The organism is Enterobacter cloacae complex sp. 2015409 (assembly GCF_041365315.1).
Lineage (GTDB): Bacteria > Pseudomonadota > Gammaproteobacteria > Enterobacterales > Enterobacteriaceae > Enterobacter > Enterobacter pseudoroggenkampii.
The window spans coordinates 169299-225706 of sequence record NZ_JBFTVM010000004.1 but is presented as its reverse complement, the minus strand read 5'-3'; the positions used below and the strand labels follow the sequence as shown (position 1 = coordinate 225706).

Sequence of the window (56408 nt, the reverse complement as noted above, 5' to 3'; positions counted from 1 at the left end):
CGCAGCGGCCTGCTGCGCGACATCACGACTATTCTCGCCAACGAGAAGGTCAACGTGCTGGGCGTCGCCAGCCGCAGCGATACCCGCGAGCAGCTTGCCACCATCGATATGACCATCGAAATCTACAACCTGCAGGTGCTGGGCCGCGTGCTCGGCAAGCTGAACCAGGTGCCGGATGTGATTGACGCGCGTCGTCTGCACGGCGGCTAAACATCCTCTTACGTAGGCCGGGTAAGGCAACGCCGCCACCCGGCATTTTTTCATCAGGACAGTACTATGACTCAAATCGACCGCCTGCTCGGCATCATGAAACGCCTGCGCGACCCGGAAAACGGCTGCCCGTGGGACAAAGAGCAGACTTTCGCCACCATCGCCCCGTACACCCTTGAAGAGACCTACGAGGTGCTGGACGCCATTTCCCGTGAAGATTTTGACGACCTGCGCGGCGAGCTGGGCGATCTGCTGTTCCAGGTGGTGTTCTACGCGCAGATGGCGCAGGAAGAAGGACGCTTTAACTTTGACGATATCTGCGCTGCCATCAGCGACAAGCTTGAGCGCCGTCATCCCCATATTTTTGGCGATGCCACCGCAGGGAACAGCGCCGAGGTGCTGGCCCGCTGGGAGCAGATCAAAAGCGCCGAGCGGGCGGAAAAATCTCAGCACTCGGCGCTGGATGATATTCCGCTGAGCCTGCCCGCGCTGATGCGCGCGCATAAAATCCAGAAACGCTGCTCCGCCGTCGGTTTTGACTGGACCTCCCTCGGCCCGGTGCTGGATAAAGTGCACGAAGAGATTGATGAAGTCATGCACGAAGCGCAGCAGGCGGTGGTGGATGAAGCAAAGCTTGAGGAAGAGATGGGCGACCTGCTGTTTGCGACCGTCAATCTTTCTCGCCACCTGGGTGTAAAAGCGGAAACCGCCCTGCAAAAAGCCAACCTGAAATTCGAACGCCGCTTTCGCGAAGTTGAGCGGATTGTCGCTTTGCGAGGCCTGGAAATGAGCGGTATTGACCTCGAAGCGATGGAAGAAGTCTGGCAGGAAGTAAAGCGCCAGGAATCTGATCTCTAACGAAATTTTGCGATCAAGCGCAATTTGTGTGATTTTTTAAATGACAAGCGCTTGATTTGCGTCAAAAACTTTTACCCAAAAGGGGCTATTTTCTCACTCCTTATGTTTGTCATGGCCTGGAATGGAGACGGAGAATGAAAGTTTGTGGCGCTCGCCGTGTTCGGGTATACTACTTTCCCGTCCTGGTTATTCCATCGTTTCACCCTAACTTCTCAGGTTCAGCATGACAACGAACTATATTTTTGTGACCGGCGGGGTCGTATCCTCTCTGGGTAAAGGCATTGCCGCAGCCTCCCTCGCAGCCATTCTTGAAGCCCGTGGCCTCAATGTGACCATGATGAAACTGGATCCGTACATCAACGTCGATCCGGGCACCATGAGCCCAATCCAACACGGGGAAGTGTTCGTTACTGAAGACGGCGCTGAAACCGATCTGGATCTTGGCCACTACGAGCGTTTCATCCGCACCAAAATGACCCGTCGTAACAACTTCACGACTGGCCGTATCTACTCCGACGTTCTGCGTAAAGAGCGTCGTGGTGATTATCTGGGTGCCACCGTTCAGGTTATCCCGCACATCACTAACGCCATCAAAGAACGCATTGTTGCGGGTGGCGAAGGCCACGACGTGGTGCTGGTTGAAATCGGCGGTACCGTGGGTGATATCGAATCTCTGCCATTCCTGGAAGCGATTCGTCAGCTGGCGGTAGATATTGGCCGTGAACACGCGCTGTTCATGCACCTGACCCTGGTGCCGTACATGGCCGCTGCAGGTGAAGTGAAAACCAAACCGACTCAGCACTCTGTTAAAGAACTGCTCTCCATTGGTATTCAGCCAGACATCCTGGTTTGCCGCTCCGATCGCGCGGTTCCGGCGAACGAACGTGCGAAAATTGCATTGTTCTGTAACGTGCCTGAAAAAGCCGTTATTTCAATGAAAGATGTCGATTCCATTTATAAAATCCCGGGCCTGTTGAAATCGCAGGGCCTGGACGATTATATTTGTAAACGATTCAGCTTGAACTGTCCGGAAGCTAACCTGTCTGAATGGGAACAGGTTATTTATGAAGAAGCCAACCCGGCAGGCGAAGTGACTATCGGTATGGTCGGCAAGTACATTGAACTGCCGGATGCCTATAAGTCAGTGATCGAAGCGCTGAAACACGGTGGTCTGAAGAACCGTGTCTCCGTGAACATCAAGCTGATTGATTCTCAGGATGTTGAAACGCGTGGCGTTGAAATCCTGAAAGATCTGGATGCTATCCTTATCCCTGGCGGCTTCGGCTACCGTGGTGTAGAAGGCAAGATCGCCACCGCGCGCTATGCGCGTGAAAACAATATTCCATACCTCGGCATCTGCCTGGGTATGCAGGTTGCGCTGATCGAATTTGCGCGCAACGTAGCGGGAATGGAAAACGCGAACTCTACGGAATTTGTGCCAGACTGTAAGTACCCTGTGGTGGCGCTTATCACTGAATGGCGTGACGAAGAAGGTAACGTCGAAGTCCGTACCGAGAAGAGCGATCTGGGTGGCACCATGCGTCTTGGCGCACAGGCCTGCCAGCTGTCTGACGATAGCGTGGTTCGCAAGCTGTATGGCGAGCCGGTCATCACCGAGCGCCATCGTCACCGCTATGAAGTCAACAACATGTTGTTGAAACCTATTGAAGCCGCGGGCCTGCGTGTTGCGGGACGCTCCGGGGATGATCAGTTAGTCGAGATCATTGAAGTGCCAAACCATCCGTGGTTTGTCGCCTGCCAGTTCCACCCGGAATTTACTTCAACGCCACGCGACGGGCATCCGCTGTTTGCAGGCTTCGTGAAGGCCGCCAGCGACTACCAGAAGCGTCAGGCGAAGTAAAAAAAGTTAGAACGGCAACGCGTACCTTTGGTACGCGTTGTTTGTCTGGAGTTTTAGTTTAACTTGTACTGAGGAAAATCTAATGTCCAAAATCGTTAAAGTCATCGGTCGTGAAATCATCGACTCCCGTGGTAACCCGACCGTTGAAGCCGAAGTTCACCTGGAAGGTGGTTTCGTTGGTATGGCTGCTGCTCCATCAGGTGCTTCTACCGGTTCCCGCGAAGCGCTGGAACTGCGCGATGGCGACAAATCTCGCTTCCTGGGTAAAGGCGTACTGAAAGCGGTTGGCGCTGTAAACGGTCCTATTGCTCAGGCAATCATTGGCAAAGACGCCAAAGACCAGGCTGGCATCGACAAGATCATGATCGATCTGGACGGTACTGAAAACAAATCTAACTTCGGTGCGAACGCAATCCTGGCAGTTTCCCTGGCGAACGCCAAAGCGGCTGCGGCTGCTAAAGGTATGCCACTGTTCGAGCACATTGCTGAACTGAACGGCACCCCAGGCAAATACTCCATGCCTGTACCAATGATGAACATCATCAACGGTGGTGAGCACGCAGACAACAACGTTGATATTCAGGAATTCATGATTCAGCCAGTTGGCGCGAAATCCCTGAAAGAAGCGGTACGTATGGGTTCTGAAGTGTTCCACAACCTGGCTAAAGTTCTGAAAGCCAAAGGTATGAACACGGCTGTTGGTGACGAAGGTGGCTATGCGCCAAACCTGGGTTCTAACGCAGAAGCACTGGCTGTTATCGCAGAAGCAGTAAAAGCTGCAGGCTACGAGCTGGGCAAAGACATCACCCTGGCGATGGACTGCGCAGCATCTGAATTCTACAAAGACGGTAAATACGTTCTGGCTGGCGAAGGCAACAAAGCGTTCACCTCCGAAGAGTTCACTCACTTCCTGGAAGACCTGACCAAACAGTACCCAATCGTGTCTATCGAAGACGGTCTGGACGAGTCTGACTGGGCTGGCTTCGCATACCAGACTAAAGTACTGGGCGACAAAATCCAGCTGGTTGGTGACGACCTGTTCGTAACCAACACCAAGATCCTGAAAGAAGGCATCGAGAAAGGCATCGTTAACTCCATCCTGATCAAATTCAACCAGATCGGTTCTCTGACCGAAACTCTGGCTGCGATCAAAATGGCGAAAGACGCTGGCTACACCGCTGTTATCTCTCACCGTTCTGGCGAAACTGAAGACGCTACCATTGCCGACCTGGCTGTGGGTACCGCTGCAGGCCAGATCAAAACTGGTTCTATGAGCCGTTCTGACCGTGTTGCTAAATACAACCAGCTGATTCGTATCGAAGAAGCGCTGGGCGAAAAAGCACCATACAACGGTCGTAAAGAGATCAAAGGCCAGGCATAATCGCCTAAGCCTTAAAACGAAAATGCCAGTCGAATGACTGGCATTTTTTTTGGCTATTTAAAATCAACCGCCATTTGCTCCGGAATGGTCAGCCCCTGAGTGGTTTGCACGCAGCGGGCGATATAATCCGTAAACCGGGGTGGCTTCGGCATCCCCATGCTCAGCAGCTTATCGTTGCTGAAGCGCACGTTAAGCGTGGCAAACGCACCGTATAACCGCATGGCTTTCAGCATCAGACGTTCGTTGCACGGCCCAAAAATATGTTTCAGCTCGCGACGCATTCTGACCAGCGTTTCGTAGCTGACCTGCGCATACTTATCACCGACGGGGGCTTTCTCCAGCGCCTGCGCCATCGCCTGATCGATATCCGCAAAGCGAACGCTGTTCTCTTCTCCCGCAGAAATGTGTACCACTTCTCCCGGACGCGCGTTGCTGTTGAGCAGCATTAACATCGCGTCGGCGCAATAATCCACCGGAACAACGTCGATCCGGTCTTCCATTGAGCACATAAATTTTTGCAGCATCAGGCCCATGCTAAAGACCCAGAAAATGCTGCTCGACGGTGTGCAACCGTGACGGGTATGGCCGACGACGATGGATGGACGGGCGATGAGCAGCGGCAGGTTCGGACACTCCTGGCGCATCAGCTGTTCGATGGTTGACTTCGAAAACGTGTATTCCACCAGGTGTTCAGCATTCTCTCTGAATTCAGCGCTTTCGGCTACCAGGGAATCCTGCTCCGGCGTGCATGACATCGCGGTGCCAACATGGAGGAAACGCTGCAGTCCTGTGACCTGCTCCATACGGCGCGCCAGCGCGAGCGTACCTTCAACGTTGACCTTCCAGATCAGCGGGTTGTTACCAAATGAGGCGACGGCCGCACAGTTCACGACATGCGTGACCCGATCCAGACGGGGATCGCTGAGAAAGGCTTCAGGCTGGCTGAGGTCGCCAATCAGGATATTATCCACCGTCAGGGAGGCCAGTTTGTCCTCAGGAACGTTGAACTTGCGCATATTCTCCAGCACGCGCTCCAGCCCGCTCTGCGGATCGCCGGCACGCGCGAGCAAAAGGAGTTCTACGGATTGATCGTTGGTCAGGATTTTTTCAAGAACTGCACCGCCCAGAAATCCGGTCACGCCTGTAATCAATAACATCTTCATTAATACCGTCTCATTATGATTGATGAGGCGGATTGTAGGCGCGCAAAAGTAAACGGCATTTAAATAATAAATCGCCGAAACCGACAGCATCTTAAGCTTATTTTAAGGAAAGGAAATCGGGCGGATATTTTGGACATTAGCGGAAGGGTAAAAATTCACTCTAATAAAATTTAAATTTTAACTTATTGAATTTAATGTTTTTTATAGAGGTGCTTCCGAACGGTAAACTTAATTCAAAATGTAATAAATATAATAATTTGTTACACCAAACATTTATCAAATAAATGATTTAAACGCCACTTAACTAAAATCAGACGGCATAAATCGCAGGCTATTTTATTTAGCCTGCGAAGGATTTTTAGAGTAACAGAGGAAGCGTAGCGCTGGCTGTTTGTTGGCTAACGTCGCCGTAATGACCATCCAGCGCAATCATGGACGTGGTCAGCAGCTCGACCAGCAGCATCACCCCAACCTTAGCATTGAGTGCGCCAGCGCTAAGGGGTCCCTCTGGTTTGGCAGCCACCAGCAGCATGTCGCTCAGGGACGCCAGAGGGCTGCGGGGCGTATTGCTGAGTGCCAGAACCTTAACGCCGCGCTTGCGGGCAAGCTTCACCACGTGGAGTAAATCCCGCGTTGAACCCGAACTGGAGATGGCCACAACCAGCGTCTCTTTCGAAAGCGTTGTCGCATTCATGGCCGCGCGGTGCATATCGCTAAACAGCTGTGCGGGTTTGCCCAGACGCAACAGCTTGTAGTGCAGATACTCCCCAAGGATCGCGCTGGCCGCGACGCCATAAATTTGCACGGATTGTGCCTGGTGCAGCGCCAGCGCCGCCTTTTCAAGCAGCGTGCGGTCGAGGAGTCTGGCGGTATCCTGCAAAGCCTGCACCGACTCATCCACGACGTTATCAATCTCATCTCCCGCCTGACGCGCGGGCTGGCCCTGCTGAATATCCAGCGCAAGCGCCATTTTAAATTCGTTATAGCCTTTGCAGCCCAGCGTACGGCAAAGACGCGTGACGCTGGCCTCGCTGGTGTGGCTCTCGCGCGCCAGCTCGGTGATCGTCAGGTAGAGCACCCGGGCAGGATCGCTGAGGACAAATTCACCGAGTTTTTGTTGTGTTGGGCTGTACCCGGAAGCCTCCTGGCGTAGCTTCAGCAGCAGGTTTTCATGGTCTGACATGCTCGATCCTTAATGCGTTTCTCTGCGACTAGTGTGGCGGAAAGCGGGGGAAAGATGCCAGTCATTTTGAAAAAGTATGATCGTCGTCCTGGTTTTTGATGATAATTTTCACTATTAAATATTATATGGTAAAAATTTTCATCGTTTAATGGGGGGATGAAAAAATGATGCAAATATTCAGTGGGGCTTCTTCAGGGGGATGGTTTGAAAAAGCGCAGCGCTTTGGCAAATCCTTTATGTTGCCGATTGCCGTGTTGCCTGCGGCGGGTCTGCTGCTGGGGATAGGCGGCGCGTTATCGAATCCCAATACGCTGGCGGCTTATCCGTTTTTAGATGTGGGCTGGCTTCAGGCCATTTTCACCATCATGAGCAGCGCAGGATCCATCGTGTTTGCGAACCTCTCGGTGCTGTTTGCCGTTGGGGTGGCCGTAGGGCTGGCAAAAAGCGATAAGGGTACGGCCGGGCTGGCGGCATTACTCGCGTTTCTGGTGATGAATGCCACCATTAACGCGCTGCTGATCCTCACCGGCAAACTGGCGCACGACAACCCGGGCGCCGTGGGGCAGGGCATGACGCTGGGCATTCAGACGCTGGAAACCGGTGTGTTTGGCGGCGTGGTGATTGGTCTGGTGACCTGCACGCTCCATCATCGGTTTAATAAAATAGCGCTTCCGCAGTTCCTCGGATTCTTTGGCGGCTCGCGCTTTGTTCCTATTATCAGCTCGCTGGCGGCGATCCTCGTCGGTGCACTCATGACCGTGGTCTGGCCGCATTTCCAGAAGCTGATTTTTGGTCTGGGCGGGCTGGTGGATGCCACCGGCTATCTGGGCACCCTGCTGTACGGCTTTATTCTCCGCATGCTGGGCCCGTTTGGTTTGCACCACATCTTCTATCTGCCGTTCTGGACCACCGCGCTTGGCGGCAGTGAAATCGTCAACGGTCATCTGGTGGAAGGCACGCAGCGGATCTTCTTCGCCCAACTGGCCGATCCTACCACGCGTCAGTTTTACGAAGGCACGTCACGCTTCATGTCCGGGCGCTTTATTACGATGATGTTTGGCCTGCTCGGCGCGTGCCTGGCGATGTACCACACGGCAAAACCCGAGAACAAAAAGCGCGTTGCCGGACTGCTGCTTTCTGCCGCGTTAACCTCGTTCCTGACCGGGATTACCGAGCCTATCGAATTCTCGTTCCTGTTTATTGCACCGGTGCTTTACGTCATTCATGCGCTGTTTGACGGGCTGGCGTTCATGCTTGCACACATGCTGCATATCACCATCGGGCAAACCTTCTCCGGCGGTTTTATCGACTTCGTGCTGTTCGGCATTTTGCAGGGGGAGGCCAAAACCAACTGGATGTTCGTTCCGCTGGTCGGCGTGCCATGGTTCTTCCTTTACTACTTCACCTTCCGCTACCTGATTAACCGCTTTGATTTTGCTACGCCGGGTCGGGAAAAGGAGGCGATGGCTGACGACGTCAGTCTGCCGCAAAACGAACGCGCTGCTGCGGTGATCGCCGGATTAGGCGGAAAAGACAATCTTGAAGAGGTGGACTGCTGCGCCACGCGTCTTCGCGTCACGGTGAAGGACGGCAGCAAGGTGAATGACGCGGCGCTGAAAGCCACCGGGGCGCGCGGCGTTATCGTGCGCGGTAACGGTGTTCAGGTCATTTATGGCCCGCATGTCACGATTATCAAAAACGAAGTGGAAGAGATCTTATCGTAATGAAAACTGTACTGGATAACCTGAAGGGAAAACTGGTCGTCTCCTGTCAGGCGCTGGAGAATGAACCGCTGCATAGCCCGTTTATTATGTCGCGGATGGCGCTGGCGGCGGCGCAGGGCGGGGCCGCTGCAATTCGTGCCAACAGCGTGGTAGATATCGAGGCCATTAAGCAGCAGGTCTCTTTGCCGGTCATCGGCATCATCAAACGGGATTACCCGGAAAGCGAGGTGTTTATCACCGCCACGATGAAAGAGGTGGATGAGCTCATGACCGTCTCTCCGGAAATCATTGCGCTTGATGCGACGGCGCGGGAGCGTCCCGGCGGAGAATCCCTGGAAACGCTGGTCTCGCGCATCCGCTCACGCTATCCCGCGGTGCTGCTGATGGCGGATATCGCCTCCGTGGACGAAGCCGTGACGGCGCAGGCGCTGGGCTTTGACTGCGTCGGCACCACGCTTTACGGCTACACGGCGGAAACCGAGGGTCATACATTGCCTGACAACGACTGCACGTTCCTGAAAGCGGTGCTGGCGGCCGTGACGGTTCCCGTGGTTGCCGAAGGCAACGTGGATACGCCTGAACGCGCGGCCAGATGCCTGGCGCTGGGCGCGCATACGGTCGTCGTCGGCGGTGCGATCACCCGCCCACAGCAAATCACGGAACGGTTTATGGCGGCGATTGGCGCGCAAAGCACCGATGGAGCATGACCATCCGGCGGGGATCTGCGATACTTATCGTTTATCCCCTTTACTGAGATGACTATGCAGTACCCGATTAACGAGATGTTCCAGACCCTGCAAGGCGAGGGTTACTTTACCGGCGTTCCCGCTATTTTCATTCGTTTACAGGGATGCCCGGTTGGCTGTGCCTGGTGTGATACCAAACATACGTGGGATAAGCTCGCAGATCGGGAAGTGTCGCTGTTTAGCATTCTGGCGAAAACCAAAGAGAGCGATAAGTGGGGCGCGGGCAGTTCCGAAGATCTGCTGGCCATTATTGGTCGTCAGGGCTGGACGGCGCGCCACGTTGTGATCACCGGCGGTGAACCCTGCATCCACGATCTGACTCCGCTGACCGAGCTGCTCGAAAAGAACGGCTACAGCTGCCAGATTGAAACCAGCGGCACCCATGAAGTGCGCTGTTCACACACGACCTGGGTGACGGTATCGCCAAAAGTGAATATGCGCGGCGGGTATGACGTGCTGTCTCAGGCGCTGGAACGCGCGGATGAGATTAAGCACCCGGTAGGGCGCGTGCGTGATATCGAAGCGCTGGATGAACTGCTGGCCACGCTGACAGATGAAAAGCAGCGCGTCATTGCGCTTCAGCCGATCAGCCAGAAAGATGACGCGACGCGCCTGTGCATTGAAACCTGCATTGCGCGCAACTGGCGCCTGTCGATGCAGACGCACAAGTATCTGAATATTGCATAAAAAAAGCCCGGTGGCGCGAGCGCTTACCGGGCCTATGGTTCGATGCTCTTGTAGGCCGGGCAAGCGTCAGCGCCACCCGGCAAGCATCACTCTCCGCGATACACGCAGCCTGCCGTGCAGGTCTCTTTGATCATCACCGCGCTCAGCAGCGGTACCAGCGGCTTCATCTGATCCCAAATCCATTTTGCCAGCACTTCACTGGTCGGGTTTTCAAGGCCCGGGATCTCATTCAGGTAGTAGTGATCCAGACGATCGTAGGTCGGCTTAAACGCCGCCTTCAGCTCGGCAAAATCCATGATCCAACCGGTATGCGGATCAACTTCACCGGTGATCTCAAGACGCACCATGAACGAATGCCCGTGCAGACGGCCGCATTTATGTCCTTCTGGGACATGCGGAAGGTGGTGGGCGGCTTCGAAGGTGAAATCTTTAAACAGTGTGGTGGACATGATCGCTCTCAGTAATGCGGAAAAAACCGCCGCATAGTACCGGAAAGCACAATTTTTAGCATTAACTAAAACGGCTCTGAGCGGCAACCGCCTCGTATTCAGGGTGTTTATCGCTATTTGTTCTTTTATTTCATAATGTTATTTAATCGGTTTTATCGCTAAGCATGACAACCAAAACAGGTTAGTCCATTTGGTTATTTATTATTTCCATCCCTTCTTTAATTGTTATTATCCTCGCCGTTAACCTTATCTTCAGTTTGGATTTATTCGCTTAAAGTCCGCTTGGCTACTGGAACATAACGACGCATGACAACACAGGCCCCACCTTCAAATTTGCTTCCCCTGAACCCGGAGCAACTGGCGCGCCTTCAGGCTGCCACCTCTGATTTTTCTCCCACTCAGCTTGCCTGGGTCTCCGGTTATTTCTGGGGAATGCTCAATCAGCAGCCTGGCGCTGTGGCGGGTGCACCGGTAACGGCCGTTGAAATTCCGGCCATTACCCTGATTTCCGCCTCGCAGACGGGCAATGCCCGCCGCGTGGCCGAGGCGCTGCGTGACGACCTGCTGGCCGCCAAACTGAACGTGAACCTGGTCAACGCCGGGGATTATAAATTCAAACAAATCGCGTCAGAAAAACTGCTGGTGGTGGTTGCCTCTACGCAGGGTGAAGGTGAACCCGCTGAAGAAGCGGTGGCCCTGCACAAGTTCCTGTTCTCGAAAAAAGCGCCGAAGCTGGATGGCACGGCGTTTGCCGTGTTTGGCCTGGGCGATACCTCCTATGAATTCTTCTGCCAGTCCGGCAAAGACTTCGACAGCAAGCTGGCGGAGCTGGGCGCGGAGCGCCTGCTGGACCGCGTTGACGCGGATGTCGAATACCAGGCCGCCGCCGCCGAATGGCGCGCCCGCATCGTTGAGGTGCTAAAAGCGCGCGTGCCGAAAGAGACGTCGTCGCAGGCCGCGTTCACCGCGATGGGTGCTGTTAACGACATCCACACCAGCCCGTACACCAAAGAGGCGCCGCTGACGGCGAGCCTGTCGGTGAACCAGAAAATTACCGGCCGCGATTCAGAAAAAGATGTGCGCCATATCGAAATCGATCTGGGCGACTCGGGCCTGCGCTATCAGCCTGGCGATGCGCTGGGCGTCTGGTATCAGAACGATCCGGCGCTGGTGAAAGAACTGGTTGAGCTGCTGTGGCTGAAAGGCGACGAGCCTGTCACCGTTGACGGCAAAACCCAGCCGCTTTCAGAGGCGCTGCAGTGGCATTTCGAACTGACGGTGAACACCCCGAATATCGTCGAAAATTATGCCACCTTGACGCGCAGCGAATCCCTGCTGCCGCTGGTGGGCGACAAGGCGAAACTTCAGCATTACGCCGCGACGACGCCGATTGTCGATATGGTGCGCTTCTCTCCGGCTCAGCTGGATGCTGATGCGCTGATCGGTCTGCTGCGCCCGCTCACCCCGCGCCTCTACTCCATCGCCTCTTCCCAGGCTGAAGTGGAGAGTGAAGTGCATATTACCGTCGGCGTGGTGCGCTACGATATCGAAGGCCGCGCCCGCACGGGTGGGGCATCAGGCTTCCTGGCGGATCGCGTCGAAGAAGAGGGCGAAGTGCGCGTCTTTATCGAGCACAACGACAATTTCCGCCTGCCGGCAAACCCGGAAACCCCGGTCATCATGATTGGCCCGGGCACCGGCATTGCGCCGTTCCGCGCCTTCATGCAGCAGCGCGCGGCAGACGGCGCGCCGGGTAAAAACTGGCTGTTCTTTGGCAACCCGCACTTTACCGAAGATTTCCTCTACCAGGTTGAGTGGCAGCGCTATGTGAAAGAAGGCGTACTGACCCGCATCGACCTGGCCTGGTCCCGCGACCAGAAAGAAAAAGTATACGTACAAGACAAGCTGCGCGCACAGGGCGCAGAGCTGTGGCGCTGGATCAATGACGGTGCCCACATTTATGTCTGCGGCGACGCCAATCGTATGGCGAAAGACGTTGAGCAGGCACTGCTGGAAGTGATTGCCGAATTCGGCGGTATGGATGCCGAAGCGGCAGACGAATTTTTAAGTGAGCTGCGCGTTGAGCGCCGTTATCAGCGAGATGTCTACTAATGAGCGAAAAACATCCAGGGCCACTGGTGGTCGAAGGTAAACTGACAGACGCCGAGCGCATGAAGCTGGAAAGCAACTATCTGCGTGGCACCATTGCTGAAGATCTGAATGACGGTCTCACCGGCGGTTTCAAAGGCGACAACTTCCTGCTGATCCGTTTCCACGGCATGTACCAGCAGGACGACCGCGACATCCGCGCCGAGCGTGCAGAACAGAAGCTGGAGCCGCGTCACGCGATGTTGCTGCGCTGCCGTCTGCCGGGCGGGGTGATTACCACCAAACAGTGGCAGGCGATCGACAAGTTTGCCGGTGAGAACACGATCTACGGCAGCATCCGTCTGACCAACCGTCAGACCTTCCAGTTCCACGGTATTCTGAAGAAGAACGTCAAGCCGGTGCACCAGATGCTGCACTCCGTTGGGCTGGACGCGCTGGCGACCGCCAACGACATGAACCGTAACGTGCTTTGCACCTCGAATCCGTATGAATCCGAGCTGCATGCCGAAGCGTACGAGTGGGCGAAGAAGATCTCCGAGCACCTGCTGCCGCGCACGCGCGCCTATGCGGAGATCTGGCTCGATCAGGAAAAAGTCGCCACCACCGACGAAGAGCCGATCCTTGGCCAGACCTACCTGCCGCGTAAGTTTAAAACCACGGTCGTTATTCCACCGCAGAACGATATCGACCTGCACGCCAACGACATGAACTTCGTGGCGATTGCCGAAAACGGCAAGCTGATTGGCTTTAACCTGCTGGTGGGCGGCGGCCTCTCCATTGAGCACGGTAACAAGAAAACCTACGCCCGCACCGCAAGCGAGTTCGGCTTCCTGCCGCTGGAGCACACGCTGGCCGTGGCGGAAGCGGTAGTGACCACTCAGCGCGACTGGGGCAACCGTACCGACCGTAAAAACGCGAAAACCAAATACACCCTGGAGCGCGTGGGCGTTGAGACGTTCAAAGCGGAAGTGGAGCGTCGTGCGGGTATCAAATTCGAGCCGATCCGCCCTTACGAATTCACCGGTCGCGGCGATCGCATCGGCTGGGTGAAGGGCATCGATAATAAATGGCACCTGACGCTGTTTATCGAAAACGGCCGTATTCTGGATTATCCGGGCCGTCCGCTGAAAACCGGTCTGCTGGAAATTGCTAAGATCCATAAAGGCGAGTTCCGCATTACCGCTAACCAGAATCTCATTATTGCCGGCGTGCCGGAGAGCCAGAAGGCGAAGATCGAGAAGCTGGCGCGCGATCACGGGTTAATGGATGCGGTGAAGCCGCAGCGTGAAAACTCAATGGCCTGCGTGTCGTTCCCGACCTGTCCGCTGGCGATGGCCGAAGCGGAGCGTTTCCTGCCGTCATTTACTGACAAGGTAGAAGCGATTCTGGAAAAACACGGTATTCCGGACGAGCATATTGTTATGCGCGTCACCGGCTGCCCGAACGGCTGCGGCCGCGCGATGCTGGCCGAGCTGGGTCTGGTGGGGAAAGCGCCGGGGCGTTATAACCTGCACCTGGGCGGTAACCGAATCGGTACGCGCATCCCGCGTATGTTCCGCGAGAACATCACCGAGCCGGAAATTCTTGATTCCATCGACGAGCTTGTCGGGCGCTGGGCGAAAGAGCGCGAAGCGGGTGAAGGCTTCGGCGACTTTACGGTGCGTGCGGGCATCATTCGCCCGGTGCTCGATCCCGCAAGGGATTTCTGGGAGTAACCACGAGAGGTAATTATGTCCGTACTCGATCTAAACGCGCTTAACGCATTGCCAAAAGTCGAACGCATTCTGGCACTCGCAGAAACCAATGCCCACCTTGAAAAGCTGGACGCCGAAGGGCGCGTGGCGTGGGCGCTGGAAAACCTGCCGGGAGACTATGTGCTGTCGTCGAGCTTTGGTATTCAGGCGGCGGTCAGCCTGCATCTGGTGAATCAGATCCGTCCGGACATTCCGGTGATCCTCACCGATACCGGCTACCTGTTCCCGGAAACCTACCAGTTTATTGACGAGCTGACGGACAAGCTCAAGCTGAACCTCAAAGTTTACCGCGCGACGGAAAGCGCGGCCTGGCAGGAGGCGCGCTACGGTAAGCTGTGGGAACAGGGCGTTGAGGGCATTGAGAAATACAATGAGATCAACAAAGTTGAGCCGATGAACCGGGCGCTGAAAGAGCTCAATGCGCAGACATGGTTTGCTGGCCTGCGCCGCGAGCAGTCCGGCAGCCGGGCAACCTTGCCGGTGCTGGCGGTCCAGCGCGGGGTGTTTAAAGTGCTGCCGATTATCGACTGGGATAACCGGACGGTGTATCAGTATCTGCAAAAGCACGGGCTGAAGTACCATCCGCTGTGGGACCAGGGCTATCTGTCGGTGGGTGACACCCACACCACGCGCAAATGGGAACCGGGAATGGCGGAAGAAGAGACGCGATTCTTTGGGCTGAAGCGCGAGTGCGGGCTGCACGAAGGGTGATCCTTATCCTCCCCCTCACCCTAACCCTCTCCCCAAAGGGGAGAGGGGATTGCCCGGAGCCGTCTTTTCTCCCTCGCCCCTTTGGTGAGAGGGCAGGGGTGAGGGGAAAATAAGCACTAGGCTTTCCCCGCTTTCGCCAGCTCCTTCACCAGCGGCAGCATCACCTTCACCACATCACGGCTGCGGTGCTCAATCCGCTGCGGCAGCGCGCGATCGATGTGCTGCTGATTATCCAGCATCACGTTGTGCCAGCTTGTCCCGTCCGGGAAGGCTTTCGATTTAGCCCGCTGCTGATAGCCATCTTTCTTGCCCAATGCCCAGTTTGTCGCTTCGACATACAGCACCGGAATGCCCGCCTTATCGAACACTTCCCCGTCGTTGCAGCAGCCCGTTCCTCGCGGGTAATCCGGGTTACCGCCGGGGTTGCTGGTGGCATAAACCCCGTGGCTGCGGGCAATCGCCAGCGCACGATCTCGCGTCAGTTTCCGCACGGTACCCGGCGTACTTTGCCCGCTGTTGAAATAGAGCTTGTCGCCGACGATCAGGTTATCGAGGTTGATCACCAGCAGCGTATTTTTCTTCTCCTCAGCGCTCATGCGTTTAAGGAGATTCTCAGCGCCGAGTTTGCCCTCTTCTTCACCGCTGGTGGCCACGAAACGGATACCATACTGGGTTGGAATATCCTTCATCCGCTCGGCCAGTTCGAGCATCACGCCCAGGCCTGCCGCGTTGTCGTCCATGCCCTGCAGCGTCAGCCCGCCGAGGTTGTTATCCGTATCGGCGTCACTCATCGGGGCGTAGGTATCAAGGTGCGCCATAATAATAATTTGCTCTTTTGCGGTACCTTCATGCGCCGCGATAACCGTACTGCCGGTCACGTTATGCCAGTTTTTCGTTTTGTTTCGTGAGGTATAGACGTAGCGGCTGTGAAACGACCGGATGTCGCTCTGGTAGCCCATCCCGGCAAACTGCTGGCGAAGATAGTCCGCGGAGAGCATTTCCGCAGGCGAACCGGTCATACGGCCAGGAAAGACGGTGGCAATATGCCGCGCCTGCATAGTGGCGATTTCACCATAAGGTTGGTTTTTTGCCTGGGCAGGAAGAATAAAGCAAACGCCGAGCGCCAGGGCAGCAATACGGTGGCGCGTTGCGGAGAACATAGTGAGTCCTTAAAAACTGAGCAAAATAATAACCCGCTTAGTATGAAACTGTGATCGTCCATACACAATTTGAATTGCTCTTAAATGCCCGAAATTTCGCGTGTTAAGCACTTTTTGGTATTAGCTTTTTCACGGCGTTATTCCATTGAGTAACTACTCATTCCAATTCGTAATTTCATTCGGTCTAAGCCGCCCCCTATAGTCCCTCTATTCCTCGTTGTTAGTGAGTTGTTGCTTGTGGACTATCTGCCCTTATTTGCCGCGATAAAAGAGAAGCCGGTGCTGGTTGTTGGCACGGGTGAAATTGCCGATCGCAAAATTGCGTTTCTGCAGCGCGCAGGGGCGCAGGTGCGGGTAGTAGCAGAAGCGGATTTCGACGAATCACAAATCGACAGCGTCGTGCTGGTGATTGCGGCGACCGAAGATCGCGACCTGAACCGGCGGATTTCCGAGGCCGCTCAGGCCCGCTACCGCCTGGTGAACGTGGTGGACGACCAGCCTTTATGCTCGTTTATCTTCCCGTCGATCGTTGACCGTTCGCCGCTGCTGGTGGCGATCTCCTCCGGCGGTACCGCACCGGTGCTGGCGCGCGTGCTGCGGGAAAAAATCGAAGCGCTGCTGCCGACCAGCCTCGGGCGCATGGCGGAAAAAGCCAGCTACTGGCGCAACCATCTGAAAACCCGCCTGACCAGCGTGACGGAACGCCGTCGCTTCTGGGAACGCGTGTTTCGCGGCCGCTTTGCCAGCCTGATGCATGCCGGCAATGAGACGGCGGCGCAGAAAATTCTTGAAGACGAACTGGATAACCCCGGCAGCACCGGCGGGGAGATCATTCTGGTAGGCGCAGGACCGGGCGATGCCGGGCTTCTGACGCTGCGCGGACTGCAGGTGCTGCAGGACGCGGACGTGGTGTTTTACGACCATCTGGTTACCGACGGCGTGCGCGAGCTGATCCGTCGCGACGCGGAGCAAATCTGCGTCGGCAAACGGGCTGGCGAGCACTCTGTGCCGCAGCACGACACCAACCAGATGCTGATTGACGCCGCCAAAGCGGGTAAAACCGTGGTGCGCCTGAAAGGGGGAGACCCGTTTATCTTCGGTCGCGGCGGCGAGGAGCTGCAGGCGGCAGCCGAAGCGGGCGTACCGTTCCAGGTGGTGCCCGGCATTACGGCGGCCTCTGCGGTAACTGCCTACGCCGGTATCCCGCTGACCCACCGCGATTACGCCCAGAGCGTGACCTTTGTGACCGGCCACTACAAGGCCGACAGCACACCGTTCGACTGGTCCCATCTCGCCCAGAGCCGCCAGACGCTGGCGATCTACATGGGTACGATGAAGGCGGCGGATATCAGCGAACAGCTTATTCAGCACGGTCGCGAGGCGACGACGCCCGTTGCCGTCATTTCTCGCGGCACGCGCGTCGATCAGCACGTTGCGACGGGCACCCTGGAACAACTTGCAACCCTGGCGAAAGACGCCCCGATGCCCGCCCTGATCGTGGTGGGAGAAGTGGTGCAGCTGCACAGCACGCTCGCCTGGTTCCAACACACAACCGATACAGAAGGCTTCGGTTCTTCTGTCGTAAATTTGGCTTAAGGAACGGTTATGGACCAAAAACGTCTTACACACCTGCGGCAGCTCGAAGCGGAGAGTATCCATATCATCCGCGAAGTGGCCGCCGAGTTTTCTAACCCGGTGATGATGTACTCCATCGGTAAAGATTCCAGCGTCATGCTGCATCTGGCGCGTAAAGCGTTTTATCCGGGCACGCTGCCGTTCCCGCTGCTGCACGTGGATACCGGCTGGAAATTCCGCGAGATGTATGAGTTTCGCGACCGTACCGCCAAAGCCTACGGCTGCGAGCTGCTGGTGCATAAAAACCCGGAAGGGGTGGCGATGGGCATTAACCCATTCGTGCACGGCAGCGCCAAGCATACCGATATCATGAAAACCGAAGGGCTGAAGCAGGCGCTGAATAAATACGGTTTTGACGCTGCTTTTGGCGGTGCGCGCCGTGACGAAGAGAAATCCCGCGCCAAAGAGCGTATCTACTCCTTCCGCGACCGCTTCCACCGCTGGGACCCCAAAAACCAGCGCCCGGAGCTGTGGCACAACTACAATGGTCAGATCAACAAAGGCGAAAGCATTCGCGTCTTCCCGCTCTCTAACTGGACCGAGCTGGATATCTGGCAGTACATCTATCTGGAAAACATCGAGATCGTTCCGCTGTATCTGGCCGCCGAGCGCCCGGTACTGGAGCGCGACGGCATGCTGATGATGATCGACGACGATCGCATCGACCTGCAGCCGGGTGAAGTGATCAAGAAACAGATGGTCCGTTTCCGCACCCTCGGCTGCTGGCCGCTGACCGGCGCGGTGGAATCCAGCGCGCAGACGCTGCCGGAGATCATTGAAGAGATGCTGGTGTCCACCACCAGTGAGCGACAGGGGCGCGTGATTGACCGCGACCAGGCAGGCTCCATGGAGCTGAAGAAACGTCAGGGTTATTTCTAAGGAGCCGCCATGAACACCACTATTGCTCAACAAATTGCCAACGAAGGCGGCGTGGAAGCCTATCTGCACGCGCAGCAACATAAAAGCCTGCTGCGTTTTCTGACCTGCGGCAGCGTGGATGACGGTAAAAGTACCCTGATTGGCCGCCTGCTGCACGATACGCGCCAGATTTACGAAGATCAGCTCTCTTCCCTGCATAACGACAGTAAACGTCACGGTACCCAGGGGGAAAAACTCGATCTGGCCCTGCTGGTGGACGGCCTGCAGGCGGAGCGCGAGCAGGGCATCACCATCGACGTGGCCTACCGCTATTTCTCTACCGAGAAACGCAAATTTATTATCGCCGACACCCCGGGGCACGAACAGTACACCCGCAATATGGCGACCGGCGCGTCGACCTGCGACCTGGCGATCCTGCTGATGGACGCGCGTAAAGGCGTGCTGGATCAGACCCGTCGTCACAGCTTTATCTCCACGCTGCTGGGGATCAAACATCTGGTGGTGGCGGTCAACAAGATGGATCTGGTGAACTTCAGCGAAGAGAAGTTCGAGGAGATCCGCCAGAGCTACCTGACCTTTGCCGAGCAGCTGCCGGGCAACCTGGATATCCGCTTTGTGCCGCTCTCGGCGCTGGAAGGGGATAACGTCGCGTCCCAGAGCGCGAACATGCCGTGGTACAGCGGCCCGACGCTGCTGGAAGTGCTGGAAACGGTTGAAATCCAGCGCGTGGTCGACACCCAGCCGATGCGCTTCCCGGTACAGTACGTGAACCGTCCAAACCTCGATTTCCGCGGTTTCTCAGGCACCCTCGCGTCAGGCTCCGTGAAGGTCGGCCAGCGCGTTAAGGTGCTGCCATCCGGCGTGGAATCTACCATCGCCCGCATCGTCACCTTCGACGGTGACCTGCAGGACGCGGGCGCCGGTGAAGCCGTAACGCTGGTGCTGAAAGACGAGATTGATATCAGCCGGGGCGATCTGCTGGTGGATGCCCAGGAAACGCTGGCGGCCGTACAGGGGGCTTCCGTGGATGTGGTGTGGATGGCGGAGCAACCGCTGACGCCGGGCCAGAGCTACGACATCAAAATTGCCGGCAAGAAAACCCGCGCCCGCGTGGACGGTATTCAGTTCCAGGTGGACATCAACAATCTCACCCAGCGCGAGGTTACCGAACTGCCGCTGAACGGCATTGGTCTGGTCGATCTGACCTTCGACGAACCGCTGGTGCTGGATCCGTATCAGCAGAACCCGGTGACGGGGGGGCTTATCTTTATCGACAGGCTGACCAACGTTACCGTCGGGGCCGGTATGGTCCGCGAACCGATTAAACAGTCTGTCGTGGCGTCTGAATTCAGTGCCTTCGAGCTGGAACTGAACGCGCTGGTGCGTAAACACTTCCCGCACTGGGGCGCACGCGATCTGCTGGGAGGCAAGTAATGGCTGCCCATGATGAGAACGTCGTCTGGCATCCTCATCCGGTCACCGTCGCCCAGCGCGAACAGCTCCACGGTCACCGTGGGGTTGTGCTGTGGTTTACCGGGCTGTCCGGCTCGGGTAAATCGACGGTGGCGGGCGCGCTGGAAGAGGCGCTGTATCAGCAGGGCGTAAGCACGTACCTGCTGGATGGTGACAACGTGCGTCACGGCCTGTGCAGCGATTTAGGGTTTAGCGACGACGACCGTAAAGAGAACATCCGCCGGGTAGGCGAAGTGGCCAGCCTGATGGCGGACGCCGGGCTGGTGGTACTGACCGCGTTTATCTCTCCGCACCGCGCCGAGCGCCAGATGGTGCGTGAACGCGTGGGCCAGGATCGCTTTATCGAGGTGTTTGTTGATACGCCGCTGGAGATTTGCGAAGCGCGCGACCCGAAAGGGCTGTACAAAAAAGCGCGTGCCGGAGTACTGCGAAACTTCACCGGAATTGACGCGGTATACGAAGCGCCTGAATCGCCTGAAATTCACCTGGAGGGTCAACAATTGGTAACAAATTTAGTAAGCCAATTATTAGACCTGCTCAGACGGGACGATATTATCAGATCCTGAGACGGTATCGTTCGGGAGCTGTCTTCCCGAACGATGAGTCACGGTCACAGGATTAGCTATGCGCAACAGTGAACATTACATCACCACCACCGGGTCGGAGCCGCTCGCGACCGACGACGAAACGACCTGGTCATTTCCTGGGGCCATCATCGGCTTCGTCTCATGGTTGCTGGCGCTGGGTATCCCGTTTCTCATCTACGGCGGTAACACGCTGTTCTTCTTTCTCTACACCTGGCCTTTCTTTCTGGCGCTGATGCCCGTGGCGGTTGTCGTCGGCATTGCGCTGCACTCGTTGCTCAACGGTAAGCTCCTGTACAGCACCGTGGTCACGATTGTGACGGTGGTTCTGATGTTTGGTCTGTTATTTTTGTGGCTCATGGGCTAACTTCAGCCATAATTCAAACCGTAACCAACTGTGTAACGATATTGTGCAGGACGATTCTGCGGAAAAAATGTGGTACATTTGCCCGCGATGTTGCGGCATCTCTGTTACCCCGGCGTAGTGCTCTGGGGAAGTCTTGGGATGATGATGCCGTTTTTCAGGGGGCAGGATGGGTAAACTAACGCTGCTGTTGCTGGCTTTGCTAATCTGGCTGCAATATTCGCTGTGGTTCGGTAAGAACGGACTGCACGACTATAGCCGGGTAAGCGATGACGTCGCGGCTCAGCAGGCAACAAACGCCAAACTTAAGGCGCGAAACGATCAACTCTTTGCTGAAATTGATGACCTCAATGGCGGGCAAGAGGCGATTGAGGAACGCGCACGCAATGAACTCAGTATGACTAAGCCGGGCGAAACCTTTTATCGTCTGGTTCCGGATGCGTCTAAACGCAATCAGGGCTCAGCACAAAACAATCGATAATCAGGCCCAGGATTACGACATGGCAGTAACTTTTTCGGACGTATGCGCCGTGGTGCCGGCCGCAGGTTTTGGCCGGCGCATGCAGACAGAATGTCCCAAGCAGTACCTCTCTATTGGCGATAAAACGATCCTCGAGCACGCCGTGGCGGCGCTGCTGGCGCACCCGCGGGTGACGCGGGTGATCATCGCTATCAGCCCTGGCGATGCGCGCTTTGCACAGCTGCCGCTGGCAAATCATCCACAGATTACCGTCGTTGACGGTGGCGCCGAGCGCGCCGATTCCGTGCTGGCTGGCATTCAGGCCGCCGGAAACGCGCCGTGGGTGCTGGTGCATGACGCGGCGCGTCCGTGTCTGCATCAGGACGATCTCGCTCGCCTGCTGGCATTGAGCGAAACCAGCAAAGTGGGTGGCATTCTGGCCGCCCCCGTGCGCGACACCATGAAGCGCGCCGAGCCGGGCAAACAGGCTATCGCCCACACCGTCGATCGCGTCGATTTATGGCACGCGCTGACGCCACAATTTTTCCCCCGCGAATTACTCCACGACTGCTTAACGCGTGCGCTTAAAGAAGGTGCGACCATCACGGACGAAGCCTCTGCGCTGGAATATTGCGGTTTCCACCCTGAGCTTGTTGAAGGACGCGCTGATAATATTAAAGTGACGCGTCCGGAAGATTTACAGCTTGCGGAATTCTATCTTACCCGTTCGACCCATCAGGAGAAGGCATAATGCGAATTGGACACGGTTTTGATGTACACGCCTTTGGCGGAGAAGGCCCAATTATCATTGGCGGCGTGCGAATTCCTTATGAAAAAGGACTGCTGGCACATTCTGATGGCGACGTGGCACTGCATGCGCTGACCGACGCGCTGCTCGGCGCTGCCGCGCTGGGTGATATCGGCAAGCTGTTCCCGGACACCGACCCGGCATTTAAAGGCGCGGACAGCCGCGAACTGCTGCGCGAAGCGTGGCGCCGCATTCAGGCGAAAGGCTACACCCTCGGCAACGTCGACGTGACGATTATTGCCCAGGCCCCGAAAATGCTGCCGCACATTCCGCAGATGCGCGTGTTTATTGCCGAAGATCTGGGCTGCCACATGGACGACGTGAACGTCAAAGCGACGACGACCGAGAAGCTGGGCTTTACCGGGCGCGGCGAAGGGATTGCCTGTGAAGCCGTTGCGCTGCTGGTGAAGGCGAGCAAATGACAGACTTCGACAACCTGACATACCTGCACGGTAAACCGCAGGGGAACGGGGTGCTGAAAGCCAGCCCTGAAGACTTCCTCGTGGTAGAGGATCTGGGCTTTGAGCCGGATGGCGAAGGCGAACATATCCTGGTGCGTATTCTGAAAAATGGCTGCAATACCCGCTTTGTGGCCGACGCGCTGGCAAAATTCCTTAAAATTCATGCCCGCGAAGTGAGCTTTGCCGGGCAGAAAGATAAACACGCCGTCACTGAACAGTGGCTCTGCGCGCGCGTTCCCGGTAATACGATGCCTGATTTAAGCAAATTTGAGCTTGAGGGTTGTAAGGTACTGGAATTCGCCCGCCACAAGCGCAAACTGCGTCTGGGGGCGTTGAAGGGTAACGACTTTACGCTGGTGCTGCGGGAAGTGACCCACCGTGAAGACGTTGAAAAACATCTGAACGCTATCAGTGAACGCGGCGTGCCGAACTACTTTGGCGCGCAGCGCTTTGGTATTGGCGGCAGCAACCTGCAGGGTGCGCTGCGCTGGGCGCAAAGCGATGCACCGGTGCGGGACAGGAATAAACGCAGTTTTTGGTTGTCGGCGGCCCGGAGTGCGTTGTTTAATCAGATTGTGAGCGAAAGGCTGAAAAAACCGGACGCGAATCAAGTTGTTGTTGGCGATGCGCTACAATTAGCGGGACGCGGAAGCTGGTTTGTGGCAACGGCCGAAGAAATGGCCGATGTGCAGTCGCGCGTGGACGCAAAAGCGCTGATGATTACCGCCGCGCTGCCCGGTACGGGCGACTGGGGAACACAGGGCGACGCGCTGGCCGCCGAGCAAGCAGCCGTAGCGGATGCGCCAGAACTGCAATCCTTGCTGGTGCGGGAAAAAGTCGACGCGGCACGCCGCGCAATGCTGCTCTATCCGCAGCAGTTAAGCTGGAACTGGTGGGATGACGTAACCGTCGAGTTACGCTTCTGGCTGCCGGCAGGTAGCTTTGCCACCAGTGTTGTCAGGGAACTTATCAACACCTCGGGTGATTATGCGAATATTGCTGAGTAACGATGACGGGATCCACGCGCCGGGCATTCAGACCCTGGCGAAACACCTCCGTGAATTTGCGGATGTGCAGGTCGTGGCACCCGATCGTAACCGCAGTGGAGCGTCTAACTCGCTGACGCTGGAGTCGTCGCTTCGCACCTTTACCTTTGAAAATGGCGATATTGCCGTGCAGATGGGCACGCCAACCGACTGCGTTTTTCTGGGCGTGAACGCGCTGATGCGTCCGCGTCCGGATATCGTCGTCTCCGGCATTAACGCCGGGCCTAACCTCGGCGATGACGTGATTTACTCCGGTACCGTGGCGGCCGCAATGGAAGGGCGCCATCTGGGGTTCCCGGCGCTGGCGGTCTCGTTGAACGGCTACACGCACTACGACACCGCCGCTGCGGTGACCTGTTCGATCCTGCGGGCACTCGGCCGCGAGCCGTTGCGTACCGGGCGCATCCTCAACATCAACGTGCCGGATCTTCCTCTCGATGAAATTAAAGGCATTCGCGTCACCCGTTGCGGAAGCCGACATCCTGCCGATCAGGTGATCCCGCAGCAGGATCCGCGCGGCAACACGCTTTACTGGATTGGCCCTCCTGGCGATAAGTGCGATGCGGGTCCTGATACCGACTTTGCCGCCGTAGAAGAAGGCTATGTTTCGGTTACCCCGCTGCACGTAGATTTAACCGCGTATAGCGCGCATGATGTGGTGTCGGGCTGGCTGGATCGCGCAGGAGTGAACGCGCAATGGTAAACAAACGTGTACAAACTCTTCTGGAACAACTCCGCGCGCAGGGGATCCGCGACGAGCACGTGCTTGAAGCACTTGCTCAGGTTCCGCGTGAGAAATTTGTAGACGAGGCGTTTGAACACAAAGCGTGGGAAAACGTGGCGCTGCCCATCGGGCAGGGCCAGACGATTTCGCAGCCTTATATGGTAGCGCGGATGACGGAGCTGCTGGAGCTGACGCCCGACTCCCGCGTGCTGGAGATTGGCACCGGGTCGGGGTATCAGACTGCGATCCTGGCGCATCTGGTGCACCATGTATGCTCCGTTGAGCGGATTAAAGGTTTACAGTGGCAGGCGCGTCGTCGCCTGAAACAACTTGATTTACATAATGTTTCGACACGACACGGTGATGGATGGCAGGGTTGGAAGGCTCGCGCCCCGTTTGACGCCATCATCGTGACGGCGGCCCCGCCTGAAATTCCTGCTGCCCTGTTGTCGCAGCTGGATGAGGGGGGCATTCTGGTTCTGCCTGTCGGGGACGAGCAGCAGCTGTTGAAGCGCGTTCGCCGGCGCGGCGGCGAGTTTATTATCGACACCGTGGAAGCCGTGCGCTTTGTGCCTCTGGTGAAGGGGGAGTTGGCCTGAGACTCGGAATTATCCAGGGTTATTAAGGCAAATTCAGCGTATGGTGTGGCGCGAAAGATTCGTGCCATCACGGTAAATTTTAAGTCACTGGTAGTTAAAACATTCCTGGGGGATAAATGAGCGCGGGAAGCCCTAAATTCACCATCAGCCGTGTTGCGGCATTATCACTGGTTTCGCTCTGGCTGGCAGGTTGTACAAGTTCTAACAACGCGCCTGCGCCCGTCAGTTCCGTCGGCGGAAACAGCGGCTCCGGTAACACGTCCAGCGGAATGTTAATCACGCCGCCACCTAAAATGGGGACGGCTGCGCCGCAGAAAACACCACAAATTCAGCCTGTGCAACATCCTGTTACACAGCCAATGCAGGTTCAGCCAGTTGAACAACCTGTTCAGACCCAAAATGGCCGCATAGTCTATAACCGCCAGTATGGGAACATTCCGAAAGGCAGCTACACCGGTGGCAGCACCTATACCGTGAAACGCGGCGATACGCTGTTCTACATTGCGTGGATCACCGGGAACGATTTCCGTGACCTCGCGCAGCGCAATAACGTCCAGGCCCCATACGGTCTGGAAGTCGGGCAAACGCTCCAGGTGGGTAACGCGACGGGCACGCCGCTGACCCCTGGCAACACCGTTTCCGCGGCCGATGTGACGGCGCAGAATAACAGCGTTAAGCCTGCACAAAAATCCACCACGGTGGTTGCTTCACAACCTGTAATTACGTATTCTGAGGATTCAGGTGATCAGACTGCTAACAAAATGTTGCCGAATAATAAAGGGACTGCGACTGCTGTCACAGCACCGGTTACGGCACCTGTGGTTAGCTCTACTGAACCGACTGCCAGCAGTATGACCTCCAGTTCGCCGATTTCTGCATGGCGCTGGCCAACTGACGGCAAGGTTATCGAAAACTTCTCTTCCTCCGAAGGGGGAAATAAAGGGATCGATATCGCAGGGAGTAAAGGACAGGCTATCATCGCGACCGCAGACGGACGCGTTGTGTATGCCGGTAACGCTCTGCGCGGTTACGGTAATCTTATTATCATCAAACATAACGATGATTACCTGAGTGCCTACGCCCATAACGACACAATGCTGGTCCGGGAACAACAAGAAGTTAAGGCGGGGCAAAAAATCGCTACCATGGGTAGCACCGGAACCAGTTCTACACGCTTGCATTTTGAAATTCGTTACAAGGGGAAATCCGTAAACCCGCTGCAGTACTTGCCGCAGCGATAATTTGACGGGGCATGCCAGCCAGGGTGTCTCGTTCAGGGATCACGGGTAGGAGCCACCTTATGAGTCAGAATACGCTGAAAGTTCATGATTTAAATGAAGACGCGGAATTTGATGAGAACGGAGTAGAGGCTTTTGACGAAAAAGCCTTAGTAGAAGAGGAACCCAGTGATAACGATTTGGCTGAAGAAGAGCTGTTATCGCAGGGTGCCACACAGCGTGTACTGGACGCGACTCAGCTTTACCTTGGGGAGATTGGTTACTCCCCACTGCTAACGGCCGAAGAAGAAGTCTATTTCGCACGTCGTGCTTTGCGTGGTGATGTGGCCTCGCGTCGTCGCATGATTGAAAGTAATCTGCGACTGGTCGTGAAAATTGCCCGCCGTTACGGCAATCGTGGTCTGGCTCTGCTGGATCTGATTGAAGAGGGCAACCTGGGTCTCATCCGCGCAGTTGAGAAGTTTGACCCGGAACGCGGGTTCCGTTTCTCAACCTACGCGACCTGGTGGATTCGTCAGACCATCGAACGGGCTATTATGAACCAGACCCGTACGATCCGCCTGCCGATTCACATCGTCAAAGAGTTGAACGTTTATCTGCGCACCGCGCGCGAGTTGTCCCATAAGCTGGACCACGAGCCAAGCGCAGAAGAAATTGCCGAACAACTCGATAAACCGGTTGATGACGTAAGCCGTATGCTGCGTCTCAACGAGCGCATTACCTCCGTTGACACCCCGCTGGGTGGCGACTCCGAAAAAGCGCTGCTGGACATCCTGGCCGATGAAAAAGACAACGGCCCGGAAGACACCACGCAGGACGATGACATGAAGCAGAGCATCGTCAAATGGCTGTTCGAACTGAACGCCAAACAGCGTGAAGTGCTGGCACGTCGTTTCGGTTTACTGGGGTATGAAGCTGCGACACTGGAAGACGTCGGCCGCGAAATTGGCCTGACCCGTGAACGTGTTCGTCAGATTCAGGTTGAAGGTCTACGCCGCCTGCGTGAAATCCTGCAGGGGCAAGGTCTGAATATCGAAGCGCTGTTCCGCGAATAAGCAACCTTTCGTCAAAAAAGGCCCGTCGTGAGACGGGCCTTTTTCTTTTGTGTTACGGTTGCGTCGCCGTCTCGTGCAGCAGACGCCACACTATCCGATCGCCTTCCTGATTGAGCACCGCGGTTGACCAGCGCACGTTAACGGGCTGGTCCGGCCGGGTTTGCGTCTCCCGGTAATGGAGTACCGCGCCGTGAGGCCATGCCTGGCGCGTTGTTAATTCATCAATGACGATCTTCAGTCCGGGACGGCTTCCGCGCTGTTTTTCCAGAAAGCTGACAAGGCCGTCATAGTCGATATGAACGCCGCCCGGCGGGATCATCAGAAAATCGGGACGAAAACGGGCGTGCAGGGCGTCGGAATCACCTTCACCTTTGCCTAACCAGTCTTCAAGCGCAATGTGGAGGTCGATAATGTCGTGTTCGAAAGGCGTCATGAATTCTCCTGTCGCAGCTGGGTGAGCACCTGCGAATTGTTAAGACGAAAAACATACAGTACAGGCAGCAAGGTCATGCCTGCTGCAAAAATAAACATCCCGTGCCAGGCGGCGAGCGGTGGCATCCACGCCTGAGCCAGGTTCAGCACTTGGGCAAGCAGCAGGGCACCGGCAAAAAAGCTCAGCTGACGATTGAGATTCCACAGCGCGCTGGCATCGGGCATCTCTTCCCGGCGCGTTGTCAGAAACGCGCTGCTCTGAGCCGTACTGCTGCACAGGCTTCCTCCCGCGCCCATCAGGGTAAACGCAACGGCAGGCAGCAGCGTAGCCGAACTGATGTTAATCAATAGCAGGATACCCGTGGCCTGCAACAGGCAGCCGATGACGATCAGCGGCCGGGGACCGATACGGTTAAAATAACGTCCCGTTGCCGTGATGGCGATAAACGATGCCACGGACCACGGCAGCATGAGCATCCCCGTTGCGGCTGGGCTCATGTTCGCCACGTGCTGAAGATAAAACATGCCCGTGACGTTCACCCCAATAAATACGCCAGGAACGCATAAATAGACAAGCATGGAAAAACGTAAAAGTGGGTCCGCGAGCAACGACAGGTTTAACAGTCTGGCCGCTTTCATCGTGGGTTTTTCGTGTTTAAGCCACAGGCAGGCCAGAGCAAAGGTCACGATAGCGACCGGTAGCGTAGCGAAAAAGATCCATCGCCAGCCCAGCGTCTGCACCAGCACGCCGCCGACAGCCGGGGAGCAGGCCGGGGCAAGCAGCGCGACCAGCATCACCGCCGAGGAGAGTCTGGCACGCTCGTGAGGGTTATATTGTTGCCAGGTCAGCGCCTGTCCGACGGGGATCAGTAAGCCTCCTCCCACGCCCTGAAGCACTCGCCAGGCGATCAGACTTTCAAGCGTTGCAGACAGGCCCGCCGCTGCGGAGGCTGCGCTAAACAGAAAAAGCGAGAGCAGGATGACGCGCTTGGGCCCGATGCGGCGCGTGAGCACGCTGCTAAACGGGATCACCAGCGTCAGGCCGGCAATGTACCCGTTACTAACCCAGGTAAGGGCCGAAGGCGTGGCGTTAAAGGCGTGAGCCATTGCCGGGAACGCGACGCTGGCAATGAACATGTTGATCAAATCAAGAAAAAAGCCCAGCAGATAAACAACGGCGACTTTGCTGCGATACGTCATGGTGGATCCTCCGGTGAGGTGGCGTATCGTATCGGCTCGGTAATCACGGATAAACCTGACAAAGCGCGATATACTGTCAAAAATATTTTGACAGTAAAGGGCGTGATGATGATTAACCTGCAGCGGACGCAGATGTTTGTCGCGGTGGCCGACACCGGCAGTTTTACGGCGGCCGCCGAGGCGATGGGGCTGACAAAAGCGGTCGTCAGCTTCAATATTCGCCAGCTTGAAGATGAGCTGGGCGTTACGCTGCTGCTGCGCTCCACCCGTCGACTGACGTTAACCGAGGCGGGCGCGCTTTTTCATCAACGCAGCGTGGCGCTTCTGAAGGATGCCGAACGGCTGCAGGATGATGTCCGTGCGAATCATGCGGGGCTTACTGGCGAACTGCGGATCACCACTACGCCCGAGTATGGCTCCCGGGTGGTGGTGCCGCTGCTGGCCAGGTTTAGCCAGCAGCACCCGGATCTTCGCGTACGACATGCTTCGTCGTCCCTGCACGCCGACCTTATCTCGGAGCGCTTTGACGTGGCCATCCGGCTGGGAACGCTTGCCGATTCGCGCAACCACGCCGCGCTGATTTCGCACTTTTCTATTCTCCCTGTGGCGACGCCCGGGTGGCTCGTTAACCATCCGATAGAAACGCTTGCGCAGCTGGCTCACGCGGACTGGATTATTCACGAGCGCCTGGCCTCGCCGCTGCGCTGGCAGGTGAGAGATGCCAGCGGTGCGCCTGACATGCTGGAGATAAAACAAGCGCCGCGCCTGTTTGCCGACAGCGCTCAGGCCCTTATGGCTTTTGCGCTCGCAGGCGGTGGGGTGGCGTTACTGCCGGAATGGCTGGTACGCGGTGCGCTTGAAGCGGGAAAACTGGCCCCGGTATTACCGGAATATACCTTTGCGCGGCAGGGTATCTATGCGGTGTATCCTGATGCCCGGCATGTGTCAGCGAAAGTGCGCACCTTTATCGATTTTATGCGCACCAGCGTGAATTAATCGTGCATCATTTTTTTAATGAGCGCCGAGAACTGCTCCCGCTCGGCCTTGTTTAGACGGCCTAAAAAGGCCTCATCAACCTCATTGCCTACCGGCTTACAGTCTGCAAGCAGGGCTTCCCCTTCTGGCGTCAGGAAGACAAACCGGCGGCGCTTATCCGCAGGGTCGTGCTCGCGTTTGACCAGACCACGCGCCTCCATGCGGCTGAGCATCTCCGCCAGGGTCGCTTTCGTGCTGACCGCGACTTCAGTCAATGCCACCTGTTCAATGCCCGGATGCTCGGCAATGGAGCGCATCACCGCATACTGTGGCTTGGTCAGTTCCGGCAAGGCATGTTGCCACTGCGCGGTATGCTGTTGAAAAAGCTGACGTAACAGGTGGAACGCCTCTTGTCTTAGTTCCATGAACACTCCGACGGAAAAAATCTCCCCCTATGATAGCCGCTATTGCTCTCAATTTTAACGCGGCATTTTTTAGCCATTCGTGTGATCGTATGCGAACGATCTTGTCAGAAAAACAATCCTGGAGTAGCTTATTTATAATGTTCGTGTACGAACAAATTATTGAGGTGATGAATGAGATTGATAGTAGGAATGACGGGAGCAACGGGCGCGCCGCTGGGCGTGGCGCTGCTGCAGGCGCTGCGGGAGATGCCGGAGGTGGAAACCCATCTGGTGATGTCTAAGTGGGCAAAAACCACCATTGAGCTGGAAACGCCTTACACCGCGCAGGACGTCGCTGCGCTGGCTGACGTTGTCCACAGCCCGGCTGACCAGGCCGCCACTATCTCTTCCGGCTCGTTTCGCACCGACGGCATGATCGTCATTCCCTGCAGCATGAAAACGCTCTCGGGAATCCGCGCTGGCTATGCCGAAGGGCTGGTGGGACGTGCGGCGGATGTGGTGTTGAAAGAGGGGCGCAAGCTGGTGCTGGTTCCCCGTGAAACGCCGCTCAGCACCATTCATCTTGAGAACATGCTTGCGCTCTCCCGCATGGGCGTGGCGATGGTGCCGCCTATGCCTGCGTATTACAACCACCCTCAGACCGCAGATGACATTACCCAGCATATTGTGACCCGCGTGCTCGACCAGTTCGGTCTGGAGCATAAAAAGGCGCGACGCTGGAACGGGCTGCGGGAGGCGAAACATTTTTCACAGGAGAATAAAGATGGCATTTGATGATTTGAGAAGCTTCCTCCAGGCGCTCGATGAGCAAGGGCAACTGCTGAAAATTGAGGAAGAGGTAAACGCCGAGCCCGATCTGGCGGCGGCAGCCAACGCGACCGGCCGCATTGGCGACGGCGCGCCCGCGCTGTGGTTCGACAACATTCGTGGCTTTACCGATGCCCGCGTGGTGATGAACACCATCGGCTCCTGGCAGAACCACGCCATTTCGATGGGGCTGCCGGCGAACACTCCGGTAAAAAAACAGATCGACGAGTTTATCCGCCGCTGGGATAAATTCCCCGTCACACCGGAGCGCCGCGCTAACCCGGCCTGGGCGCAGAATACGGTGGACGGTGAAGACATCAACCTGTTCGATATTCTGCCGCTGTTCCGTCTGAACGACGGTGACGGGGGCTTTTATCTCGATAAAGCGTGTGTCGTCTCGCGCGATCCGCTTGACCCGGATCACTTCGGCAAGCAAAACGTCGGGATCTACCGCATGGAAGTGAAGGGCAAGCGCAAGCTCGGCCTGCAGCCGGTACCGATGCACGATATCGCCCTGCATCTGCACAAAGCGGAAGAGCGCGGCGAAGACCTGCCGATTGCGATTACCCTCGGCAACGACCCGATCATCACCCTGATGGGCGCCACGCCGCTGAAATACGATCAGTCCGAGTATGAAATGGCCGGCGCGCTGCGTGAAAGCCCGTACCCGATTGCCACCGCGCCGCTGACCGGCTTCGATGTGCCGTGGGGTTCTGAAGTGATCCTGGAAGGGGTGATTGAGGGCCGCAAGCGTGAAATCGAAGGGCCTTTCGGCGAGTTTACCGGGCACTACTCCGGTGGCCGTAACATGACGGTTGTCCGTATCGACAAAGTCTCTTACCGCACCAAACCGATTTTCGAATCCCTTTACCTTGGCATGCCGTGGACCGAGATCGATTATCTGATGGGACCGGCTACCTGCGTGCCGCTCTACCAGCAGCTGAAAGCAGAATTCCCGGAAGTGCAGGCGGTTAACGCGATGTACACCCACGGTCTGCTGGCGATTATCTCCACCAAAAAACGTTACGGCGGTTTTGCCCGCGCGGTCGGTTTACGTGCCATGACCACGCCGCACGGTCTGGGCTACGTGAAGATGGTGATCGTGGTGGATGAGGATGTCGACCCGTTCAACCTCCCGCAGGTGATGTGGGCGCTGTCATCGAAAGTGAATCCTGCAGGGGATTTGGTGCAACTGCCGAACATGTCGGTCCTTGAACTCGACCCGGGATCCAGCCCGGCGGGCATTACCGACAAACTGATTATCGATGCCACTACGCCTGTCGCACCGGACACCCGTGGCCACTATAGCCAGCCGGTACAGGATCTGCCTGAAACCAAAGCCTGGGCCGAAAAACTGACCGCGATGCTGGCAGCACGCCAATAAGGAGGAAAAGATGATTTGTCCACGTTGTGCCGATGAGCATATTGAAGTGATGGCGACGTCGCCGGTGAAAGGGGTCTGGACCGTTTATCAGTGCCAGCATTGTTTGTATACCTGGCGCGACACTGAACCGTTGCGTCGTACCAGCCGCGAACATTACCCGGAAGCGTTCCGCATGACGCAGAAGGATATCGATGAGGCGCCGCAGGTGCCGACAATCCCGCCGCTGTTGTAAAAAAAGCCCGATGGCGCTGCGCTTACCGGGCGATAATATTGTGCGGTCTTTTGCCCGGTGGCGCTGCGCTTACCGGGCCTACGGGTTTGTAGGTCGGGTAAGGCGAAGCCGCCACCCGACAAAACAGACCGCAGAGAACTAAACCAGACTCTTCAAACGATAAATCCACTCCAGCGCCTGACGTGGCGTCAGTGAATCCGGATCGAGGTTTTCCAGCGCTTCCACGGCAGGCGATGTCTCTTCCGCCGGTACCAGCAGCGACATCTGCGTACCATCAATCTGCGTCGCCGCCGCATTCGGTGAGAGGCTTTCCAGTTCACGCAGTTTCTGACGCGCGCGCTTGATCACCTCTTTCGGTACACCTGCCAGCGCCGCGACGGCCAGGCCATAGCTCTTGCTCGCCGCGCCATCCTGCACCGTGTGCATGAAGGCAATGGTATCGCCGTGCTCCAGCGCATCCAGATGAACGTTCGCAACCCCTTCCATTTTCTCCGGCAGCTGCGTCAGCTCGAAGTAGTGGGTAGCGAACAGCGTCATGGCCTTGATTTTATTCGCGAGGCTTTCCGCACAGGCCCATGCCAGTGACAAACCGTCATAGGTTGACGTTCCGCGTCCGACTTCGTCCATCAGCACCAGGCTGTGCTCCGTCGCGTTATGCAGAATGTTTGCCGTTTCGGTCATCTCGACCATGAAGGTAGAGCGACCGCTCGCCAGATCGTCCGCTGCCCCGACGCGGGTAAAAATGCGGTCGATGGGGCCAATCTCCACGTTTTGCGCCGGGACGTAGCTGCCGATATAGGCAAGCAGGGCAATCAGCGCCGTCTGACGCATATAGGTACTCTTACCGCCCATGTTCGGACCGGTAATGATCAGCATTCTTCTCTGCGGTGACAGGCTCAGCGGGTTGGCGATGAACGGTTCATTCAGCACCTGCTCTACCACAGGGTGACGACCTTCAGTGATACGAATGCCAGGCTTGTCGGTAAAGGTCGGGCAGGTGTAGTTCAGCGTTTCCGCGCGTTCTGCCAGGTTCACCAGCACGTCCAGTTCCGCCAGCGCGCTGGCGCTCAGCTGCAGGTCGGCCAGGTGCGGCATCAGCATGTCGAACAGCTCGTCATAAAGCTGTTTTTCCAGCGCCAGCGCTTTACCCTTCGAGGTAAGGACTTTATCTTCGTACTCTTTCAGTTCAGGAATGATGTAGCGTTCGGCGTTTTTCAACGTCTGGCGACGCACGTAGTGAATCGGCGCCAAATGGCTCTGCCCGCGGCTGATCTGAATATAGTAGCCGTGTACCGCGTTATAACCCACTTTCAGGGTGTCGAGCCCGAGACGTTCGCGTTCGCGGATTTCCAGCTTGTCGAGGTAGTCCGTCGCACCGTCGGCCAGCGCGCGCCATTCGTCCAGTTCCTCGTTGTAGCCAGGGGCAATCACGCCGCCATCACGCACCAGAACCGGAGGCGCATCGATAATGGCGCGCTCCAGCAGTTCGCGTAGCTCGGTAAATTCGCCCATGGTTTCGCGGAGTTTCTGTACCGGCGCGCTGTCAACGTCGCTCAGCTGTGCACGGAGTTCCGGTAACTGCTGGAAAGCATGACGCATCCGCGCGAGGTCGCGCGGTCGTGCCGTGCGCAGCGCCAGACGAGCCAGGATACGCTCCAGATCGCCCACCTGGCGCAGGACAGGCTGCAGCTCGGTATAGCGATCCTGCAGGGCGGCAATCGTCTGCTGACGGCAAACCAGCGTAGCGGTATCGCGAATCGGCATATGCAGCCAGCGTTTCAGCATGCGGCTGCCCATTGGCGTTACCGTACTGTCGAGGACCGACGCGAGCGTGTTTTCTACGCCACCCGCCAGGTTCTGCGTGATCTCCAGATTACGGCGCGTGGCGGCATCCATGATGATGCTGTCCTGCTGGCGCTCCATGGTGATAGAGCGGATATGCGGCAGGGAGGTGCGCTGGGTATCTTTCACGTACTGCAGGAGACACCCTGCCGCACACAGCCCGCGCGGGGCATTTTCAACGCCAAAGCCAATCAGGTCGCGGGTGCCAAACTGCAGATTCAGCTGCTGGCGGGCGGTATCAATTTCGAATTCCCACAGCGGACGACGACGCAACCCACGACGGCCTTCAATCAGCGCCATTTCGGCGAAATCTTCGGCATAGAGCAATTCTGCCGGGTTGGTACGCTGCAGTTCGGCTGCCATCGTTTCACGGTCAGCCGGTTCACTCAGACGAAAACGTCCGGAGCTGATATCCAGCGTCGCGTAGCCATACCCTTTACCGTCCTGCCACAGCGCTGCCAGCAGGTTATCCTGGCGCTCCTGTAACAGGGCTTCATCACTGATGGTGCCAGGCGTGACGATGCGCACGACTTTGCGTTCCACCGGGCCTTTTGAGGTCGCCGGATCGCCGATCTGTTCGCAGATGGCGACGGACTCACCCTGATTCACCAGTTTCGCCAGGTAGTTTTCTACCGCGTGGTGCGGGATACCTGCCATCGGGATGGGTTCACCTGCCGATGCGCCACGTTTGGTCAACGAGATGTCGAGCAGCTGCGATGCACGCTTAGCATCGTCATAAAACAGCTCGTAAAAATCACCCATACGGTAAAACAGCAGGATTTCCGGATGCTGTGCCTTCAGCTTCAGATACTGCTGCATCATCGGCGTATGGCTAGAGAAGTCCTTATCAATGGCATCATTCATGTTGATTTTACTCATTTTTTAATTCTTTCAAGTGCTCATGTGGCCCTGGATAAATATCGTTTAAACGCACATAAACCAATTAGTTTGTAGCTCACTTGTAGCCTGGAGCGTGATAGGTTACTTTCTAATCATTCTTGGGCTACAAACAGTGGTGATACTTTGAAAACAACTCTCAGCCAGTCTTTTATTCTCAACAAGTTAAGCATTGGTGTGAAGCCTACTCTTAACGATGCAGGAAAAGTCGTTTTCGAAGCTAACCCTGACCAAAAACCTTACATAGTCTTTGATGACCATAGGGAGTCTCCTGTGGGATTCGGTGTTAAGGTGAGTTTGACGAAAAAAACCTATGTAATCCAGCGAAGAGTGTCTTCCGGTCATCGTACTGTGACTGAGGGTAAGAAACCAAGTTCTGTGCTGAAAGTTAAAGTTGGCAATGTTTCTGATTTTCCGAGTATTGATCAAGCTCGTGAAGCAGCCCGGCAGTTGGTTCAGACAATGCTCACAACAAAGAGAAACCCCAACAAAATTAAACGAGAAGCAGATGTTTCTGAACTCACTATGAGTGAAGTGTTTGCTCAATATCGTCAACACCTTCTTGGCAGGTCTAAACCAGCTAAACAGAACACACTTAATGTGCTGAACAAAGCAGAGAAGAGGCTTTCCGAGTGGTCTGGCCTGAGAGTTAAAGATCTTTCTGGTAATGAGATCCTTCGTAAGTTTGATGAAATTGCAAGTAGAGCCAGGACAGCAGCGGAACAAACATTCCGGTGGGCAAATGTAGCTGTCAGACATGCAATCGATATCGAATCGAGTAATGCCCAGACACAACAACGGCAACCATCGCTGTCATACAATCCATTTTCAATTCTGAAAGTGCAGAAGAAGTTCAGGACTCGTTCTGAGCTTGAAGACAGCTACAAAGCGAAAGGTGTCAGAAATCCGCTTTCGCCAAAAGATACTCTTGGACGATTTTTAACAGCATTGTACAACAAGAGGAGCTTCAACCGGCTTGGGTGCGATTATCTGCTACTGACTGTCCTGTTAGGTGCCAGAAAGGAAGAAACAGCATCTTTATGTTGGAGGGAAGCTCTCACCAATGAAGAAGCAAAAACGACAAGCTTTGTTGACCTGAGCAACCGAACCATCCGTTTTTACGACACTAAAAACAGAAATGATCACGAGCTTCCGATTTGTGATGCTGTCAAAATTATTCTTGAAGACAGAAGGGACATTGTTCAGGAAGCAGAGACTCGTCCAGAAAGGTTGAAATGGGTTTTCCCAGCCCGCTCTTCACGAAACAAAGTGGGTCATTACTCAGACAGTAAAAGTTTGAGAGAGTATCTTTGTGCAGAAGCAGGTATTGTCAAACTTGGTATGCACGATCTTCGCAGGACTTTTGGCCGTGTTGCTGAGGAACTTGTTACATATGCCGTTGTAAAGAGGCTACTCAATCACCGAAACACAACTGATCCGACTGAGAGATATGCCGTTCCTGACGAAGATCGAGTCTTTGATGCGTTACAAAAGATTGAGTTGCATATCTTGAAAAGTAGCCCTAAGTTGTATAATGATATTCTTGCATCAGCTAAATACCCACCCCTTAACGAGTAAACAAACCACGCGAGGACTAAATTATGGGACCTATTACCACAGCAATAGTTTCACGGGCTATCTATGATTTATTGCTGGCTGGAATATCTTTCACAAAAGATAATATTAAAAAGAAACTAACTGAATTTATTACAAGTGATGAAAATGCTGAACTTTTAGCAGAAAAAATAGAAAAATTAAATGTTAATGATGATATGAGTGAAAAAGCTATTGAAAAACATTTAAAAGCCAGCCCGGAAGTGATGAATGTACTTGAAAATATTCCTAACGCATCAATAGTCTCAATAAAACAAACACATTATGGGGCAGGTGATAATGTTGGAAGAGATAAAATCATTAATGGGAAGAATGAGTGATGGAAAGTTTGAATCAAGCACATTATGGAAAAGGAGATAATGTTGCTCGTGATAAAAATTTATTTATTGAGAATTATAACACTTTCATTAATTCAACAGTGCCAGAAGACCTTAGAGAGCCTGTTAAAAAAATATTAAGTGATATATCCAATAGAAAAATAGTGGATGCAAAAACAAAAATTGATTTAATTTTATCTATTAAAAATCAAACAAAAGAAATTAATGATCTTTTTGTACTACTGAGAATAAAGGCTGATTTAGTAGAAGATGCGAATTCTCATGTAGAATTTTCCGTTCTTAATGATATAGTTTTATCATCTAATAATGAAATGATAAAAGATCTATCACTATCTCTATTATTAAGAGTTGAATTTAAAAAGTTTGGTAAAGATAGAATGATGGAGAGGTATAATGCAACAGATGTTAAGGGGCCTTTTAGTAGAGCTTTGTTGCTTGAATTAACTTTAAGTGAAGAAATTTTGCAGGAGATGGCCGCAACAGGGAAGCATGGTTTAACCGAAGAGGAATTGATTGGTCTTATATCAGGTTTGTTCAGAGTCAATAGCTTTGAGACTGCATTAGATATAGCAACATTTTTAGTAGACTATTTCCCAAGTTATAATTCCAGAGTTATACATTTGTTCGCAAGAGGTATGTTAATTAATCAAGACATAGTTGGTGACGATTATTGGCTGTTATCACAAAAAGAAAAAGATCGTATTTCGAGCCTAATAGAAGAAACACTCAAATTATATACCGAGAGTGAAGGGAATGATCTTAGGCTTTTTAATATAATTGTACCCTGTTACTTGTTTACGAAGGAAGGAGATGAAATACTAAGGAATATTCTTATAACAAACATAGAATCGGTCGATAAAATAAACCATGAATTAGCCAATAACTTTCGTGTTTTACACTTTAATGAACATGAGCAAGAAAGTCATCCTGTTAATATTATTCGAAAATGCAATAGTGATAAAAGTTATAAGGAAGAAATCATTAAAGGTATTCTTTCTAATAATGTTATCTCCTTATCAGATTTTATCCTTGCAAGAGAGTTGATAGACGATACCAGTTTGATTGAGTGGATCGATACCGGGGGTTCAATACAAACCGACCAAGGAAGGCTGAGCGAGCTTTTCTCAAAGTTAAAATTAAATTTATATATTGAGCAGAGCGATATAAACAGAAGAGACAGTAAGATAGTAGATGATATTATCGAGGAAATTGTTGATTGTGACAATGACGATTTTAAATCAATAAACTCAGTATTTATATATAATATTTCAGAAGATTTAAGAGAGGTTGAAAGGAACAATCAGTTATGTGAATTAATGGGAAAATACTTCGACAATAAACATAGCTACTGGTGTTCTCCGATTGTTTACCAATATCTTAATGGGTTGTACGAAACAGGTTTGTATCAAGCTTTTTGTTCTCTTTATGATATTGTTGATAACAAAGATAAACCTATGTCAATTCATACAATGGCATTGTCTACCTTCTTATCCCACAATGAAATGGGAAAGGCATTATCGTTAATTGAAGAATATAATACGAGTCAGGATCTTGATTTTATAAGATTAAAGCTCCATGCTTTTGAAAAAATTGGAGATTTTTCAGCGATAGAAAAAGTTGTAAATGATATTGATTATAAAAAATTCAAAGAGCCAACTAAGAGTCTATTAAGATTAAATGATAAAATCATATCGCTGGGATATACAAGATTTGGTCATGATTTAGCTATTAAATTTTTTTTGGATTCTCCAGAAAAAAACTATATGTTTGTATCGCATATTTGTATGCAAATAATGATGTCAAAGAAAAGTAACCAAGAGTTTATTCCTTCTGATGATGTTGAAGGTGTAGTTTGTGGTGTTCATTATAATGATAATGGCAAAGACCTAACAAAAATCATTGTAGCTGGCTCTTCTATTAATAGTAATTATTTTATTAGTAGTGATTCTCCTGTTGCAAAAGTATTGCTAAATAGCAAGTTAGATGAAGTAAATAAAGTGGGGATGAAAAGACTAATTTTAAAAGAAAGAATGCCTCCCTATGTTGCTGTATTACGGTTAGCTCACGAAATTAGAAATGAGTCAAACGATGGAACTGATCTTTTTCAGTCTATTAGTTTACCTTCAGATCCGGAAGAGATGATAAATGTTATAAAAGATTTTTTACCTAAAAAGGAACCAAAGCAAGATTTAAATATAAATGAGAATATTCCAGTAAACTTTAGATTAGATCTAATTTCTAAGAACGAACAAGTTAAAGCATCAATGATCAGCCTTACTGATAAAAATATAAAGATAAAAGATTTTGAAGCAGGAGGCGATGATATCGAAGGTGATATATCAACAGATATTTTTACAATCTGCTATATTTGTATCAACTCTTTTGTTAATTTTTTCATCGAGAAAGATATTAAATTTTTGCTAATAGAAGAAGATGCCAAGGCAATCAAATTGTGGTTAGAAGCAATAGAGGGAGATGAATACAAGACTATCGGATTAAATGAAGATGGAAACATTAATATAAATACATCCGAAAGTATTAAAGCTTATCACGGTGAGTTTATTAAAAATCTTCATGCTATTCAAAAGCAAATAAGAGTACATTATCCTAAGATCGGTAATATCCCTAATGAACTTAATATGTTTCGTAAAATTGTTGGGGATGACTATTTAAAAAATATTTATGCCAGTATTACAAACGGAATACCATATTTCACTGCCGATTTGATGGCAAATATATTCTTTCACAAAGTTTTAAATATGAAGGTTATCGACTTTCATAAATATATCAATGAAGCTGTTAAATATACTTCTTATGGTGAACGCGAAAGGGGAATATTATTACATAGTGCTGGAATGTATCCTTATCCGTTATCAATAGAAGATATATATAATTTGGCATATTCTAAAAATGATGAAACAGGTTACTTTTTAGGAGAGTTAATCAAGCTATATTCTGGTCGATTCAATGATAAGATTGATTTATATGCTCTTATGAGCCAGTTATTTTTTAGGTATTTGCAGAAAACCTATACTAATAACCAAATATTTAACGGAAAACTTAAAGATACAGATTTTTCGTTCATAAACCCTTATGGGGCGAGAATCGACAGGATATTCTATATTTGTTGTTATGCTATAATTAAAATGAAAAATGGCCTGACATGCGAAGAAAACTTAGCAAGATTCTTAGCTTTCATCTTATGTGAATTTACATCGAATGCGAAGTTTTTGAATTTGGTATTTTGGCTTGCTTCTAACTTTGTTTCTGGACATTTTCTTAATATCAAGAAATTAAATGAGTCTTTGGAAGAACTGCTTATAATTGAAGAATAACTTAGATTTTAATGAATGAGTGGAGGAAGTATGCCAACAGTTGACACCCTAAGGGACTTCACAGAAGCTTGGAAATTATTTGGGGAACTGCCGGATGATACAGCATTAAATGTTGAACTTACTGCCCTATATCTTGGAGTAAGTGTTAAGACTCTTGCTCGCTATCGCCAAAATGGAGATGGACCTCCTTACATTCAATATCCAACAGGCAACAGTAAAGCTCGAAATCAACGAGTAAATTATTTGTTACGTGATTTAAAGATTTGGAGGGATGGGCATAAAGTCGTAAGCACGATGCAAGCAGCACAAGTTCGTGGGCTGACTTTTAATTCGCTGATTGATTTTACACTGCCACAACCATTCTGGCATCTTGATAAAGATATAGAATCAGATAACCAAAATAAAATATTGTCACATGCTCTTAGAACACCTGAGGAGCGATTTAAAATTTACCTGGAAGAAGAGCATATAAATATAATTTGGCTCTCAATTGAAGAAGCTTTGCTTTTAGGATGGACAGATTTAAATGAAAGGCAAGTATTCAATGATTTGTTTGTTAATTTTTTAAGTAATTTGATTCAGCTTTCTACTTCCGCGCAAGAAAATCTCATATTGAGTAATATATTAAATAAATGATTTATAAAATAGCTGATAGAAGATATCGGCTATTTTTAATTTGTTGAAAAAATAATTTTTATTGGTTGTATGATGTTTTACATATCTTAGCAGAATCATTAGTTAGATCCTGTAAAAGTATCCGATAATAGAAAGAAGCCCCTTGGCTGGGGCTAACTTATACTCCATGATATCGTTTATTATTGGACCTCTTTCCAGATACCGTCTGATTTCACCAGCTTAACATGTTTAGTTTGTTTCATGTTGCTAATAGAAGCATCTACTATGCAAGTATAAACATTGTTGGCTTCTTCTGAACAGCTAACTTTCTTCACATAATCGATTCTTAAAAGATCCTTTTCTGAGACCCTTGAATCAAAAGCTTTCATACTTGCATTTGATCTATCTACAACACTTTTGAAAACATTATAGATATCGTTTTGACTGGGTTCGCTATTACAAGCGGTAAGAAGAAAAGTAGACAGAATGATTGTAAAAATAGCATATGTTTTCATTTTAAATCCCTTTTGCTCTTAATGTTGGTGTGTGAAAACTGCTCTGTGTGCAAATGTTTTACGAATATACAATCTTGTAGAAATCATTAATACCAACAAAATAACGATAGCTACTAAAAAACTTTGACTTATATAAAGAATGATGTAAGCAATGCCTAATAAAATAAATCCTATGAACAACGATAGCCAAGGTGAAACTTCACCATAATTTATTTTTGAGTGACATCCTGTGCAGATGCGAACACCGAATTCGCTTTCTTTAAAGCAGAACGGGCACTTTATTGTTTCTTTTTTCATATTAACTCCATTTTTCAATAGGTTCCTGTATTGCAACTTGTCAGGGTCTTAACAGGAATTCTCGATGGATGGCTGGTTAAAGTAAAATCACTTGTACCGATCGATGAATACATGTTGATAGATATTGTCTATCATAACTAATTTATCGATCTGTAATAACGATCAAAAGTTTCTTGACTAAATTGGGATTGACGAAATGTAGATTGGCTTTTCTTACAGTAAAGCAGTGCAATAGACTGTTTATAAACAAATATTTATTTCATTATCTATATGGTATGAAGTGGATTTCTTGGAGAAACTTTCGAGGGGGCTTGTGAAGGATGTTTTTACCATTGCTTCTGTGAAGCTCTATAAATCATCATCAGAAATGGAATCAGTGAGATTCCTTATCTGTTTAACCGAATTTTTGAAGGATCTTTCCTACGATTACGTTTATCTTCTTTGGGTCGCAGTGCGAGTTCAGTAAGTTTTCGCTTATGCTTTTACTTGGTGGCCGTAGCAGCAAGATCTTTTTTATAATAAGGCTGTACCTCTTTGGTACGTATATTCTTATAGTGAGCAATTCCTTAGCGACACATAATGTAATGTACTTATAGTGCGAATTCAATTCATGTTGATGAATTATGTTCGACTTTCACATTGTTTTATATACTAAGGTTGAAAAACAAGGAAATCCAAAAAGCGAAATTTGGATGAGTTAGTCCTTAATTAATCTAAGTCATTGGTATAGAAAAGAACTTGTGTTAAAATTTTTTTAGTGCTAAAAATCAAATTGAAGGTAATTTTCGATGAATCTTAATAGAAGTAGTGAACAATACAATTTAATTACGACTCTGCAATATGTTGGAGCCTCTGCAAATCGGTCGGAAGCCTTGGAACGATATACAGAGAATAGAGAGTTTTTAAAGGAATGGCGCTTTATTTATGCTGATTATGCAGAAGAGGGACCTTTTAAACTAAGAAGACAGTTATTTGAAGATAAATGTTTTGTTTCTACTGTTTTTCGGGGTAATTCGCTTTGGGTGATTGATGATGAAGTAGTTTCTAATCCTGGTACTTTGGCATTTAAAATTGGCATGGGAACATATTTAGATTCAAATGCTGCAAGTTACATTCGCTCTATTGCATATGAAGATACCCCTACGGATGATGTTATTAAAGGGTGTCATATTATGGCGGAAAATTTTGATAATGAAGAAATGAAGAGTTTTAATCCTTATTTATATTTATTTGAAGCCAGTCATAATAAATCTGAAAAAAGCATTGAAAAAATTAGAGAAACGATTAGTGCTATTTTCTCTATTAAAATGATGAATAAACCTTTGAGTCTTTCATGGGGTAAAGAATTTAGAACTCAATATGAATTGAGTGCTAAGAAAGAGGCAGATGTTTTTTTGGCTCAATTCTTCAAAGAAGTTGAGCTTGGGCATATTTCGTATATGGAATCGCTAACCGACTTAATGGAACTGATCCTTATTAAAGCAAAACTAATTGAGTATGGTTCTAATCGTTCGCCGGAGAACAAGTTTGAGGAGTTATTAAATATTGCAGACAGTGAACTTTCGATCTTTATGTTCCGGGAGTTGATTGTTTGTGCAGATATTTTATTTCGAAGTAATAAAACTCAGATTACTCGAAAATTACATAGCTTGCAAAATAGAAAAAGACCATTAGATGAGATTAGAAATTGTGCCAGAGATCTTGGTATGGTAAGAATGATGGACTTACTTACTAATTCTATTGTAGATGGAAATGAAACTGCCTTTTATGTAGCCAATATTGTTACATTTGATAAAGATTTAATGGATATTATTAAGATTACAGAAGTTAATGCTATTGCATTACATAGAAAGTCTCATGAAGTTCATATTGTTTTCAATGCTGAAATTCAGGCTTGGTTATCTGAAAAGTTAGGAGATAAAAGATTGCAGAGATTATCATCATTAACAACATTTAATTCTTTTGATACAAGATATAAGAATAGAGGTCATTATCATATTAAGCAACAACTCATTTCTGATCGAGAGCGATTGGTTAATTTATTGAATAACAAATAACTTTGTTATTTGTATATGATAATAAAATTATTTATAGTTGATTCATTGACTTTAGAAAAAGGAGTGATATTTATTGGTTATATAATGTGGTGAGGTGTAAAATGAATTCTAAAAAGATAGGAAAAGAGAGTAATGCTAATGAGGAAAATAGCAATTTATTTACTTCTGATATATCTATTATGATAAAAGGAAAAGAATACTCTGAATTATTGTTGTTGATTGTTCTTGCTATATATTCAATCATATGTATTTGGGGCGTGTTTTTTCTGGATCAAGATAAATATCCCACTATCTATAACATACTATTGGGTAGTGGGTGTTTTATCTTGCTTTGTTGGCCTGTGATTGTTGCATTAATAATTGTTATACGACTAAGGTTAAAAAAATAAACTAACTGCTTTGTTCGGGTTTTGTCAGGTTTTTGTATAATTCATAGAATGAAATTAAGGCTTTAAGAATAGAACATATAGCAATTAGCAAATAGAAAAACATGAGTGATTCATCTGTATTTGAAATCGTTTCAGTAATATTTGTAGCTTTGTTCAATAAGCTATAAATTGGGTTAAACATTGCTATGGGAGCAAAGGAGAATAAAATGGAATCGTTCAAGGACTTCATCACCTTACTTCTTCCCAAGAATAAAGTGAATCCACATAAGACACCAAAACATGGAATGAAAAAAATTATATAAACATGTGCGGGTATTAAATTTGAAACACCCACTAAAAATGAAAGTATGAACGATATACCATAGAAAAATAAAATCGTCTTTGCACATCTTGTTGAAGTCTTGTTAGTCATACTAATCACTACTTCTATGCTATTTTAATCCCTGCAAATAGTGTATCTATTGAGTGATTGTAAGTAAACAACCAATGTGAGGTTTCTTTACTCCCAAGAGAGTTAGTGACCTTTTTTTACCAAACCGCACCAACATACCGAAAAAGTATCCCATCAGTAAGCTAGAACCTACTTAACAATATTTTTGTTCCTCTATTTCAACAGATTAGCATTAAAAAAAAGTACTGCTGCATCATCGGCGTATGTGCGTCGAAATTGTCGATTGTGCTCATGGAGTTATGATGTCCATTTCTTTGAATATAAACCGTTTTGATCGGCTCAGTGGCCGTTTGTTCCTTCTATTGTCGCATGAAAAAAAGGTCCGGCGCAGAAAAATGTCGTGGCTTTACGAGCCGTCTTCCGACATTAATTCAATGATAATTTTTCCATGCTCCACGCCCACTCTGACTCTGGAATGGGTCGTAAACCCCGCCTTTTCAAGCCAGTCACCTTTTAAGCTCAGCGCTGCATGTACGCTGTAACGCTTTGGTATCTTGGTATTGCGGTCTTCATGGCGCTTTCTAAAATATCCCACTTTTAAATGGCGATAGGGTTTGCCGATCGCGAGCTCTTGCATAGGGTCTCCAGACAACACGGACAAAGGTCATTTCTGATGCCTGTATAAAATACCAGTAATTATCGGTCGGTGCAGGGTGAAAACTGGAATCAGGCTTCAGGAAACGAAATGCAACCGCTGAAATACAGTGCTTAAAAGTGTATTATTAATGCACTTTATTATTCGGTAGGCCGTTATGTCCGGTAAACGCATCTCACGAGAAAAAGAGACCATCGCGAAAATGATCGCGTTGTATGAAAAGCAGTGTCCGCAGGCATCTCAGGAGGAAGGGCATTATCAGGCGCTCAACGCGTATGCCGATAAGCGCCTGGATAAGTGCGTTTTCGGTGAGGACAAGCCTGCCTGCAAGCAGTGTCCGGTACACTGCTACCAGCCTGCCAGACGTGAAGAGATGAAGCAGGTTATGCGCTGGGCAGGTCCGCGTATGTTATGGCGTCATCCTATCCTGACCGTTCGTCATCTGATTGATGATCGTCGTCCCGTACCGGAACTGCCGGAGAAGTACCGTCCGAAAAAGTGATCGGTTCAGCGTCTCAGCGGGCGGCAAATCACGTTCAGGGCCAGCGCGCTGCAGAGTGGGAAAAGGGCCAGCAGCAGCCAGGGATACATTGCCTGCGTTGAGGGCACCAGCGCGCGATCCAGCAGGCTGCCAAACAACAGATTTCCTGCCAGTACCGCAATGCCTCCTGCGGTGGCGAGAGCGCCGTAGTGCGCGCCAAGCGTGGACTCCTCCGCAAACCGAGGGATCAGATCTTTAGCCGATGGCACCAGCAGCATCTGTCCCAGCGTCAACAGCGTCACAAAGCAGACTGAGGGCAGTAAGCGCAGCCAGCCTTCCGGCGGCGTCATCGGGGCAAATATCGCCACGCTCGCAAAGGCGGAGGAGAGCAGCAAAAAACCTACCGGCAGGAGCCTCACCGCGCCCACGCGCCGGGCGAAACGCGCCAGCGGCAGCTGTAATGCAACGATCAGCAACGAGGCCAGCATAAAAAGCGGGCCGAGATCTTTCTCGTTACCGCCAGAGCGTTGGATCTCCACCGGCAGCGCCAGATAGAGCTGGTTATAGCTTAACAGCCACGAGCTGTAGGCAATGATAAAGGCGACAAAGCGCGGCTGGCGGAACGTCGTCCACCAGGGAACGAGCTTCAGCGTCCGGGGGGCGTGGCGTGACGCGGGCAGGCAAAAGTAGAGAACCACCAGCGCAACGATAAAGACCCCTGCGCCCGCCAGCGCCACCTGGCGAAAGCCCAGGCCGGTGAGCAGGGCGCCGGCAACCGGGCCCAGTACCGCACCGAGTTCCCCGCAGACCGCAAATAGCGCGAACCACTCCGCCCGGCTTCGTTTACCTTTCGCCTCGCTGTGCGTGCCCGCTTTCGCCAGCAATGCCTCAATAGACGGAGAAAACAGCGCGCCGCCCACGCCTGTCAGACACGCGCCCAGAATAATCGGCCACAGCGAGCCTCCGAACGCCAGCAGCAGATAGCCCGCAACGCGAATCATGCACCCGCTCAGGATAACGACTTTCGCGCCAAACCTGTCCGAGAGCGCACCACCGACGATAAACATCCCCTGCTGAGAGAACGTGCGCAGGCCGAGGATCAGCCCGATCAGCCCGCCGGAGAGCAGCATATCGTCGCGCAGGAATATCGCCAGGAAGGGGACAACGGCGTAAAAGCCAATGTTAAAAACAAACTGGCTACCCAGTAAGACGGGCGGCCAGAGCGTGGTGGCAGGGCGAAGGGGCATCGTTGTTCACTCGCCCCTAAACGATAAAGTGGATGTGCTTTTTGCCATGGAACGGCGAGATCTCGATTTTGGTTTTGACCCGGAAGACATCCCAGAGCAGCGACTCGGATAAGATATCCTGCGGTGTCCCCGTCGCCACAATTTGCCCTTTCTGCATCACAATCAGCGAGTCGCAGAACATCGAGGCGTGGTTGAGATCGTGGATAGCGACGATGCTGGTGACCGGTAATTCGCTGATCAACTGCATCAGATGCATCTGATGATGGATGTCCAGGTGGTTGGTCGGTTCATCCAGCAGGATTTCCGTCGGAGTCTGGGCCAGCGCGCGGGCAATGTGGACGCGCTGGCGCTCGCCGCCGGAGAGGCTCAGCCAGCCCTGGTCACTTTTATCCAGCATATCCACGCGCTGCAGAGCGGCGGTGACGGTCTCGTCATCGTGGTTGCTCCAGTTGGAAAAGGCGGAGTGGTGTGGAATACGCCCAAGTTTCACCACGTCGCGCACGCGCATATTGGCGTCCGTCATGCCGTGCTGCTCCACGAAGGCGACCCGGCGGGCAAGCTGTTTTTTGGCGATGCGGGAGATGTCCTGCCCGTCCAGGGTAACGCAGCCAGCATCCGGGCGACGCAACCCCGCGAGGATCCGTAAAAGAGACGATTTCCCGCAGCCGTTAGGGCCAAGCAGTCCTACCGTTTCGCCCCGTGACACCTTCAGCGAGACGTCATTAACGATGACCTTTTTGCCGACCTTCCAGGTAATATTTTCCGCGCAGATGCTCATCACTTATTCCTTGAACGGTAGATAATCACGGCAAAGAAGGGGACGCCCACCAGCGCGGTGACCACCCCGACGGGCAGGCTTTGCGGCGCAATCAGCATGCGCGAGGCAATGTCTGCCAGCACCATCAGGATCGCCCCTGCCAGCGCGCTGGCAATCAGCAGCGTGCGGTGCAGCGGCCCGAACAGGAAGCGCATCACGTGCGGCACCACCAGCCCAACAAAGCCGATTGACCCCGCCATGCTGACGATGGTCGCGGTAATCAGCGCGGTAGTGGTAAAGAGCGTCAGGCGCACCCACGGGACGGCAATACCTAAAGAGGCGGCGGCGTCATCACCGAACGTGAAGGCATCCAGCGCCCGGGAATAGTAGAGGCAAACGGCTAATCCAATCAGTACCACGACCAGCGCCAGCTGGAATTCAGGCCAGCGTACGCCGCTGAAGCTGCCCAGCAGCCAGAACATCACGTCGCGCGCCTGCTGGGCGCTGGCGGAGGTGCTGATGGTGTAGGCGGTAATGGCGTTGAAAAGCTGCGAGGCGGCGACCCCTGCCAGAATGGTCCGTTCATTCCCGCCGCGCGCGCCGTTCGTCAGAAACGCGACAAACGCAAACGCGGCGAACGCCCCGGCAAAGGCACCGGCAGAGAGGGAGACCGCACCGGTGCCGATCCCCAATACGACGACAGAAACCGCCCCGGTCGACGCGCCCGCGGACACGCCGAGCACGTAGGGTTCCGCCAGCGCGTTCTTCAGCAGGCTCTGCAATACGGCTCCGCAGATGGCCAGCCCCGCGCCGCAGCAGGCCGCCACCAGCGCGCGGCTCAGGCGAAAGTCCCAGATGACGCTCTCATAGATGCGAGTGAGCGGAACCTCGGTAAGCCCCATTTTATTGCTGATGGCGTAAAACACGTTATCCAGCGGGATGGACAGCTCGCCGACGCTGACGCTCAGGGCGATCACCAGAAATAACAGTACCAGGGCGAGCAAAGCCGAGGTCGTCAGAACCAGGCTCTGCCGGGCCTGAAGAACGGCGGATGTCATCAGTTCAGCCCCAGCTTTCTGAGCTGTTCGCCGACCTGCTCAGCCCCGTAAATCGTGCGGATCGTCGGATTCATCGCCTGGCCGTCCATCACCACGATGTGGCCTTTTTTTACCGCGTCCAGCTGGCTGACCGCCGGATCGCTCTTCAGGAATTTGATTTTCTCTTGTGCGTTATCCAGCGCCCAGCGGTTGCGGTCCAGGCTGGAGACCACAATCACATCCGGATTGGCGGCAATAATGCTCTCCCAACCCACGGTCGGCCATTCGGTCTCGGAGGTGATGGCGTTATGCCCGCCCAGCACGTCAGCGATGAACCCTGAGGCGCTGTTTTTACCGCCGACGTAGGCGTCCGCAGAAGGGGATGAGCTGGAGAACCAGAAGACAAACGACAGGTCTTTTTTGTTCTTGCCGAATTCCTTACGCAGGTCGGCCTCGCGCTTTTTGAAATCGGCAATCACGGCCTGGCCGCGATCTTCAACGTTGAAAATTTTAGCGAAATCCTCAATCTCTTTATAGAGATAGGTCATATCCCACAGCTTCTGGCGGCTGCCGTACATATCGCCGGCGGCCTTTTTGGTCGCGCACATGCCCGGTGATAAATAGCTGTTCACGCCGACAGTGGCCAGATCTTCACGCTTTGCGACCTTACTCTCCGGCCCAAGCAGCAGAGGAAGCTGGGCAGGAACAAAATCAGGGTTTTGCGAAAGGATGGATTCCAGCGTCGGGATTTCTACCGTCAGCGTTTTGATTTTTGCGTTCTGTTCCGCCAACTGCGGCAGCACTTTGGTCGGCCAGAAGGCGCTGGCCTTCACCTTATCTTCCAGCCCCAGCAGGAGCAAAATTTCGACGGTATTCTGGCCCAGGGCCACGACGCGTTCCGGCGCTTTGGTGAATGTTTCTTTATAGCCACAGTTTTCAATGGTCAGAGGATATGTGGTTGCCAGAGCAGAACTGACCGACGCAACCGCCAGGCCTAACGCGCAGATGACCTTCTTCATGAAACGCTACCCTTGATTAATATTATTATTGATGCAAATGAAACTCATTATTAAGGCGGAATTTTATACAGAGGAAACGATTTTGTGTCAATGAGGGACAATTGCGCGGGGTAACGAAAGGCGGTGCCAGAAAACACCGCCAGAATAGGGGCTTAAGCCAGGCTCTCTTTCTCAATCCCGAGTCGCTTCATGCGCGACAGCAGGGTGGTGCGTTTTAACCCCAGGCGCTGGGCGGCACCTTTCGGCCCGGCGACTACGCCGTTGGTCTCTTTCAGCACGCGCATAATGAGCTGATATTCATCTTCTCCCTCTTTCGCTGTCTCGGCGGCGGGCAGGGTCACGTCAGGCGGCGTCACTTCAGGCAGGGAGAGCTGCAGCACATTCCCCCGCGTCAGCAGCACCGCACGTTCGATGACGTTTTCCAGCTCGCGCACGTTGCCGGGCCACTCCATCGATGAAAGGGTACGCAACGTCTCGGCAGGAATGCTGTCGATATTTCGCCCCATCCTGCGCGCGATCTTGGCGGTAAACGCTTTGACCAGCAGGGGGATATCTTCCGGGCGCTCGCGCAGCGGCGGCAGGAAGATCGGGAACACGTTCAGGCGATAGTAAAGGTCGCTGCGAAACTCGCGGTCGGCGACCATTTTTTTCAGATCGCGGTTGGTGGCGGCAATCAGCCGCACGTCGGTCTGGATAAGCTTGTTGCTTCCCAGGCGCTCAAACTCCTGCTCCTGCAATACGCGCAGCAGTTTCGGCTGTAGCTCCAGCGGCATATCGCCCACTTCGTCGAGAAACAGCGAGCTTTTGTCCGCCAGCTCAAAACGGCCCAGCCGCTGACTGCTTGCCCCGGTGAATGCACCGCGCTCGTGGCCGAACAGATCGCTTTCCAGCAGCCCTGCGGGCATCGCGGCGCAGTTCATCTTCACCATCCGACGGCTGTTGCGGTTGCTCAGGTTGTGGATGGCGCGGGCAATCAGCTCTTTACCCGTACCGGTTTCACCCAGGATCAGCACCGTGCTGTCGCTTTGCGCCACCATCTCGACCTGCTTGAGCACGCTGTACATGGCGTCGCTGCGCCCGATGATTTCACCAAACTCGCTGTCCACGTTGTTGAGCTGTTCGGTCAGGGCCAGGTTCTCATCCACCAGACGCTCTTTCAGACGATGAATTTCCTGATAGGCGAGGGCGTTATCCAGGGCGATGGAAATACGTTCGGCGATCTGACGCAGCAGCTTCAGGTTGGCGGTGGTGAACACGCCCTCCTCACACTGCGCCAGCTTAAGCACGCCCAGCATGGTGTTGCCGGACATCAGCGGCAGCAGGCACAGGGTCTGAATTTTGTTGCCCCAGGTGTTAAACAGCATCCGCTCGTACGGCGCTGCCGGGTCCTGCTCGTTCAGGTTGAGCAGGAGGATCTCTTTGCTTTTGAAGACTCGTTCAGAAAGGGTCCCCGCTTCATCCACTTCGCTCTGCTCGTGTGCCGGGTTGGCTTCATCAAGATAATGCGTGGAGTAGATGTTCAGCTTGCCCTTGCGATGGCCGCGAAGCGCAATGCTGATGGCGTCGATTTTGAAATAGTGATGGATCTCTTTCGAGACTTCGCTCACCAGTTCATCCATGTCGAGCCGTGACAGCACGGCGTTAGTGATGGCGACCAGAATGCGGAAGTTGTCGCGTTCGCGGCTCAGCATGTCGTAATCCACATTATTGGTCACGCGGCTTTGGATCTGCTCAGCGACGACGGCCACAATCTGGGTAAAGGTGTGCAGGCGTTCGTATTCCGCCTCGCTCCAGGGCTGGTCGGTGGTGCGGATAAACTCGCAGCCGCCAAAAATCTGACCCTCTGCCGCCAGCGGCAACATGCAGTAATGCCCGAAAGGCTGATAAAGGTTGCTCTGTGCCAGCCGCGGCCACGCCTGGCGGAACTCCTCAAAGTTGCAGTGCAGCACTTCAGGTCGGGAGAGAATGCGGCGCACCGGGCCATGCGCGAGATACGTTTCGTCTTCGTATTCAAACGTTTTGCCATTGTCACGCGTTGAGTAGTAGCTCGCGCGGTGCGTTCCGCTATGCCACAGTACAATCGCGGTGCTGTCGGCCAGCGCCGACTGCCTGACCAGCCGGGTCAGGGCATCGCTCAGCGCGCCGAGATCGGGCTGCTGTAAAAGTGTGCGCGTGATGTCAAACAGGCCCTGCTGTCCAAGATCGCTCATCGGTGTATACGGCATAGTGCTTTCCAGTAGAAACGAGCAAAAAAATCCATGCTGACCGCTTTTGGCGCGGTTCTAGCAAATACGGGGTAAAGGTTCCGCGTGCGGCAGATCCAGCGTGCGCTTCACGCCATAAAGCCCGGTCAGGCGCACCCCTTTGCGCTCAACCACTTCACCAATCATTGCCGCCTCTTTTCCTGACGGATGAGCCCGCAGCTGTTCAAGAACGGCTTCCGCTGCCGCGCGTTCAACGCCAATCACCAGTTTGCCTTCGTTTGCGAAGTTAAGCGGGTCCAGCCCCAGCAGTTCGCAGAGCCCACGAACGGCGGGCTTAACGGGCAGGCTGCGCTCGGTGAGTTCAATCCCATACCCGCAGCTTGCTGCAAATTCGTGGACCACGGCATTCACGCCGCCTCGCGTGGCGTCCCGCAGGGCTTTGACGCCGGGTACGGCACGCAGCGTCTGAATCAGCGGAGTGAGCACCGCGCAGTCGCTGCGCAGTTCCCCGTCCAGCCCCAGGCTTTCGCGCAGGTTCAGGATGGTCGCCCCGTGACAGCCCAGCGTTCCGGTCACGATCAGCACGTCGCCCACGCTAAGCTGCTGCGCGCCCCAGTGAATATCGGCGGGGATCGCCCCCATGCCGGCGGTGTTGATAAACAGCTTGTCGGCCGCACCGCGCTGCACCACTTTGGTATCGCCGGTGACGATAGCTATCCCCGCCTCGCGCGCGGTCTGCGCCATGCTGTTGACCACTGCCGTGAGCGTCTCCATCGGCAGGCCCTCCTCGAGGATAAACCCGCAGGAGAGGTAGCGCGGAACGGCGCCGCTGACGGCAACATCGTTGGCCGTGCCGCAGACAGCGAGCTTGCCGATATCACCACCCGGGAAGAACAGCGGGTCAATGACGTAGCTGTCGGTGGAGAAGGCCAGCCTGTCGCCCTGGGCGGTGAGGGGGGCGAGGTCGATGCGCGCCTGGTCTTCCTGTTCGGCGAGCCAGGGGTTGTTAAAGGCCGACATAAATAGCCGGTTAATCAGCTGCTGCATCGCCTGTCCGCCGCTACCGTGCGCCATTTCAACCGTATTCATGCTTCACTCTCCTGGTTGCGATACTGATACCACGCGGCACACGCGCCTTCGGAGGAGACCATCAGCGCGCCAAACGCCGTTTGCGGGTTGCAGGTATTGCCAAATAACGGGCACTGATGCGGTTTGCATTTGCCGGTGAGCACCTCGCCGCAGCGGGCCCGGGGATCGTCGCAAACCTGCTGCGGCTGCGGGCGGAAATGCGCTTCGGCGTCGAATGTGCGATAGGCTGACGTCAGGCGCACGCCGGATTCGGCAATCAGCCCCAGACCACGCCATTCGCTGTCGCCCTCAACGCTAAACACGTCGGCTATCGCCTGCTGTGCCCGTTCATTTCCCGCATCCGGCACCACGCGCCGGTACTGGTTTTCCACTGCACTCAGGGCCGCTATTTTCTGCTCAACCAGCATGGTGACACCTTGCAGTAGATCAAGTGGTTCGAAACCAGCGACCACTAACGGACGATTGTACTGTTCAGCGATAAAACCGTAGGCGTCTGTGCCAATCACCATGCTGACATGCCCCGGTGCCAGAAAGGCGTCAATGCCGTTTCCCGGCTCTTCCAGCAGGCTGCGCAGGGTGGGGATAAGCGTAATGTGCTGGCAGAAGAAGAAAAAGTTATCGACGCCGCGCGCTTTCGCCTGCTGCAGCGTGATGGCGGTGGCGGGCATGGTGGTTTCAAACCCCAGGCCGAAAAACACCACCTTGCGCGCGGGATTATTCTCTGCCAGCGTCAGGGCATCCATCGGCGAATAGACGATCCGCACGTCCGCACCACGCGCTTTTGCCTGCAGCAGCGAGCCGTTTTTCCCCGGCACGCGCATCGCGTCGCCAAAGGTGCAGAAAATGACGTCGGGCTGGCTGGCAATTTCAATACAGCTGTCGATGCGCCCCATCGGCAGAACGCAGACCGGGCAGCCGGGGCCGTGGATAAACTCAATGTTCTCCGGCAGCAGCTGGTCGAGGCCAAATTTGAAGATGGCGTGCGTGTGCCCGCCGCACACCTCCATGATCCGCAGCGGCCTTTCTTTCGTGTAGTCCAGCCGCGCTGCGCGCGTTTTCAGGTGGCTGATAAGCTGCAGCACCTGCTCCGGCGCGCGGTATTCATCAACGTAACGCATGATTACCGCTCCTCGCCGTACAGCAGCGCACCCACGTCAGGCTCCACGTCGAACATATTTTGCAGGGCGTCGAGCGTGTCGCGGGCTTCCGCTTCGTTAATCACGCTCATGGCAAACCCCACGTGCACCAGCACCCACTGGCCGAGACGCGATGCGCCCGTTTCATCTGTGTTGCCCACCAGCGTCAGGTCCACGTCGCGCAGGATGCCGCAGACCTCGACTTTGGCCTGATTACCGTCGATGGCGTAAATTTGCCCAGGTACGCCTATGCACATCGCTCGTTCTCCAGCCACTGTAGCCAACTGTCCATGCCGTCACCGCGCGTGGCGGAGACCAGCAGGATCTCAATCTCTGGATTCACTTCACGGGCATACGCCAGGCACTTATCCACGTCGAAATTCAGGTACGGCAGCAGGTCGACTTTGTTCAGCAGCATGATGGACGCGGCGGCAAACATATGCGGGTACTTCAGCGGTTTGTCTTCGCCTTCGGTCACCGAAAGCACCGCCACCTTGTGCCGTTCGCCCAGGTCGAAGCTCGCCGGGCAGACCAGGTTGCCGACGTTTTCAATAAACAGAATGCCATCATCCGCCAGCGGCAGACGCGGGGCGGCGTCGGCAATCATCTGTGCATCCAGGTGGCAGCCTTTGCCAGTATTAACCTGAATCGCCGGGGTGCCGGTTTCGCGAATACGCGCCGCGTCGTTAACGGTTTGCTGGTCGCCTTCAATCACCGCGCAGGAGACGCGCCCGTTCAGGCGCTTGAGCGTTTCCGTTAACAGCGTGGTTTTGCCGGAGCCGGGGCTGGAGACCAGATTCAGCACCAGCTGTTTGCGGGTGGCAAAGCGGGCGCGGTTGCGGGCGGCGATCTGGTTATTTTTGTCCAGCACGTTGATTTCCACCTCCAGCATCTGGCGCTGGCTGATACCCGGCGCGTGGGTGCCCGCCTCCCCGTGGCCGTAGTGCAGATCGCCCACTTCGGAGCGCTGCGGAGCGAAGGTGATACCGGTCAGTGCCGCAGAAGGTCGTGGGGCAGGAGAAAAGGGCGCGGAGCGAAACGCGGAATGGGGGCGATGTTCATCCCCTTCTATATACAGGTTGCCTTCGGCGCAACCGCAGGTACTACACATACTTTACTCCTTCTCGATTTCGAGACGTTGGATCTGCATGCCGTCATCCGCCACGATGCGAAGACCGGTGCTCTGACACTGCGGACAGCGCTGAACCTTTGATGACAGCAGGGTGACGTACTGCTGGCACTGTTCGCACCAGCACTCCGCCTGCTGCTCTTCAATATGCAGTTCGCAGCCTTCCGCCAGCGTGCCGCGGCACACCAGTTCAAAACAGAAATTCAGGGCGCTGGTCTCGACGCAGGAAAACGCCCCGACCTTCAGCCAGACGCCGGTAACGCGTTTCGCGTGGTTTTGCACTGCCTGCTGCTCGATAAGTTCCAGAGCCCGCTGGCAGAGGGTGATTTCGTGCATGACGCCTCCTCAGTGAATTGCGCCATTGAATGCAATAACGATGCCAGCTTGATTTTTGTTAAGGCGTGACGATGTCAACGCTGTCGAAATGACACGTCGACACCGCGGCGTTGACAGCGGTTTTGCAATTAAACACATTAAAAATCATAAAGATAAAAACTGGCATGGAATCTGCTTAACAGCCGCTATCTCCATTAAACGGATACCTTCTATGACTATTTGGGAAATCAGCGAAAAAGCGGATTACATCG

56 protein-coding genes (2 of these 56 cut by a window edge) are annotated in these 56408 nt (G+C 53.0%); 35 read left to right on the top strand and 21 right to left on the bottom strand.

The window, feature by feature from the left end:
• From relA to eno, 4 genes are all read left to right on the top strand, one after another.
• A protein-coding gene (gene relA, locus ACDO57_RS19025; protein ID WP_024909268.1) for a GTP diphosphokinase crosses the window boundary here: on the top strand, positions 1-210 show its 3' portion. It extends 2022 nt beyond the left edge of the window; 210 of the gene's 2232 nt are visible here — the last part of the coding sequence; its start codon lies off the left edge, out of view; it ends in the stop codon at positions 208-210.
• Between the two features lie 66 nt (positions 211-276).
• Entirely contained in the window at positions 277-1068 is a 792-nt protein-coding gene (mazG, locus tag ACDO57_RS19020; protein WP_370884433.1) for a nucleoside triphosphate pyrophosphohydrolase, read from the top strand.
• Positions 1069-1291: 223 nt separating this feature from the next.
• Positions 1292-2929, top strand: coding sequence for a glutamine hydrolyzing CTP synthase (gene pyrG, locus ACDO57_RS19015; RefSeq protein ID WP_023309013.1), 1638 nt, complete (start codon positions 1292-1294; stop codon positions 2927-2929).
• A gap of 82 nt (positions 2930-3011) precedes the next feature.
• A complete protein-coding gene (eno, locus tag ACDO57_RS19010; RefSeq protein ID WP_024909267.1) occupies positions 3012-4310 on the top strand; it encodes a phosphopyruvate hydratase in 1299 nt (432 codons plus the stop codon).
• A gap of 53 nt (positions 4311-4363) precedes the next feature.
• On the opposite strand, the gene ACDO57_RS19005 is transcribed toward eno, so the two are convergent.
• Positions 4364-5473 carry an SDR family oxidoreductase gene (locus tag ACDO57_RS19005; RefSeq protein WP_024909266.1) on the bottom strand — a complete coding sequence of 370 codons (1110 nt, stop codon included), beginning with the start codon at positions 5471-5473 and terminating at the stop codon, positions 4364-4366.
• Between the two features lie 358 nt (positions 5474-5831).
• Positions 5832-6656, bottom strand: a complete 825-nt coding sequence (locus ACDO57_RS19000; RefSeq protein ID WP_024909265.1) for a MurR/RpiR family transcriptional regulator — start codon at positions 6654-6656, stop codon at positions 5832-5834.
• A 164-nt stretch (positions 6657-6820) separates the two neighbouring features.
• On the opposite strand from ACDO57_RS19000, the gene ACDO57_RS18995 reads away from it, so the two are divergent.
• The 3 genes from ACDO57_RS18995 to queE are packed head-to-tail and all read left to right on the top strand — an operon-like array spanning position 6821 to position 9813.
• Positions 6821-8380 (top strand): maltose/glucose-specific PTS transporter subunit IIC, encoded by a 1560-nt coding sequence (locus tag ACDO57_RS18995; RefSeq protein WP_370884432.1) that lies wholly within the window; start codon positions 6821-6823, stop codon positions 8378-8380.
• Positions 8380-9087 carry an N-acetylmannosamine-6-phosphate 2-epimerase gene (locus tag ACDO57_RS18990; protein WP_370884431.1) on the top strand — a complete coding sequence of 236 codons (708 nt, stop codon included), beginning with the start codon at positions 8380-8382 and terminating at the stop codon, positions 9085-9087. Before ACDO57_RS18995 ends, ACDO57_RS18990 begins: the two co-directional genes overlap by 1 nt.
• Before the next feature lie 54 nt (positions 9088-9141).
• Positions 9142-9813 (top strand): 7-carboxy-7-deazaguanine synthase QueE, encoded by a 672-nt coding sequence (queE, locus tag ACDO57_RS18985; RefSeq protein WP_023333236.1) that lies wholly within the window; start codon positions 9142-9144, stop codon positions 9811-9813.
• Between the two features lie 86 nt (positions 9814-9899).
• Here the strand turns inward: queE and queD are convergent, their stop codons facing one another.
• The gene (gene queD, locus ACDO57_RS18980) at positions 9900-10262 is read right to left on the bottom strand and encodes a 6-carboxytetrahydropterin synthase QueD (RefSeq protein ID WP_014885039.1); all 363 of its coding nucleotides are present in this window, start codon (positions 10260-10262) and stop codon (positions 9900-9902) included.
• Between the two features lie 306 nt (positions 10263-10568).
• Between queD and cysJ the strand changes: the two genes are divergently transcribed.
• The 3 genes from cysJ to cysH are packed head-to-tail and all read left to right on the top strand — an operon-like array spanning position 10569 to position 14836.
• Complete coding sequence (gene cysJ, locus ACDO57_RS18975) at positions 10569-12374, top strand: NADPH-dependent assimilatory sulfite reductase flavoprotein subunit (RefSeq protein WP_370884430.1); 1806 nt, start codon at positions 10569-10571, stop codon at positions 12372-12374.
• Positions 12374-14086 (top strand): assimilatory sulfite reductase (NADPH) hemoprotein subunit, encoded by a 1713-nt coding sequence (gene cysI, locus ACDO57_RS18970; protein ID WP_032648087.1) that lies wholly within the window; start codon positions 12374-12376, stop codon positions 14084-14086. The genes cysJ and cysI overlap by 1 nt, the downstream gene beginning before the upstream one ends.
• 15 nt (positions 14087-14101) lie before the next feature.
• On the top strand, positions 14102-14836 hold the full coding sequence (gene cysH, locus ACDO57_RS18965) for a phosphoadenosine phosphosulfate reductase (RefSeq protein ID WP_024909260.1): 735 nt from the start codon (positions 14102-14104) through the stop codon (positions 14834-14836).
• Between the two features lie 116 nt (positions 14837-14952).
• On the opposite strand, the gene ACDO57_RS18960 is transcribed toward cysH, so the two are convergent.
• Positions 14953-15996: an aminopeptidase gene (locus tag ACDO57_RS18960; protein WP_090418468.1), complete on the bottom strand. Its 1044-nt coding sequence runs from the start codon at positions 15994-15996 to the stop codon at positions 14953-14955.
• A 237-nt stretch (positions 15997-16233) separates the two neighbouring features.
• Between ACDO57_RS18960 and cysG the strand changes: the two genes are divergently transcribed.
• From cysG to rpoS, 13 genes are all read left to right on the top strand, one after another.
• Entirely contained in the window at positions 16234-17592 is a 1359-nt protein-coding gene (gene cysG, locus ACDO57_RS18955) for a siroheme synthase CysG (RefSeq protein ID WP_024909258.1), read from the top strand.
• Positions 17593-17601: 9 nt separating this feature from the next.
• Entirely contained in the window at positions 17602-18510 is a 909-nt protein-coding gene (gene cysD / locus ACDO57_RS18950; RefSeq protein WP_006811770.1) for a sulfate adenylyltransferase subunit CysD, read from the top strand.
• A gap of 9 nt (positions 18511-18519) precedes the next feature.
• A complete protein-coding gene (gene cysN / locus ACDO57_RS18945; RefSeq protein WP_061714541.1) occupies positions 18520-19944 on the top strand; it encodes a sulfate adenylyltransferase subunit CysN in 1425 nt (474 codons plus the stop codon).
• A complete protein-coding gene (gene cysC / locus ACDO57_RS18940) occupies positions 19944-20549 on the top strand; it encodes an adenylyl-sulfate kinase (RefSeq protein WP_148769505.1) in 606 nt (201 codons plus the stop codon). Before cysN ends, cysC begins: the two co-directional genes overlap by 1 nt.
• A 58-nt stretch (positions 20550-20607) precedes the next feature.
• Positions 20608-20934: a DUF3561 family protein gene (locus ACDO57_RS18935; RefSeq protein ID WP_008499610.1), complete on the top strand. Its 327-nt coding sequence runs from the start codon at positions 20608-20610 to the stop codon at positions 20932-20934.
• Between the two features lie 166 nt (positions 20935-21100).
• Positions 21101-21412, top strand: a complete 312-nt coding sequence (gene ftsB / locus ACDO57_RS18930; RefSeq protein ID WP_008499609.1) for a cell division protein FtsB — start codon at positions 21101-21103, stop codon at positions 21410-21412.
• 19 nt (positions 21413-21431) lie between these two features.
• Entirely contained in the window at positions 21432-22142 is a 711-nt protein-coding gene (gene ispD, locus ACDO57_RS18925) for a 2-C-methyl-D-erythritol 4-phosphate cytidylyltransferase (RefSeq protein WP_023308993.1), read from the top strand.
• Positions 22142-22621, top strand: coding sequence for a 2-C-methyl-D-erythritol 2,4-cyclodiphosphate synthase (ispF, locus tag ACDO57_RS18920; RefSeq protein ID WP_008499607.1), 480 nt, complete (start codon positions 22142-22144; stop codon positions 22619-22621). The genes ispD and ispF overlap by 1 nt, the downstream gene beginning before the upstream one ends.
• Positions 22618-23667 (top strand): tRNA pseudouridine(13) synthase TruD, encoded by a 1050-nt coding sequence (truD, locus tag ACDO57_RS18915; RefSeq protein ID WP_290093857.1) that lies wholly within the window; start codon positions 22618-22620, stop codon positions 23665-23667. The genes ispF and truD overlap by 4 nt, the downstream gene beginning before the upstream one ends.
• A complete protein-coding gene (gene surE, locus ACDO57_RS18910; RefSeq protein ID WP_021241911.1) occupies positions 23648-24409 on the top strand; it encodes a 5'/3'-nucleotidase SurE in 762 nt (253 codons plus the stop codon). The genes truD and surE overlap by 20 nt, the downstream gene beginning before the upstream one ends.
• Positions 24403-25029 carry a protein-L-isoaspartate(D-aspartate) O-methyltransferase gene (locus ACDO57_RS18905; protein WP_023333224.1) on the top strand — a complete coding sequence of 209 codons (627 nt, stop codon included), beginning with the start codon at positions 24403-24405 and terminating at the stop codon, positions 25027-25029. The genes surE and ACDO57_RS18905 overlap by 7 nt, the downstream gene beginning before the upstream one ends.
• Positions 25030-25145: 116 nt before the next feature.
• Complete coding sequence (nlpD, locus tag ACDO57_RS18900) at positions 25146-26270, top strand: murein hydrolase activator NlpD (protein ID WP_061714543.1); 1125 nt, start codon at positions 25146-25148, stop codon at positions 26268-26270.
• Positions 26271-26329: 59 nt separating this feature from the next.
• A complete protein-coding gene (gene rpoS, locus ACDO57_RS18895; RefSeq protein ID WP_008499600.1) occupies positions 26330-27322 on the top strand; it encodes an RNA polymerase sigma factor RpoS in 993 nt (330 codons plus the stop codon).
• Between the two features lie 52 nt (positions 27323-27374).
• On the opposite strand, the gene ACDO57_RS18890 is transcribed toward rpoS, so the two are convergent.
• The gene (locus ACDO57_RS18890; RefSeq protein ID WP_024909252.1) at positions 27375-27755 is read right to left on the bottom strand and encodes a DUF4440 domain-containing protein; all 381 of its coding nucleotides are present in this window, start codon (positions 27753-27755) and stop codon (positions 27375-27377) included.
• Entirely contained in the window at positions 27752-28954 is a 1203-nt protein-coding gene (locus tag ACDO57_RS18885) for an MFS transporter (protein WP_370884429.1), read from the bottom strand. Before ACDO57_RS18885 ends, ACDO57_RS18890 begins: the two co-directional genes overlap by 4 nt.
• A gap of 108 nt (positions 28955-29062) precedes the next feature.
• On the opposite strand from ACDO57_RS18885, the gene ACDO57_RS18880 reads away from it, so the two are divergent.
• Positions 29063-29950 (top strand): LysR family transcriptional regulator, encoded by an 888-nt coding sequence (locus ACDO57_RS18880; RefSeq protein WP_370884459.1) that lies wholly within the window; start codon positions 29063-29065, stop codon positions 29948-29950.
• Here the strand turns inward: ACDO57_RS18880 and ACDO57_RS18875 are convergent.
• The gene (locus ACDO57_RS18875; protein WP_023294441.1) at positions 29947-30354 is read right to left on the bottom strand and encodes a MarR family winged helix-turn-helix transcriptional regulator; all 408 of its coding nucleotides are present in this window, start codon (positions 30352-30354) and stop codon (positions 29947-29949) included. The two genes, ACDO57_RS18880 and ACDO57_RS18875, sit on opposite strands and share 4 nt — an antisense overlap.
• 171 nt (positions 30355-30525) lie before the next feature.
• Between ACDO57_RS18875 and ACDO57_RS18870 the strand changes: the two genes are divergently transcribed.
• The 3 genes from ACDO57_RS18870 to ACDO57_RS18860 are packed head-to-tail and all read left to right on the top strand — an operon-like array spanning position 30526 to position 32777.
• Positions 30526-31128 carry a non-oxidative hydroxyarylic acid decarboxylases subunit B gene (locus tag ACDO57_RS18870; RefSeq protein WP_370884428.1) on the top strand — a complete coding sequence of 201 codons (603 nt, stop codon included), beginning with the start codon at positions 30526-30528 and terminating at the stop codon, positions 31126-31128.
• On the top strand, positions 31118-32545 hold the full coding sequence (locus ACDO57_RS18865; protein WP_024909247.1) for a non-oxidative hydroxyarylic acid decarboxylases subunit C: 1428 nt from the start codon (positions 31118-31120) through the stop codon (positions 32543-32545). The genes ACDO57_RS18870 and ACDO57_RS18865 overlap by 11 nt, the downstream gene beginning before the upstream one ends.
• A 10-nt stretch (positions 32546-32555) precedes the next feature.
• The gene (locus ACDO57_RS18860; RefSeq protein ID WP_003862116.1) at positions 32556-32777 is read left to right on the top strand and encodes a non-oxidative hydroxyarylic acid decarboxylases subunit D; all 222 of its coding nucleotides are present in this window, start codon (positions 32556-32558) and stop codon (positions 32775-32777) included.
• A 138-nt stretch (positions 32778-32915) separates the two neighbouring features.
• Here the strand turns inward: ACDO57_RS18860 and mutS are convergent, their stop codons facing one another.
• A complete protein-coding gene (gene mutS / locus ACDO57_RS18855) occupies positions 32916-35483 on the bottom strand; it encodes a DNA mismatch repair protein MutS (RefSeq protein WP_370884458.1) in 2568 nt (855 codons plus the stop codon).
• 159 nt (positions 35484-35642) lie between these two features.
• Here mutS and ACDO57_RS18850 point away from each other — a divergent pair, with 159 nt between their 5' ends.
• From ACDO57_RS18850 to ACDO57_RS18835, 4 genes are read left to right on the top strand one after another with little or no spacing between them, the layout of a single operon-like run.
• Entirely contained in the window at positions 35643-37094 is a 1452-nt protein-coding gene (locus ACDO57_RS18850; protein ID WP_370884427.1) for a tyrosine-type recombinase/integrase, read from the top strand.
• 23 nt (positions 37095-37117) lie between these two features.
• A complete protein-coding gene (locus ACDO57_RS18845) occupies positions 37118-37450 on the top strand; it encodes a hypothetical protein (RefSeq protein ID WP_058587025.1) in 333 nt (110 codons plus the stop codon).
• On the top strand, positions 37450-40803 hold the full coding sequence (locus tag ACDO57_RS18840; protein WP_370884426.1) for a hypothetical protein: 3354 nt from the start codon (positions 37450-37452) through the stop codon (positions 40801-40803). Before ACDO57_RS18845 ends, ACDO57_RS18840 begins: the two co-directional genes overlap by 1 nt.
• 30 nt (positions 40804-40833) lie before the next feature.
• Positions 40834-41439, top strand: coding sequence for a hypothetical protein (locus ACDO57_RS18835; RefSeq protein WP_370884425.1), 606 nt, complete (start codon positions 40834-40836; stop codon positions 41437-41439).
• Positions 41440-41618: 179 nt separating this feature from the next.
• Here ACDO57_RS18835 and ACDO57_RS18830 read toward each other — a convergent pair whose 3' ends face one another.
• Together ACDO57_RS18830 and ACDO57_RS18825 are read right to left on the bottom strand one after the other, a co-directional pair.
• The gene (locus ACDO57_RS18830) at positions 41619-41933 is read right to left on the bottom strand and encodes a cell wall-binding protein (protein ID WP_370884424.1); all 315 of its coding nucleotides are present in this window, start codon (positions 41931-41933) and stop codon (positions 41619-41621) included.
• A gap of 18 nt (positions 41934-41951) precedes the next feature.
• Positions 41952-42230, bottom strand: coding sequence for a hypothetical protein (locus tag ACDO57_RS18825; RefSeq protein WP_370884423.1), 279 nt, complete (start codon positions 42228-42230; stop codon positions 41952-41954).
• Between the two features lie 788 nt (positions 42231-43018).
• Between ACDO57_RS18825 and ACDO57_RS18820 the strand changes: the two genes are divergently transcribed.
• On the top strand, positions 43019-44287 hold the full coding sequence (locus ACDO57_RS18820; protein WP_370884422.1) for a hypothetical protein: 1269 nt from the start codon (positions 43019-43021) through the stop codon (positions 44285-44287).
• Between the two features lie 101 nt (positions 44288-44388).
• Complete coding sequence (locus tag ACDO57_RS18815) at positions 44389-44676, top strand: hypothetical protein (protein WP_370884421.1); 288 nt, start codon at positions 44389-44391, stop codon at positions 44674-44676.
• A gap of 797 nt (positions 44677-45473) precedes the next feature.
• Here ACDO57_RS18815 and ACDO57_RS18810 read toward each other — a convergent pair.
• Complete coding sequence (locus tag ACDO57_RS18810; RefSeq protein ID WP_024909245.1) at positions 45474-45704, bottom strand: SymE family type I addiction module toxin; 231 nt, start codon at positions 45702-45704, stop codon at positions 45474-45476.
• Between the two features lie 175 nt (positions 45705-45879).
• Here ACDO57_RS18810 and ACDO57_RS18805 point away from each other — a divergent pair, with 175 nt between their 5' ends.
• Positions 45880-46224: a nitrous oxide-stimulated promoter family protein gene (locus ACDO57_RS18805; RefSeq protein ID WP_024909244.1), complete on the top strand. Its 345-nt coding sequence runs from the start codon at positions 45880-45882 to the stop codon at positions 46222-46224.
• 5 nt (positions 46225-46229) lie between these two features.
• On the opposite strand, the gene ACDO57_RS18800 is transcribed toward ACDO57_RS18805, so the two are convergent.
• The 10 genes from ACDO57_RS18800 to hypA all read right to left on the bottom strand — a co-directional run bounded on the left by ACDO57_RS18800 (position 46230) and on the right by hypA (position 56157).
• Positions 46230-47450, bottom strand: coding sequence for an MFS transporter (locus ACDO57_RS18800; protein ID WP_048993022.1), 1221 nt, complete (start codon positions 47448-47450; stop codon positions 46230-46232).
• Between the two features lie 16 nt (positions 47451-47466).
• Positions 47467-48228: an ABC transporter ATP-binding protein gene (locus ACDO57_RS18795; protein WP_048993021.1), complete on the bottom strand. Its 762-nt coding sequence runs from the start codon at positions 48226-48228 to the stop codon at positions 47467-47469.
• Complete coding sequence (locus tag ACDO57_RS18790; RefSeq protein WP_048993019.1) at positions 48228-49265, bottom strand: iron ABC transporter permease; 1038 nt, start codon at positions 49263-49265, stop codon at positions 48228-48230. Before ACDO57_RS18790 ends, ACDO57_RS18795 begins: the two co-directional genes overlap by 1 nt.
• Positions 49265-50263, bottom strand: coding sequence for an ABC transporter substrate-binding protein (locus ACDO57_RS18785; RefSeq protein WP_024909240.1), 999 nt, complete (start codon positions 50261-50263; stop codon positions 49265-49267). The genes ACDO57_RS18790 and ACDO57_RS18785 overlap by 1 nt, the downstream gene beginning before the upstream one ends.
• Before the next feature lie 152 nt (positions 50264-50415).
• A complete protein-coding gene (gene flhA, locus ACDO57_RS18780) occupies positions 50416-52488 on the bottom strand; it encodes a formate hydrogenlyase transcriptional activator FlhA (protein WP_148769283.1) in 2073 nt (690 codons plus the stop codon).
• A gap of 57 nt (positions 52489-52545) precedes the next feature.
• On the bottom strand, positions 52546-53556 hold the full coding sequence (hypE, locus tag ACDO57_RS18775; protein ID WP_370884420.1) for a hydrogenase expression/formation protein HypE: 1011 nt from the start codon (positions 53554-53556) through the stop codon (positions 52546-52548).
• Positions 53553-54674 (bottom strand): hydrogenase formation protein HypD, encoded by a 1122-nt coding sequence (gene hypD, locus ACDO57_RS18770; protein ID WP_157189652.1) that lies wholly within the window; start codon positions 54672-54674, stop codon positions 53553-53555. Before hypD ends, hypE begins: the two co-directional genes overlap by 4 nt.
• Before the next feature lie 2 nt (positions 54675-54676).
• On the bottom strand, positions 54677-54949 hold the full coding sequence (locus ACDO57_RS18765; RefSeq protein WP_024909236.1) for a HypC/HybG/HupF family hydrogenase formation chaperone: 273 nt from the start codon (positions 54947-54949) through the stop codon (positions 54677-54679).
• On the bottom strand, positions 54940-55803 hold the full coding sequence (hypB, locus tag ACDO57_RS18760) for a hydrogenase nickel incorporation protein HypB (protein ID WP_370884419.1): 864 nt from the start codon (positions 55801-55803) through the stop codon (positions 54940-54942). The genes ACDO57_RS18765 and hypB overlap by 10 nt, the downstream gene beginning before the upstream one ends.
• Before the next feature lie 3 nt (positions 55804-55806).
• Positions 55807-56157 carry a hydrogenase maturation nickel metallochaperone HypA gene (gene hypA, locus ACDO57_RS18755; protein ID WP_029739533.1) on the bottom strand — a complete coding sequence of 117 codons (351 nt, stop codon included), beginning with the start codon at positions 56155-56157 and terminating at the stop codon, positions 55807-55809.
• Between the two features lie 211 nt (positions 56158-56368).
• Between hypA and hycA the strand changes: the two genes are divergently transcribed.
• On the top strand, positions 56369-56408 hold the start of the coding sequence (hycA, locus tag ACDO57_RS18750) for a formate hydrogenlyase regulator HycA (RefSeq protein WP_024909233.1). It continues 425 nt past the right edge of the window; the window shows 40 of its 465 coding nt (coding positions 1-40); it begins with the start codon at positions 56369-56371; the stop codon falls past the right edge of the window.

Excerpts from the sequence above, each read along its gene's own strand:
- mazG (WP_370884433.1), top strand. The coding sequence starts at position 277 with ATGACTCAAATCGACCGCCTGCTCGGCATCATGAAACGCCTGCGCGAC.
- pyrG (WP_023309013.1), top strand. The coding sequence starts at position 1,292 with ATGACAACGAACTATATTTTTGTGACCGGCGGGGTCGTATCCTCTCTG.
- eno (WP_024909267.1), top strand. The coding sequence starts at position 3,012 with ATGTCCAAAATCGTTAAAGTCATCGGTCGTGAAATCATCGACTCCCGT.
- ACDO57_RS19005 (WP_024909266.1), bottom strand. The coding sequence starts at position 5,473 with ATGAAGATGTTATTGATTACAGGCGTGACCGGATTTCTGGGCGGTGCA.
- ACDO57_RS19000 (WP_024909265.1), bottom strand. The coding sequence starts at position 6,656 with ATGTCAGACCATGAAAACCTGCTGCTGAAGCTACGCCAGGAGGCTTCC.
- ACDO57_RS18995 (WP_370884432.1), top strand. The coding sequence starts at position 6,821 with ATGATGCAAATATTCAGTGGGGCTTCTTCAGGGGGATGGTTTGAAAAA.
- ACDO57_RS18990 (WP_370884431.1), top strand. The coding sequence starts at position 8,380 with ATGAAAACTGTACTGGATAACCTGAAGGGAAAACTGGTCGTCTCCTGT.
- queE (WP_023333236.1), top strand. The coding sequence starts at position 9,142 with ATGCAGTACCCGATTAACGAGATGTTCCAGACCCTGCAAGGCGAGGGT.
- queD (WP_014885039.1), bottom strand. The coding sequence starts at position 10,262 with ATGTCCACCACACTGTTTAAAGATTTCACCTTCGAAGCCGCCCACCAC.
- cysJ (WP_370884430.1), top strand. The coding sequence starts at position 10,569 with ATGACAACACAGGCCCCACCTTCAAATTTGCTTCCCCTGAACCCGGAG.
- cysI (WP_032648087.1), top strand. The coding sequence starts at position 12,374 with ATGAGCGAAAAACATCCAGGGCCACTGGTGGTCGAAGGTAAACTGACA.
- cysH (WP_024909260.1), top strand. The coding sequence starts at position 14,102 with ATGTCCGTACTCGATCTAAACGCGCTTAACGCATTGCCAAAAGTCGAA.
- ACDO57_RS18960 (WP_090418468.1), bottom strand. The coding sequence starts at position 15,996 with ATGTTCTCCGCAACGCGCCACCGTATTGCTGCCCTGGCGCTCGGCGTT.
- cysD (WP_006811770.1), top strand. The coding sequence starts at position 17,602 with ATGGACCAAAAACGTCTTACACACCTGCGGCAGCTCGAAGCGGAGAGT.
- cysN (WP_061714541.1), top strand. The coding sequence starts at position 18,520 with ATGAACACCACTATTGCTCAACAAATTGCCAACGAAGGCGGCGTGGAA.
- cysC (WP_148769505.1), top strand. The coding sequence starts at position 19,944 with ATGGCTGCCCATGATGAGAACGTCGTCTGGCATCCTCATCCGGTCACC.
- ACDO57_RS18935 (WP_008499610.1), top strand. The coding sequence starts at position 20,608 with ATGCGCAACAGTGAACATTACATCACCACCACCGGGTCGGAGCCGCTC.
- ftsB (WP_008499609.1), top strand. The coding sequence starts at position 21,101 with ATGGGTAAACTAACGCTGCTGTTGCTGGCTTTGCTAATCTGGCTGCAA.
- ispD (WP_023308993.1), top strand. The coding sequence starts at position 21,432 with ATGGCAGTAACTTTTTCGGACGTATGCGCCGTGGTGCCGGCCGCAGGT.
- ispF (WP_008499607.1), top strand. The coding sequence starts at position 22,142 with ATGCGAATTGGACACGGTTTTGATGTACACGCCTTTGGCGGAGAAGGC.
- truD (WP_290093857.1), top strand. The coding sequence starts at position 22,618 with ATGACAGACTTCGACAACCTGACATACCTGCACGGTAAACCGCAGGGG.
- surE (WP_021241911.1), top strand. The coding sequence starts at position 23,648 with ATGCGAATATTGCTGAGTAACGATGACGGGATCCACGCGCCGGGCATT.
- ACDO57_RS18905 (WP_023333224.1), top strand. The coding sequence starts at position 24,403 with ATGGTAAACAAACGTGTACAAACTCTTCTGGAACAACTCCGCGCGCAG.
- nlpD (WP_061714543.1), top strand. The coding sequence starts at position 25,146 with ATGAGCGCGGGAAGCCCTAAATTCACCATCAGCCGTGTTGCGGCATTA.
- rpoS (WP_008499600.1), top strand. The coding sequence starts at position 26,330 with ATGAGTCAGAATACGCTGAAAGTTCATGATTTAAATGAAGACGCGGAA.
- ACDO57_RS18890 (WP_024909252.1), bottom strand. The coding sequence starts at position 27,755 with ATGACGCCTTTCGAACACGACATTATCGACCTCCACATTGCGCTTGAA.
- ACDO57_RS18885 (WP_370884429.1), bottom strand. The coding sequence starts at position 28,954 with ATGACGTATCGCAGCAAAGTCGCCGTTGTTTATCTGCTGGGCTTTTTT.
- ACDO57_RS18880 (WP_370884459.1), top strand. The coding sequence starts at position 29,063 with ATGATTAACCTGCAGCGGACGCAGATGTTTGTCGCGGTGGCCGACACC.
- ACDO57_RS18875 (WP_023294441.1), bottom strand. The coding sequence starts at position 30,354 with ATGGAACTAAGACAAGAGGCGTTCCACCTGTTACGTCAGCTTTTTCAA.
- ACDO57_RS18870 (WP_370884428.1), top strand. The coding sequence starts at position 30,526 with ATGAGATTGATAGTAGGAATGACGGGAGCAACGGGCGCGCCGCTGGGC.
- ACDO57_RS18865 (WP_024909247.1), top strand. The coding sequence starts at position 31,118 with ATGGCATTTGATGATTTGAGAAGCTTCCTCCAGGCGCTCGATGAGCAA.
- ACDO57_RS18860 (WP_003862116.1), top strand. The coding sequence starts at position 32,556 with ATGATTTGTCCACGTTGTGCCGATGAGCATATTGAAGTGATGGCGACG.
- mutS (WP_370884458.1), bottom strand. The coding sequence starts at position 35,483 with ATGAATGATGCCATTGATAAGGACTTCTCTAGCCATACGCCGATGATG.
- ACDO57_RS18845 (WP_058587025.1), top strand. The coding sequence starts at position 37,118 with ATGGGACCTATTACCACAGCAATAGTTTCACGGGCTATCTATGATTTA.
- ACDO57_RS18840 (WP_370884426.1), top strand. The coding sequence starts at position 37,450 with ATGGAAAGTTTGAATCAAGCACATTATGGAAAAGGAGATAATGTTGCT.
- ACDO57_RS18835 (WP_370884425.1), top strand. The coding sequence starts at position 40,834 with ATGCCAACAGTTGACACCCTAAGGGACTTCACAGAAGCTTGGAAATTA.
- ACDO57_RS18830 (WP_370884424.1), bottom strand. The coding sequence starts at position 41,933 with ATGAAAACATATGCTATTTTTACAATCATTCTGTCTACTTTTCTTCTT.
- ACDO57_RS18825 (WP_370884423.1), bottom strand. The coding sequence starts at position 42,230 with ATGAAAAAAGAAACAATAAAGTGCCCGTTCTGCTTTAAAGAAAGCGAA.
- ACDO57_RS18820 (WP_370884422.1), top strand. The coding sequence starts at position 43,019 with ATGAATCTTAATAGAAGTAGTGAACAATACAATTTAATTACGACTCTG.
- ACDO57_RS18815 (WP_370884421.1), top strand. The coding sequence starts at position 44,389 with ATGAATTCTAAAAAGATAGGAAAAGAGAGTAATGCTAATGAGGAAAAT.
- ACDO57_RS18810 (WP_024909245.1), bottom strand. The coding sequence starts at position 45,704 with ATGCAAGAGCTCGCGATCGGCAAACCCTATCGCCATTTAAAAGTGGGA.
- ACDO57_RS18805 (WP_024909244.1), top strand. The coding sequence starts at position 45,880 with ATGTCCGGTAAACGCATCTCACGAGAAAAAGAGACCATCGCGAAAATG.
- ACDO57_RS18800 (WP_048993022.1), bottom strand. The coding sequence starts at position 47,450 with ATGCCCCTTCGCCCTGCCACCACGCTCTGGCCGCCCGTCTTACTGGGT.
- ACDO57_RS18795 (WP_048993021.1), bottom strand. The coding sequence starts at position 48,228 with ATGAGCATCTGCGCGGAAAATATTACCTGGAAGGTCGGCAAAAAGGTC.
- ACDO57_RS18790 (WP_048993019.1), bottom strand. The coding sequence starts at position 49,265 with ATGACATCCGCCGTTCTTCAGGCCCGGCAGAGCCTGGTTCTGACGACC.
- ACDO57_RS18785 (WP_024909240.1), bottom strand. The coding sequence starts at position 50,263 with ATGAAGAAGGTCATCTGCGCGTTAGGCCTGGCGGTTGCGTCGGTCAGT.
- flhA (WP_148769283.1), bottom strand. The coding sequence starts at position 52,488 with ATGCCGTATACACCGATGAGCGATCTTGGACAGCAGGGCCTGTTTGAC.
- hypE (WP_370884420.1), bottom strand. The coding sequence starts at position 53,556 with ATGAATACGGTTGAAATGGCGCACGGTAGCGGCGGACAGGCGATGCAG.
- hypD (WP_157189652.1), bottom strand. The coding sequence starts at position 54,674 with ATGCGTTACGTTGATGAATACCGCGCGCCGGAGCAGGTGCTGCAGCTT.
- ACDO57_RS18765 (WP_024909236.1), bottom strand. The coding sequence starts at position 54,949 with ATGTGCATAGGCGTACCTGGGCAAATTTACGCCATCGACGGTAATCAG.
- hypB (WP_370884419.1), bottom strand. The coding sequence starts at position 55,803 with ATGTGTAGTACCTGCGGTTGCGCCGAAGGCAACCTGTATATAGAAGGG.
- hypA (WP_029739533.1), bottom strand. The coding sequence starts at position 56,157 with ATGCACGAAATCACCCTCTGCCAGCGGGCTCTGGAACTTATCGAGCAG.